At 68.3% G+C, this 46,767-nt stretch carries 40 protein-coding genes; 11 read left to right on the top strand and 29 right to left on the bottom strand.

The genetic code is table 11. The annotated features are described in order from the left end of the window. The first annotated feature begins 66 nt into the window (after positions 1 to 66). Together B0W88_RS33450 and B0W88_RS04125 are read left to right on the top strand one after the other, a co-directional pair. Entirely contained in the window at positions 67 to 390 is a 324-nt protein-coding gene (locus tag B0W88_RS33450) for a hypothetical protein (protein ID WP_077033388.1), read from the top strand. Next, a complete protein-coding gene (locus B0W88_RS04125; RefSeq protein WP_144006594.1) occupies positions 378 to 3,389 on the top strand; it encodes a caspase family protein in 3,012 nt (1,003 codons plus the stop codon). The genes B0W88_RS33450 and B0W88_RS04125 overlap by 13 nt, the downstream gene beginning before the upstream one ends. A 415-nt stretch (positions 3,390 to 3,804) precedes the next feature. Here the strand turns inward: B0W88_RS04125 and B0W88_RS04120 are convergent, their stop codons facing one another. The 3 genes from B0W88_RS04120 to B0W88_RS04110 all read right to left on the bottom strand — a co-directional run bounded on the left by B0W88_RS04120 (position 3,805) and on the right by B0W88_RS04110 (position 7,470). Further along, a complete protein-coding gene (locus B0W88_RS04120; RefSeq protein WP_077033386.1) occupies positions 3,805 to 4,539 on the bottom strand; it encodes a helix-turn-helix domain-containing protein in 735 nt (244 codons plus the stop codon). Between the two features lie 69 nt (positions 4,540 to 4,608). Further along, positions 4,609 to 6,261 (bottom strand): serine hydrolase, encoded by a 1,653-nt coding sequence (locus B0W88_RS04115; RefSeq protein ID WP_077033385.1) that lies wholly within the window; start codon positions 6,259 to 6,261, stop codon positions 4,609 to 4,611. A 72-nt stretch (positions 6,262 to 6,333) separates the two neighbouring features. After that, positions 6,334 to 7,470, bottom strand: coding sequence for an FAD-binding oxidoreductase (locus B0W88_RS04110; RefSeq protein WP_077033384.1), 1,137 nt, complete (start codon positions 7,468 to 7,470; stop codon positions 6,334 to 6,336). A gap of 312 nt (positions 7,471 to 7,782) precedes the next feature. Between B0W88_RS04110 and B0W88_RS04105 the strand changes: the two genes are divergently transcribed. The 4 genes from B0W88_RS04105 to dgcA all read left to right on the top strand — a co-directional run bounded on the left by B0W88_RS04105 (position 7,783) and on the right by dgcA (position 14,059). Beyond that, complete coding sequence (locus B0W88_RS04105; RefSeq protein WP_233151615.1) at positions 7,783 to 10,086, top strand: TonB-dependent receptor; 2,304 nt, start codon at positions 7,783 to 7,785, stop codon at positions 10,084 to 10,086. Between the two features lies 1 nt (position 10,087). Next, positions 10,088 to 11,608: a M81 family metallopeptidase gene (locus tag B0W88_RS04100; protein ID WP_083748567.1), complete on the top strand. Its 1,521-nt coding sequence runs from the start codon at positions 10,088 to 10,090 to the stop codon at positions 11,606 to 11,608. Positions 11,609 to 11,611: 3 nt separating this feature from the next. Beyond that, positions 11,612 to 12,943 carry an MFS transporter gene (locus B0W88_RS04095; RefSeq protein ID WP_083748566.1) on the top strand — a complete coding sequence of 444 codons (1,332 nt, stop codon included), beginning with the start codon at positions 11,612 to 11,614 and terminating at the stop codon, positions 12,941 to 12,943. Positions 12,944 to 13,072: 129 nt separating this feature from the next. After that, positions 13,073 to 14,059 (top strand): N-acetyl-D-Glu racemase DgcA, encoded by a 987-nt coding sequence (gene dgcA / locus B0W88_RS04090; protein ID WP_077033382.1) that lies wholly within the window; start codon positions 13,073 to 13,075, stop codon positions 14,057 to 14,059. Between the two features lie 154 nt (positions 14,060 to 14,213). Here dgcA and B0W88_RS04085 read toward each other — a convergent pair whose 3' ends face one another. After that, positions 14,214 to 14,963 carry an SDR family NAD(P)-dependent oxidoreductase gene (locus B0W88_RS04085; RefSeq protein WP_077033381.1) on the bottom strand — a complete coding sequence of 250 codons (750 nt, stop codon included), beginning with the start codon at positions 14,961 to 14,963 and terminating at the stop codon, positions 14,214 to 14,216. 135 nt (positions 14,964 to 15,098) lie between these two features. Between B0W88_RS04085 and B0W88_RS04080 the strand changes: the two genes are divergently transcribed. Further along, entirely contained in the window at positions 15,099 to 16,025 is a 927-nt protein-coding gene (locus B0W88_RS04080; RefSeq protein WP_077033380.1) for a LysR family transcriptional regulator, read from the top strand. A 50-nt stretch (positions 16,026 to 16,075) separates the two neighbouring features. Here B0W88_RS04080 and B0W88_RS04075 read toward each other — a convergent pair whose 3' ends face one another. The 6 genes from B0W88_RS04075 to B0W88_RS32520 all read right to left on the bottom strand — a co-directional run bounded on the left by B0W88_RS04075 (position 16,076) and on the right by B0W88_RS32520 (position 20,977). After that, positions 16,076 to 16,291, bottom strand: a complete 216-nt coding sequence (locus tag B0W88_RS04075; RefSeq protein ID WP_077033379.1) for a putative motility protein — start codon at positions 16,289 to 16,291, stop codon at positions 16,076 to 16,078. 65 nt (positions 16,292 to 16,356) lie between these two features. Then, positions 16,357 to 17,073: a pirin-like bicupin family protein gene (locus tag B0W88_RS04070; RefSeq protein WP_144006593.1), complete on the bottom strand. Its 717-nt coding sequence runs from the start codon at positions 17,071 to 17,073 to the stop codon at positions 16,357 to 16,359. Between the two features lie 422 nt (positions 17,074 to 17,495). Continuing rightward, positions 17,496 to 18,854 (bottom strand): glutathione-disulfide reductase, encoded by a 1,359-nt coding sequence (gorA, locus tag B0W88_RS04065; RefSeq protein ID WP_077033377.1) that lies wholly within the window; start codon positions 18,852 to 18,854, stop codon positions 17,496 to 17,498. Next, entirely contained in the window at positions 18,854 to 19,345 is a 492-nt protein-coding gene (locus B0W88_RS04060; protein WP_077033376.1) for a bacteriohemerythrin, read from the bottom strand. The genes gorA and B0W88_RS04060 overlap by 1 nt, the downstream gene beginning before the upstream one ends. Positions 19,346 to 19,355: 10 nt before the next feature. Further along, the gene (locus tag B0W88_RS04055; protein ID WP_077033375.1) at positions 19,356 to 19,943 is read right to left on the bottom strand and encodes a malonic semialdehyde reductase; all 588 of its coding nucleotides are present in this window, start codon (positions 19,941 to 19,943) and stop codon (positions 19,356 to 19,358) included. Continuing rightward, on the bottom strand, positions 19,940 to 20,977 hold the full coding sequence (locus B0W88_RS32520) for an AraC family transcriptional regulator (protein ID WP_077033374.1): 1,038 nt from the start codon (positions 20,975 to 20,977) through the stop codon (positions 19,940 to 19,942). Before B0W88_RS32520 ends, B0W88_RS04055 begins: the two co-directional genes overlap by 4 nt. Before the next feature lie 212 nt (positions 20,978 to 21,189). Between B0W88_RS32520 and B0W88_RS04045 the strand changes: the two genes are divergently transcribed. Next, complete coding sequence (locus B0W88_RS04045; protein ID WP_083748565.1) at positions 21,190 to 22,320, top strand: Rieske 2Fe-2S domain-containing protein; 1,131 nt, start codon at positions 21,190 to 21,192, stop codon at positions 22,318 to 22,320. On the opposite strand, the gene B0W88_RS04040 is transcribed toward B0W88_RS04045, so the two are convergent. The 18 genes from B0W88_RS04040 to B0W88_RS32515 all read right to left on the bottom strand — a co-directional run bounded on the left by B0W88_RS04040 (position 22,313) and on the right by B0W88_RS32515 (position 42,250). After that, positions 22,313 to 23,296 (bottom strand): glutathione S-transferase family protein, encoded by a 984-nt coding sequence (locus B0W88_RS04040; RefSeq protein ID WP_077033372.1) that lies wholly within the window; start codon positions 23,294 to 23,296, stop codon positions 22,313 to 22,315. The two genes, B0W88_RS04045 and B0W88_RS04040, sit on opposite strands and share 8 nt — an antisense overlap. Before the next feature lie 15 nt (positions 23,297 to 23,311). Continuing rightward, positions 23,312 to 24,250 carry a VOC family protein gene (locus B0W88_RS04035; RefSeq protein WP_077033371.1) on the bottom strand — a complete coding sequence of 313 codons (939 nt, stop codon included), beginning with the start codon at positions 24,248 to 24,250 and terminating at the stop codon, positions 23,312 to 23,314. 12 nt (positions 24,251 to 24,262) lie between these two features. Next, on the bottom strand, positions 24,263 to 25,099 hold the full coding sequence (locus B0W88_RS04030; protein ID WP_077033370.1) for a fumarylacetoacetate hydrolase family protein: 837 nt from the start codon (positions 25,097 to 25,099) through the stop codon (positions 24,263 to 24,265). Between the two features lie 45 nt (positions 25,100 to 25,144). Further along, positions 25,145 to 25,468, bottom strand: coding sequence for a YciI family protein (locus B0W88_RS04025; protein WP_077033369.1), 324 nt, complete (start codon positions 25,466 to 25,468; stop codon positions 25,145 to 25,147). A 55-nt stretch (positions 25,469 to 25,523) separates the two neighbouring features. Beyond that, complete coding sequence (locus tag B0W88_RS04020; RefSeq protein WP_077033368.1) at positions 25,524 to 27,959, bottom strand: RND family transporter; 2,436 nt, start codon at positions 27,957 to 27,959, stop codon at positions 25,524 to 25,526. A 26-nt stretch (positions 27,960 to 27,985) separates the two neighbouring features. Continuing rightward, a complete protein-coding gene (locus B0W88_RS04015) occupies positions 27,986 to 29,038 on the bottom strand; it encodes a YCF48-related protein (protein ID WP_077033367.1) in 1,053 nt (350 codons plus the stop codon). Beyond that, the gene (locus tag B0W88_RS04010; RefSeq protein WP_077033366.1) at positions 29,035 to 30,093 is read right to left on the bottom strand and encodes an aromatic ring-hydroxylating dioxygenase subunit alpha; all 1,059 of its coding nucleotides are present in this window, start codon (positions 30,091 to 30,093) and stop codon (positions 29,035 to 29,037) included. The genes B0W88_RS04015 and B0W88_RS04010 overlap by 4 nt, the downstream gene beginning before the upstream one ends. 22 nt (positions 30,094 to 30,115) lie before the next feature. Continuing rightward, on the bottom strand, positions 30,116 to 31,489 hold the full coding sequence (locus B0W88_RS04005) for a DUF1329 domain-containing protein (protein WP_077033365.1): 1,374 nt from the start codon (positions 31,487 to 31,489) through the stop codon (positions 30,116 to 30,118). Between the two features lie 26 nt (positions 31,490 to 31,515). After that, positions 31,516 to 33,186 (bottom strand): DUF1302 domain-containing protein, encoded by a 1,671-nt coding sequence (locus B0W88_RS04000; RefSeq protein WP_077033364.1) that lies wholly within the window; start codon positions 33,184 to 33,186, stop codon positions 31,516 to 31,518. A 123-nt stretch (positions 33,187 to 33,309) separates the two neighbouring features. Continuing rightward, positions 33,310 to 34,080: an enoyl-CoA hydratase-related protein gene (locus B0W88_RS03995; protein ID WP_077033363.1), complete on the bottom strand. Its 771-nt coding sequence runs from the start codon at positions 34,078 to 34,080 to the stop codon at positions 33,310 to 33,312. 73 nt (positions 34,081 to 34,153) lie between these two features. Continuing rightward, entirely contained in the window at positions 34,154 to 34,975 is an 822-nt protein-coding gene (locus B0W88_RS03990) for a crotonase/enoyl-CoA hydratase family protein (RefSeq protein ID WP_077033362.1), read from the bottom strand. Beyond that, positions 34,972 to 36,180 (bottom strand): 3-oxoadipyl-CoA thiolase, encoded by a 1,209-nt coding sequence (gene pcaF / locus B0W88_RS03985; protein WP_077033361.1) that lies wholly within the window; start codon positions 36,178 to 36,180, stop codon positions 34,972 to 34,974. Before pcaF ends, B0W88_RS03990 begins: the two co-directional genes overlap by 4 nt. After that, positions 36,180 to 37,022 (bottom strand): amidohydrolase family protein, encoded by an 843-nt coding sequence (locus B0W88_RS03980; protein ID WP_077033360.1) that lies wholly within the window; start codon positions 37,020 to 37,022, stop codon positions 36,180 to 36,182. Before B0W88_RS03980 ends, pcaF begins: the two co-directional genes overlap by 1 nt. Before the next feature lie 26 nt (positions 37,023 to 37,048). After that, entirely contained in the window at positions 37,049 to 38,698 is a 1,650-nt protein-coding gene (locus tag B0W88_RS03975; RefSeq protein WP_077033359.1) for a (2,3-dihydroxybenzoyl)adenylate synthase, read from the bottom strand. A gap of 12 nt (positions 38,699 to 38,710) precedes the next feature. Further along, positions 38,711 to 39,472, bottom strand: a complete 762-nt coding sequence (locus B0W88_RS03970) for an SDR family NAD(P)-dependent oxidoreductase (RefSeq protein WP_144006591.1) — start codon at positions 39,470 to 39,472, stop codon at positions 38,711 to 38,713. Between the two features lie 142 nt (positions 39,473 to 39,614). Beyond that, the gene (locus B0W88_RS03965) at positions 39,615 to 40,004 is read right to left on the bottom strand and encodes a YciI family protein (RefSeq protein ID WP_077033357.1); all 390 of its coding nucleotides are present in this window, start codon (positions 40,002 to 40,004) and stop codon (positions 39,615 to 39,617) included. A 40-nt stretch (positions 40,005 to 40,044) separates the two neighbouring features. After that, positions 40,045 to 41,244: a Rieske 2Fe-2S domain-containing protein gene (locus B0W88_RS03960; protein WP_077033356.1), complete on the bottom strand. Its 1,200-nt coding sequence runs from the start codon at positions 41,242 to 41,244 to the stop codon at positions 40,045 to 40,047. Between the two features lie 31 nt (positions 41,245 to 41,275). Then, on the bottom strand, positions 41,276 to 42,250 hold the full coding sequence (locus tag B0W88_RS32515; RefSeq protein ID WP_083748563.1) for a heme-binding protein: 975 nt from the start codon (positions 42,248 to 42,250) through the stop codon (positions 41,276 to 41,278). A gap of 91 nt (positions 42,251 to 42,341) precedes the next feature. Here B0W88_RS32515 and B0W88_RS03945 point away from each other — a divergent pair, with 91 nt between their 5' ends. From B0W88_RS03945 to B0W88_RS03935, 3 genes are all read left to right on the top strand, one after another. Beyond that, on the top strand, positions 42,342 to 43,046 hold the full coding sequence (locus tag B0W88_RS03945) for a TetR/AcrR family transcriptional regulator (protein WP_144006590.1): 705 nt from the start codon (positions 42,342 to 42,344) through the stop codon (positions 43,044 to 43,046). A gap of 15 nt (positions 43,047 to 43,061) precedes the next feature. Then, positions 43,062 to 44,042: a PDR/VanB family oxidoreductase gene (locus B0W88_RS03940; protein ID WP_077033354.1), complete on the top strand. Its 981-nt coding sequence runs from the start codon at positions 43,062 to 43,064 to the stop codon at positions 44,040 to 44,042. Between the two features lie 71 nt (positions 44,043 to 44,113). Further along, a complete protein-coding gene (locus B0W88_RS03935; RefSeq protein WP_077033353.1) occupies positions 44,114 to 44,461 on the top strand; it encodes a MarR family transcriptional regulator in 348 nt (115 codons plus the stop codon). Between the two features lie 92 nt (positions 44,462 to 44,553). Here the strand turns inward: B0W88_RS03935 and B0W88_RS03930 are convergent. After that, a partial coding sequence (locus tag B0W88_RS03930) for an alpha-L-rhamnosidase (RefSeq protein WP_077033352.1) occupies positions 44,554 to 46,767 on the bottom strand: 2,214 nt, incomplete at its 5' end.

Below are 46,767 nucleotides of genomic sequence, written 5' to 3'. Positions count from 1 at the left end.
AGCCCAGCTGGGGCGGCAAGCTCACCTCGACCGGGCGAAGACCCTCCTCCGCCTGCGGCGCCGGGGATGGCGATGGCGATGGCGATGGCGATGGCGACGGCGAAGGTGACGGAGAGGGCTCCGGGGACGGCGCGGGCGGAGGAGGGTCTTCGCCCGGTCGAGGTGAGCTTGCCGCCCCAGCTGGGCTCACCCGAAGAGGTGCCGGTGGTCGGTGCCCGGCCGGCCGCCTTGGCGGACCTGGGTCGCGGCGGCGCGGGTGCGGGCTCGGCCACCAATGTGTTCCGCCGACGCTTCCCGATCGCCAACACGCTGGACAACTCGGTCTGCGCCGGTGCCGATGTGCAGGCCGCACCAGGAGGCTCGTCGACGACTCGCTCGTGCTCGAATTGATGCTTCGACTGCTGCGCGCGGCGGCGTGTTTGCTGCTGTGGAGCGCGGCCACGGCCGGCGCGCAGTCGTCGCAGCCCCAGCCACGCGTCGCCTATGCGATGCACAGCGCGCGCATCAACCAGATCCGCCTGACACCGGACCTGCAGCGCCTGGTCACCGTCAGCGAGGACAAGACGCTGCGGGTCTGGCGTGCGCGTGACCTGGCCTTGATGCGCATGATCGCCGTGCCGAGCGAACCGGGTGAGGAGGGCGCACTGCGGGCGCTCGCCATCACGCCGGACGGGCGTGAGGTCATCGTCGGCGGCTGGACCGGCCTGGCCTGGTCCGATGGCAAGCGTTCGCAGGCCTACCGCTTCGACCTGCAGACCGGCCGCCTGCTGCAGGTCCTGCGCGGCTTCGAGGGCGTCATCGAATCGATGGCGATCAGCGCTGACGGGCGGCGCCTGGCGATCGGCCTGGGTGGCGGCGCGGGGCTGCGCGTGCTCGACTGGCCATCGGGCCGCGAACTCTGGGTCGACCGCGAGTACCACGAGCGGGTGGGCTTCGCCGACTTCTCGGTCGACGGCGCACTGGCCACGACCTCGGCCGACGGCTGCCTGCGCGTCTACGGTCCCGATGGCCGGCTCGCATTCCGGGCCGAGTATCCGCCGCGGGACGATGGGGGCGCGCAGTGCCGCGGCGGCGCGCTCGGGGGCGTGCGCTTCTCTCCCGACGGCGCGATGCTGGCCTTCGGCCTGCAGGACCGGCCGGAGATCGTCGTCTTCGATCCGCGTCGACAGCAGGTGCTGCAGCGGCTGAGCGTCAAGGATCCGGCGCAGCGCTCGCTGTGCTGTCCCAACTGGAGCGCCGATGGCAAGCGCCTGCACATGCACGGTAGCTTCGTCGGCGATGGCGCCACGCCGCTGTACCGCGTGACGCTGGCCAGCGGCGCGATCGAGCGCCTGCCGGTCGGCCGCCAGCGCTTCACCAACGTGCTGCCGCTGCTGGATGGCGAACTGCTCGTGTCCACCGTGGCGCCCAGCCTCGCCCGCATCGCGAACGACGGACGCGTGCTGGCCGAGGCCTTGCCGCCGAATGGCGACTTCCGCTTTGCCTGGGATGCGTGGCGGCTCGATGCCAATGCCGAGACGGTGCTGCTGCCGATGGACGCCTCCGGCGGCGAGCAGCGCCTCTTCAGGCTGGGAGAGCCGCCCGATGCTGCGTTCCGGGAGGCCCGCGAGGCCGACGGCAGCGGCCTCGCGCCTCCGGGCCGCGGTGGCGGGCTTCAGGTGGACGCGATGCTCGACGAACTGGGCTATGCCCAGCCGGTGCGCATCAATGGCAGCCCTGTACGGCTGAAGGCCTTCCAGTCGGTGCGCAGCTGGGCCGGGGACGCCAGGCGCGCGGTGCTCGGCACGCAATGGTCGGTGCTCCTGGCCGACGCCACGGGCCGCGTCCTGTGGGAGAACGATCTTCCCGCTCCGGCCTACCAGGTTGCGCTCAGTGCCAACGGCCGCTGGGTGGTGGCGGCCGTCGGAGACGGCACCTTGCGCTGGTACGAAGCGACGAGCGGGCGCGAGGCCATGGGCCTGTTCCTGCATCGCAACGGCCGCGACTGGATCGCCTGGCGACCCGACGGCAGCTACGCCAGCTCGCCCGGTGGCGACGAGTTCCTGGGCTGGCTGCGGAACCGGGGCGACGGGCGCGAACCGGCGTTCCTGCGGGCCGTGCAGTTCGAGCGCGATCTGTATCAGCCCGATCGGGTGCGGGCCGCGCTGCGCGAGGCGGACGAGTCGGCGATGCCTGCATCGCGCGGTGCCATGGCGCCGGCCTGGGCGAGGCTGGCGGCACCGGAAGTGCGGATCGAGGAACTGAACCCGGAACGTCGCGAGGTGCGGTTCACCGTGCATGCGGGCAGCGCCACAGTCCGCGAAGTCGGTGTGTACGCCGACGGCATTCCGGTGCTGCCGGGCGGCGCTCAGCTGCAGGCGGCGCGGCGGGGTGAACTGGCGCAGACGGTCGTGATACCGGCCAGCCTCCCGTTCGACCACATCCGCGTGGAGGCGCTCTCGGACGGCGTGATCGGCCTGGACGAGACGGCTGCGCTGCGTCCGCAGAGGGCCGCGCTCCCGGGGGCGGCAAAGGGGGTGCTGTGGGTGCTTGCCATCGGGGTGGAGCACTTCGAAGACTTCGAAGGATGTGGCCGAACGCGCGACTGCGACGTCTTCCTGCCCGACCTGCCGAACGCGCCCAGCGATGCCATCGAGCTGAGCAAGCTGCTGCGCGACCGTGCAGGATCGCTGTTCAGCGAGGTGCGCGCGACCGTGCTTTCGCATCGCCAGGGGCTGCCGCCGCGCAAGGACAACATCCTTCGCGCGCTCGAGGCGCTGCAGGGCGCGACGGCGCAGGACACGGTCGTCGTCTTCCTGGCCTCGCACGGCGTGGCCGATTCGTCGGGGCGCGAGTACTACTTCATGCCGGCCGGTGCGCGATCGCGCGAGATCGAGGGCCTGATCGGCGGGCCTTTGCCGGGCACCAAGGCCAGTCTGGACTCGCTCATCGGCGCCACCGAGCTGACCGATGCGATGCGCCGCGTGGCGGGCCGCCGCCTGCTCATCATCGACACCTGCCACGCAGGCGCCGTGGGCTTCAGCGGCAACCCCTACGCCATCACCAAAAGAAGCGCTGCCGCGAACTTCTCGACGCTGACAGCGTCGACCGGTACCGAGCTGTCGTACGAATCGGCGGATCCCGGCGTGGCCCACGGGGCCTTCACCTATGCGCTGCTTCGTGCGCTGGGCGGCGAACTGCAGAAGACATCGGAGGCCCGGCCGCTGACGCTGCAGACGGTATTCGAGCAGTTGCAGCCCGAGGTCCAGCGCAACATGAACAGGATCAACGCCGCCGCGCGTCGGCAACGGCCGTCGCACGTGGATCTCAGGCAGACACCATCGCTGGTGGCCAACGCCGCTTTGCGCGCTACGGTCCTGGCCGAGTTCGGCAAGCACCAAGATCGGTAGTCCGACCCGGCACGCTGGTTCAGAGCCAGCGCGACGGTGAGCGTCCTATGGGCGTCTTGTCCGATGGCTGTCCATCTCGGAGCGAAGGCGGTCAGCGGGCGAGTCAAAGTGCTTGCAGGGGTAGGTGGCGCAAGGCGTTCGGTGTACAGCTGTTAGAGACAATTGCTGCGGGTGATCGGCTAACAACCTGCGATTCGGGTTGTTGAGTACCGGGTCCCGACCCCTAGCAGAAGTCGAATTCTGCGCCCGCAACGCCTGCTCGTCGGCGTCTGGGAGACATTCGACGACGTGGACGGCTCGACCTTGTCCACGACCGCTCACGCATGCTCGATGGCCGCTGATCATGCAAGCAGCCGCTCCTTGAAATGCGTCGACGCAGGCGGCGCAAGCACGATGGGCCCCGGGCCCCAGAGATTCAGCGCAAGCCGCGTTTGACGGCCAGGCGAGAACGCGGTGCCGTGGGCGCGTCAATCTCTGCGGCCGCGCCTAGGCGCTCGGAGGCGCTGACGAACAAGTCGGTCATCGCGTCGTCGCCACGGGGCGCGCAGACGCATATCACACGGCAGCGCGTATCGCCGGCGTTGAGGTAGGCGTGCCCCATGTCGCTGTCGAAATAAACCGAGTCGCCCTCCTTCAAGCGAAGCGGCGCGTAGAGCTCGGAGTGGAACTCAAGCTCGCCTTCGAGCACGAGTGAGAACTCCTCGCCCGAATGGCGTATCAGGCCGCCGAACTCCTCCGTGAATTCCGCCAGCGTGCGTGCACGGATTTCCACGGCAATGGGCGTCATCGCCTTGTTCAACAACTCCGTGGCGAGATACAACTGGCGATAGCTGCTCGTCTCGATCAGTTGCCCGTCGCCCGCATGCTGCACCGCGCGCCGTCCGCTGCCGAGCGCCGTCCTGGGCGGGGGCGAATGAAGCTGCGGCTCAAGCAGGCTCGCAATGTCGACGCCCAGGCCTTTGCTCAGCAGCGTCAGCTTGTCGAACGACAGTGAGACTTGCCCTTTTTCCAGTTTGGATAAGGTGGAGATGGCCAGGCCCGTCTTCGCGCTCACCTGAGCGAGCGTCATGCGCTTGTCGAGCCGCAACGCGCGAATGGCCTGGCCTGGTGATTCTGCATTTACGCCGGGCAGGCGATCATTGGCGCTCATTCGCTTAACTTTAGCAGAATCGGCGATGAATCTCTCCTTTGGAGAACGCCCCCGCGATCGTGCGTTCTCTTAAGCTTCAATGCGTTGGAAACGCATGTGGCGCGTGCGGCCCGAATCGACACGGAACCCCGTGACCGCACCGTCGTGGCGGTCCACGCCCAGAACCATTCGCATTTTCGGAAACTCCGGGAGCGAAAGTGCGAACACGTCGGCCGAGAGCGCCGTCAGCACCATGTCGTTGACCGCGAAGTCGCCCGCCACGCGCAGCGTCCACGTGTCCCCATTGAGCAGGACCTGGGCGTCAACCCCGAGGTCGCGCGCGTGGTAGCGGCCCGCCAGCGGGGCCGCGGCGTCAGCGGGCGGCGCGTCGGGCAAGAGCTGAAGGCGGCGCTTCCAGCCCGATTCGGCAAGCTCGATTTCCGCAGGCGCCGTCTCCAGGTCGGCGAGCGCAGCCGTTGTCAGCTGGAACGGCCCCATCGCGAGGTCTTCGATGCCGATCCGAAGCGTCTCGCCTTCGTCGCGCAGCGGGACAGGCGCACTGTTCATGACCGTGAGGCCGAGCTTGCCGTCGGCGTCGGCGAAGCCCACGACCAGGCCGGTCTCGGGCGAGAGGTAGTGCTTGTCCAGCACGGCCTTGAAGCGCTCGGCCGTGGCACGCTCCTCGACGGGGCCAAGCACCTCGTCGCCCAGCATCGCGTCGATCACCTTGTTGGCCAGCTCAATCGCGTTCACGACGGCGCCATTGGTCATGATGATGACGTCAAGCTCATGGGCGGGCACGGTGATCATCTGGCAGGTGCCGCCGATGACGCTGCCTGAGTGCTGGATGACCCGGACGCCGCGGTAGTCGTGCACCATCAGGCCGAGCGCGTATGGGCTCGGCGTGCCGCTGGACAGCGGGACGGTCGTCGTCATCTGCTTCCACGAGGCATCGGTGCCGACCCTGTGCGGGCCACGCAGGTGGGCCAGCCAGCGCAGCATGTCGTCGATCGTCGAGATCATCGAGCCCTCGCCGCGATTCTCCTCCGTCGGGAAGATGCCCCGCCGCCAACTGCCGTCCGGTTGCGCCACGTGCAGCGTGGCCATATTGGGGTGGATCTCAAAGTCGCTCTGCACGCAGCGGGTGTCGATCATGCCCAGCGGCGTGAAGATGCGCTCCTCGAGGAAGCGCTCGAACTTCATGCCGCTGACCCGCTCGATCACCAGCGACAGCATGTGATAGCCGCCGTTGTTGTAGATCATCATCTCGCCCGGCGCGAAGTTGACCTCGGACTGTCGCAGCTGCGCATGCAGCGCGACGCCCTTGGGCTTGATGGCCATGCCGTCGCTCATGAAGCCGACATCGAGGTAGCAGCGGTAGCCGCCGGTGTGCGACATGAACTGACGCAGCGTGGGCTCCTTGGCCAGCTTGGGGAGCTCGGGCAGGTAGGTGCGTACGCCCACGTCGATGTCGAGCTTGCCTTCTTCCACCAGCAGCAGGGCTGCCAGGCAGGTGAAGTGCTTGGTTGTGGAGCCGATGCGCATGCGGGTCCAGGCCGTGTTGGCAACGCCCAGCTCGATGCTGGCCAGCCCGAAGCCACGCCGGTAGACAGTCTTGCCGTGCTGGGCGACGCCGACCACCAGGCCCGGCGCGTCGGCCTTGTTGGCGACCTGGAAGATGCCATCGAGGGCGGCCACGCCGGTCTTGGCGGCCTTGGTCTCGGGGGCGGTGGATTCATTCATGCAGGTCTCCTCGGGAACGAACAATGATCGGACAAGAATCGTCGGCGGCGGCCGGCGGTCGGGCGGGTTGACTTAAAGAAGCCGTGTCTTCGCCAGCATGGCCGGCGTGACGCCGGCGGCCAGGATGTCGGCCGGCAGTGGTTGGCCTGTCGCCAGGCAGGCCGCGGCGCGGCCCATTGCGGGCGCGGTTTGGATGCCGTAACCGCCCTGGCCGACAAGCCAGAAGAAGCCGGGCGCCACGGGGTCGAAGCCGACGACGGGAACGCCGTCCGGGCTGAACACGCGCAGGCCGGCCCAGCGATGGCGCACGCGACGCACCTGTACGCCCGTGGCCTGCTCGAACCGGTCAACGGCGATCGCGATGTCGAGTTCCTCTGGCTGGGCGTCGCACGGCGGGCTGGGATGCTCGTCGGCGGGAGACAGCAACATGAGGCCGGCGTCGGGCTTGAAATAGAACATTTCATCGATGTCGATCGCGGCCGGCCAGGACGAGGCTGTTGGGGCGTGCGCCTCCGGCACGTCGACCAGCACCGCCGTGCGCCGCCGCGGCTCGAGGCCCACCGGCGCCACGCCGGCGAGCCGAGCGATGCCGTCGCCCCACGCGCCGGCGGCATTGATCACGACAGGGGCCGATAGCGTGCCGGCCGTGGTCTCGACGAACCAGCGACCTTGGTCGGACCGCAGGCCCTTGACGGCATGATCGAAGCACACCTGGGCGCCGTTTGTGCGCGCCTGGCGCAGGAATGCCTGGTGCAGCGCATCGACGTCGATGTCGGCTGAACCTGTGTCGACAAGAGCGCTCCCGAGGTAGTCGGGCAGGAACACCGGGAGGCGCTCCCGGGCCCGGCTGCCGGTGAGTTCGAACGTGGCAGCGGCGATGTCGGGGCAGGCGCGGAACGCGGCGAGCGCCGCTGCCTGGTCGGGGCGTGCGAAGTAGAGCGTGTCGCGCGGCACCACGAGTGGCACTTCAGAGAACCCCGGGGGCGTATCGAAGAAAAACGACCGGCTGGCCCGCGTGAGCGCGCGGATGACGGGGTTGCCGTAGAGCGCGGAATAGAGCGCGGCGGAGCGACCGGTGGAGTGCATGCCTGCGTGCTGCTCGGCTTCGAGCACCGCAACCCTGGCCTGGCGCGAGAGGGGCGCCGCGACCGAGGCACCTGCCATGCCGGCGCCGATGACGATGAAGTCGAACTCCTTCAAGAGGCTCATTTTCAGACCTTCCTTCGCTGCTGTTTTCCAAAGTTTATACATATCGTATAAAAATTTCAATAAAGGAAAATATCATGGGTTGACTGCCGCATCGGTGCGGTTGAAGGCGTGCCCATGGTGGAGCGCGGCAGCGGTGCACAGCAAGTGCCCCGGTCTTCAATTTTCGTGCCATGTATAAGATTTCCACTTAGGAAAAAAATTATCCAAAAAATATAACAGATTTGCTAACATTGATCATCGCTTCGTTGTGGCCTCAGCCGGAGGGCCAGTCGCAGCGAAGCGTCGAGAACCGTCAACGTATTGGGGAACACCATGTCCGAAGTCGAGAATTCGTCCCGCCCTGCCTCTGCGGCTCCCAGGATCACGCTGCTGTCGACGCTGGTCTCGCTGGCTTGTGCCGCGATGGCGCCGGGGGCCCGGGCGCAGGAGGCCGCTGTGCAGCCGGTGGCGGTCGCACAGGCCGACGGCGCGTCGCCCACCAACGAAGCCAGTGGCGCCAAGGACACCCATGGCGCAAACCGCAGCGTTGAGGCCACGGTCGTCATCACCGCCACGCGCCGCCGCGAGCCGCAGCGTGAGGTGCCGATGCAGGTGCAGGCGATCGCTGCGGAGAAACTGCAGGAAGCCGGCGCGCGCCAACTGACCGACTACATGGCCGACCTGCCCGGCGTCAACGTCAACTCGGCCGGTGCCGGCTACAACACCGTCAGCATCCGCGGCGTAACCACCGGCTCGCAAACGATCTCCACCGTCGGCATCTACATCGACGACGTGGCGTTCGGCTCCAGCAACGCCAACGTCAATGGCGCGCAGACCGCGCTCGACCTCAGCCTGCTCGATCTGAACCACATCGAGGTGCTGCGCGGCCCCCAGGGTACGCTGTACGGTGCCGGCGCGATGGGCGGCCTGCTGAAATACGTCACCAACGAGCCCGACACCTACGAGCTGTCCGGCAAGGTGACGCTCGGCGCCAGCGCTACGAAGGGGGGCGGCATCGGCCACACCGAGAGCGCCGTGCTCAACGTGCCTCTGAAGGAGGATGTCGCCGCCCTGCGCGTCGCGCTGTTCCACGACCACGCCGGCGGTTACGTGGACGCGGTGGGCCCGGCGGCCGGCAGGAACCTCAACAAGGGCGACAGCAACGGCGGCCGCATCTCGCTGCTGCTCCAGCCCTCCAGCAAGCTCAAGGCGCGGCTGACGGCGCTGAGCGCGGAGATCAAGCGCGACGGCCACGACTACGTGGACTACAACGCGGCCACCGGTGAGCCCGTGGCCGGCGACTACAAGCGCACGCTGTCCGTGCGCGAGCCGTTCTCGACGAAGGTGCAGCTCGTCTCGGCCGACATCGAAGCCGAACTGGGCTGGGCGCGCTTCAACTCGATCACGTCGGCGCAGAGCTCAGGCCTGAGCAACCACTTGGACTTCACCGCGCTGTATGGCCCGCTGCTCGGCGCCACGGTGGACACGGTGCCGCTGAACGCCTTCTCGAAACTTCGCAAGCAGACGCAGGAGTTCCGCCTGACGTCCACGTCCAACAGCAACTTGGAGTGGCTGGGCGGCATCTTCTACACCCACGAGAGCGGCGCCAACGACCAGTTCATCGAAAGCACGCTGCCCAACGGTGGAGGCCCGGGCCCCACGCAGCTGAGCGTCAGCCTGCCCAGCCATTTCACCGAACTGGCCGCCTACGGCGACATCACCTGGAAGGCGACGCCTCGCCTGTCTATCACCGGGGGCATCCGCATCGCGCGCAACCGGCAGGACTTTGCGGAACTGCTGAGCGGTCCGCTGTCCGGCGGCGGCGTCAATCTGAACGGCAGGTCGAAGGAGACCAGCAAGACCTACCTCGCCACCGCCAGCTACGCCCTGGATCCGACCAGCAACATCTATGTGCGCGCCGCCAGCGGCTACCGTCCCGGCGGCCCGAACAGCGTCGTCTACGACCCGGCGACCGGCCAGCCGCTGGCGCCGCCGACCTTCAATCATGACTCCCTGTGGAGCTACGAGGCCGGCTACAAGGCCGACCTGCTGGACAAGACGCTGTCGCTGGAGGCCTCGGTCTACGACATCCGGTGGCATGACCTTCAGCAGTTCACCTCGGTCAATGGCTTCAGCGTGATCACCAACGGCGGCAAGGCCCAGGTGGACGGCGCCGAGTTCTCGCTTCGCTACAAGCCGACCCGGGACTTGAGCTTCAACGGCAGCCTGTCCTATCTCGATGCGCGCCTGACCGAGGGCGCTTCCGGTCTCGGCCAGTCCGGCGCGCCGCTGCCCAACAGCGCCCGCCTGTCCGCCAGCCTGGGCGCCCGCTACGACTTCGCCGTCGCGGGCCATGCCGCATGGGTCAGCGGCTCCGAGCGCTACGTCGGGAAGCGCAACGCCGGCTTCGACGGCAGCACCACGCTGCCCAATTTCCTGATGCCTGCCTACTTCATGACCGACCTGCAGGCCGGCGTCGACCTGCAGCGCGTGCAGCTGTCGATGTACGTCCGCAACGTGTTCGACCGCCGGGCGATCATGTCGGCCAATACGTCCTACGTGTCGATCGGCGGTCCCGTGCAGGCCACTGTTGCCCAGCCTCGCGCAATCGGTGTCACCCTGAGCACTTCGTTTTGACATGACTGTCGAACGCCGTCCGCTGCGGGTCTTCGTCGCCGGCCTGATGCACGAGACCAACAGCTTCTCGCCGCTGCCCACCAGCCTGCGCAACTTCGGGGCCGACTGCGCCTACCGGCCGCCGGCGCTCGAAGGCCGGGCCGCGGCGCTCGATTTCGCCGGCTACGGCGATGCCCTGCGCACGGTGGCGGCGTATGGCGACGAGGCGATCGAAGGACCGTGCTGGTGGACGCAGCCGTCGGGCCCGTGCCCGGCGCCACTCTATGCCGTCCTGCGCGACTCGGTGCTCGACGCGTTGCGCGCCGCCGGCCCCGTCGACGCGGTGTTGCTGGTGCTGCATGGCGCGATGATGGCCGAGGGCACGCCGGACTGCGAGGGCGACATCCTGGAAGCGGTGCGCGCGCTGGTCGGCGCCGATGTGCCGGTCGGCGCGGTGCTGGATCTTCACGGCAACGTCGGCGAGCGCATGATCGCCAGCGGGGCCATCCTGATCGGGGTGAAGGAGTACCCGCACGTTGACTACCGCCCGCGCGTCGAGGAACTGCACGCGATCCTGGCCGGCATGGCCCGCGGCGGCCCGCGGCCGACGATGTTCCTGCGCACGATACCCGTGCTCGGCCTGCAGGGCACGACGGAGCAGCCGATGCGCGGCTTCGTCGAGGCGCTGCAGGCCGTGGAAGGGCGTGACGGCATCGTCTCGGCGACCTTGATGCACGGATTCCCCTGGTCCGACTGGGCCCAGACCGGCGCCTCGGTGCTGATCGCCGCCATCGGCGCCGATCCGGCCCGCATCGCCGCCATCGCCGATGAGCTCGCGGCGCGCTACACCGCCATCGTCACCGGCACGCCGGTGCGGCGGCTGGACGTCGCCGGGGCGGTGGACGCTGCGCTGGCGATCCCTCCCGGCCGCGGGCCGGTGGTCATCGCCGACAGCTCCGACAACCCCGGCGGCGGCGCCGCCTGCGATAGCACTTTCCTGCTGCGCGAGCTGCTTGCGCGCGGGGTTCGCGATGCGGCGCTCGGCATGATCTGGGATCCGCAGGCCGCGCAGATCGCCGCCGATGCCGGCGTCGGTGCCAGCCTGCGCCTGCGCGTGGGTGGCAAGGTCGGCCCCTTGTCAGGCGATCCCGTCGACCTGCTGGTGGAAGTGCTGGCCGTGCGCGCCGACGTGAAGCAACGCCAATTCAGCGCCGAGCCCAGGGCGCCGCTGGGGCTGGCCGTGGCCCTGCGCGCCGGCGGTGTCGACTTCGTCGTCAACTCGATCCGCCAGCAGGTCTTCGGGCCCGAATGCTTCACGGAGTTGGGCATCGACGTGGCGAGGAGGACACTGGTCGTCGTCAAGTCGAGCCAGCATTTTCGTGCCTGCTTCGATGCGCTCGCCCGGGCCACCGTCTATTGCAATGCGCCGGGATCGCTCAACACCGACCTCGCACAGATGCCCTACGAGCACCTGCGTCCGCTGCCTGGCGCCGGTGTCCACGCCATCGACCGGCCTGTGCTGCGCCTGCGTTTCCCCACCTGAGTCATGGATCTCGACCACATGCCCACGTCCGCTCCCGCCCGCACGCTAAGTTTGTGCAGACCGGCCCAGTCGGCCGGCGCCTCCATCGCCCTCGTCGCGCTCGCACTGCTCGGCGGTACCGCCGCGCGCGCCGTGCTCAGTCCGCTGCAGGAGCTATTGCAGTCCGACCTCGGTTTCAGCGACAACCAGGTCTCCTTGCTCCAGGGCGTGGCGACGGCCTTGCCTCTGGCCGTGGTGTCCATGCCGCTCGGCCGCCTCGTCGACCGTACGAACCGCACGCGGCTGCTGATCACGCTGGTACTGCTTTGCGCGGTGGGCAGCGCGCTGACGGCGCTCGCACACAGCTTCCCGGTCATGTTCGTCGCCCGCATGATGGTTGGCGTGGCCGGCTTCGCTGCGCTGCCGGCCGCCGTCTCCCTGGCCGCCGATCTCTCGCAGCCGGCCAAGCGCAGCAAAGTGATTGCGCTGCTTGGCATGGGCCAGGTGGTTGGGGTCGGCGGTGCCTTTTTCTTCGCAGGCAGCCTGCTTGACCGCCTGCCGGCAGCGCTTGACGCAGGCGCCGGCTTGGGCACGCTGGCCTCGTGGCGAATGGTGCAGCTCCTGTTTTCGGGCGGGATGCTGGCCCTCGCGCTGATGCTGCTCCTGCTGCGCGAGCCTGCGCGCCAGGAGGTCGAGCACGCCGAGGTCAAGGGCCTGCGTGCCGTGCTCGTCGAACTGGCCGAGCATCGTCGCGTGCTGGTGCCGTTGGTCGTCGGCATGATCAGTGTCGGCATGGCGGATTCCGCGGCCAATATCTGGGCGGTGCCGGTGCTCACCCGCTCGCTGCATCTCCAACCGGCCGATTTCGGCGCGTGGATGGGCTTGCTGCTGACGGCGGCCGGCTTCCTCGGTGTGATCGTTGGCGGCGTGGCGGGCGACCTCGGACAACGATTCGGCGGAAATTCGGGCTTGCTGGGCGCCGCGGCGGTGGTGGCGGCGCTTGCGACGCCGATGGCGTTTTTCCCGCTGATGTCCTCGGTGTGGGGCTTCGCCGCGCTGCTGGGCTCGCTGATGCTGTTCGGTACCTCGGCCGGCATCATCGGCACCGCTGCCATCACGGTGACGATCCCCAACGAGTTGCGTGGTATCAGCCTCAGCCTGGTCGCCACGTTCGGCAACCTGATCGGGCTCGGCGTCTCGCCGACGCTGGTCACGTTCGTGGCCCAGGTCGCCGGCTATGGCGCCGACATCCGCGTGCCGCTTGCCGCCGTCGGCCTGACCGCGAGCCTGATCAGCGTGGCGGCGTACCTGGTGGCGATGCGTGCGGTGCGTGCCGCGCAGCCCCATTCGACCTGAGTCCGGTCCCGATCCCTCGTTCACCATCACCAGAACACGAGTTCCTCATGCCTGTGCTTCAAGAACCCCTTTCCCACTTCCTCGGCGATGCGGCGGCGGCCGCCCGGCGCACCTACCAGGGGCAGGTCCATGCTGCTTGAGTGCACCAGCGGGGCCGAGGTCTGGAACCTGACGGAGCCGTTCGAGATCTCGCGCGGGTCGATGTCGGATGTGAATGTGCTGATCGTCCAGTTGCGCGACGCTGAAGGTCGAATCGGGCGCGGCGAGGCCGCAGGCGTCCCCTACGACGACGAGACACCGGCCTCGATGGCGAAGCAGGTTCAGGACGTCAAGGCTGAACTCGGCTCCGACCTGAGCGGCGAGGACTTGTTGCGGCTGCTGCCGTCGGGAGGCGCACGCAACGCGCTCGACTGCGCCCTGTGGGACCTGCGCGCCAAGCAGTCGGGTCGGAGGTTCTGGGAGCTGGCTGGACGTGACCTCGTGCAAGCTGTCAACACGGCCTACACGATCGGGCTGGGATCGGAGGCGGACGTTCGCCGCAAGGTCCGTGCGGCACGGCACATGCCCTTGCTCAAGCTGAAGGCCGATGCGACACGCCATGTCCAGATGGCCCGCATCGCGCGCGAGGAGCACCCGGATGCCCGGCTGGTCATCGATGCCAACCAGGCGTGGGATCTGGCGCTGGTCGAGTTGATCCTCCCTGAGCTCTTCGGGCTGGGCGTGGAATTGATCGAGCAGCCGGTTCCGCGAGGCACCGATGCCCAACTCGACGGCCTGGGCTCCCCGATCCCGCTGGCCGCCGATGAGTCCTGCAAGGACAGGGGCTCGCTCGAGCAACTGGTGGGTCGCTACCAGTTCGTCAACATCAAGCTGGACAAGACCGGCGGCCTGACCGAAGCGCTGGCGCTGGCGCGAACCGCGCGCCAGATGGGCTTCGGATTGATGGTCGGAAATATGGGCGGCACCTCGCTGGCCATGGCCCCTGCACACCTGATCGCGCAGGACTGCGCTTATGTGGACCTCGATGGACCGCTTCTGCTGAAGAGCGACCGCGAGCCGGCCATGGCCTACGAAAACGCCTTGCTGCATCGGGCGAGCCGGGCGCTCTGGGGCTAGCTAACATCTCCAGGGTCTTGTCGCCAGTCCTCGTGGCAGCGTCGAGTCTGTCCAGCTGAGCAACAAGGGACTCCAAGGCCAAGGCATTGGCGGCCGAGCTGTTCCGAACAAACCTGGCTGTATCGGCAGTATCGATGGCCGCCATCGGCGGTGGTCAGATCTGAGCCATGCCCCCGTCCACGAACAGCTCGATCCCGTTGACGAAGCTGGCTGCGTCGGAGGCCAGGAAGGCCACCGCCTTGCCGATCTCGCCCGGCTCGCCCAGGCGCCCCAGCGGCACCTGCGAAGCCAGGTAGTCGAACAGACCCTGGCGGGACTCATCGGGCACCAGGCCACCGAGGCCGGGTGTGCGGACCGGGCCGGGGCTGATGGCGTTGACGCGGATGCCGCGATCCTTCAGGTCCAGCGCCCAGGAGCGGGCGAAGTTGCGTACGGCGGCCTTGCTGGCGCTGTAGACGCTGAACGCGGCCGTGCCCTGGATGGAGGTGGTCGACGACGTCAGGATCACCGAGGCGCCGTCGGTCAGCAGCGGCAAGGCCTTCTGCACGGTGAACAGCACGCCGCGCACGTTGGTGCCGAAGATGCGGTCGAAGTGCTCTTCGGTGATGGCGCCCAGCGGGAGCATGTCGCCGCCGCCGGCATTTGCGAAGAGGATGTCCAGCCTGCCGGCCGTGCGGGCGATCTGCGCGTACACCGCGTCGAGGTCGGCCAGCACCGACGCATCGGCGCGCACAGCCGTGGCGGCCGGCCCGATCTCGGCCACTGCGGCATCGAGTTCCGCCTGGCGGCGGCCGGTGATGAAGACCCGCGCTCCCTGCGCCGCCAACTCCTTGGCCGCGCCCAGGCCGATGCCACTGCTGCCGCCGGTGACCAGGGCGACCTTGCCTTCGAGTTGCTTGCTCATGATGAATTCCTTGGGATGAGTTGAATGGAATGGATGCAACTCTAGGGCGTCATGATTGAGCGATAAATAGCAGTTAAAAGAATGACTATCCACATATGTGGATAATCTGAGGATCGCAAAATCGAGGCGCGGGAGATGGACCAACTGCTGGCGATGCGCGCCTTCGCGCGAGTGGTGGAAGCCGGCGGATTTACCCGCGCCGCCGATTCGCTGGACATGCCGGTCGCCACGGTCAGCAAGCAGGTGCAGGAACTGGAGGCGCACCTGGGCGTGCGCCTGCTGCAGCGCACGACTCGGCGGGTGACGGTGACCCCGGAGGGCCTGGACTACTACGCCAAGGCCACCCGGATCCTGCGCGACCTCGAAGACGTGGACGCCTCCTTCACCGTTGCCCGCGGCAAGCCGCGTGGCCATCTGCGTGTCGACGTGGGGGGCTCGACGGCCCGCGACGTACTCATCCCGCTGCTGCCCGACTTCCTGGCCCGCTATCCCGACATCCGCATCGATCTGGGCGTGTCCGATCGCCAGGTGGACCTGATCGGCGACAACGTCGACTGCGTGATCCGCGGCGGTCCTCTGGACAGCTCATCCTTGATCGCCCGCCGGCTCGGCGAGGCGGCCCTGATCACCTGCGCGACGCCCGGCTATCTCAAGCAGTACGGGACGCCGGCCTATCCGGAGGAACTCCGCAATGGCCACCGGCTCGTCAGCTACCTGTCGAGCCAGACGGGCCGGGCCGTGCCCTTCCGGTTCGAGCGCGATGGCGAAAGGACCGAGTTCAAGATCGACCATCGTGTCGGCGTGAACGAGAGCAATGCGCACCTGGCCGCGTGCCTGGCCGGACTGGGCATCGTGCAGACCTTCGCGTATGCGGCGGAGTCGGCGCTGCGCCAGCGGCGACTGGTGGAGATCCTGGCGTCCTGGCGGCCCGCGCCGTACCCCTTCCACGTCGTGTATCCCCAGACGCGCCACCTGACGCACCGTCTGAGGGTGTTCATCGACTGGCTGGTCGAAGCGTTCCCGGCCCGGGTCGGCAGGGATGTCTGCGTGATGTCGAAATGATGCCGATGGCCGGCAGGGCCGGTCCCGCTATCGACAGGCGCCGGGCCAGATCAAGCGTAGGTATCGACGTTGCGTCCGAGAGTACCTTCAGAGGCCGGAACAGGCGGCTGCGGCAGGGCATCGAGCAGCGCAGCGGCGCCGCTTGCCTGGGCGTCGATGGCCTTGCGAAGCACCAACAGGCCGGCCTCGGTGCCCACCGAATCAGCCGTGCCGTTGGAGGCGGCCCTGACAGCGGCATTCACGGCGGTGGAGTTGGTGATGTTCATGCGGACAGTATCGGCAATTCCTGGTCGAGCTTGATTGTGGACCTGCCGAGTCCGGCGCGGCGGATTCAAGCCAGGTCGAACCAGATCCACCGGGCATCGGTTCGCGGTGCCACTGTCACGCGCCTGACCGTCGACAGTTGCAGGCCATCGCCACCCCGCAATTCCAGGGGCTGCGGCTCGCCGTCGACCTCTGCCATGACAACACCCTCGAGCACCTGGAGCCAGCCGTAGCGGCCGCTGGAGAGCTCATGGCTGTAGCGCTGGTCCGATGCCCCGTCGACGGTCCAGACGCTCACCGGCGCCCGGAGATGGAGTACGCCTGCCTGCTCCTGCGCGCTGGCGATCAGGCGCGGGCCTTCAGCGGGGCGCAGTGCTTCCTGCAGAAGCTGGTATCGCGGCGGGAGTTCGTCTGCGTTGCCATGCAGCCAGATCTGGAACAGATGCGTCGGCGCATCTGCCGCCGGGTTGCGCTCCGAATGCCTGACGCCAGTGCCGGAGCTGATGAGCTGGACATCCCCCGCACGCAGGCGCCCGAGATGGCCGGCCGAGTCCCTGTGCTCGAGCTCTCCGGACAGCATGAAGGTCAGGATCTCGAAATGGTCGTGCGCATGCTCGGCGAAGCCCGACCCGCCGGCGATGATGTCCTCGTTGATCACGCGCAAGGCGCGAAAGCCCATCCGCGTCGGGTCGTTGAAGGAGCCGAAGGAAAACGTGTAGTGAGCCTGAAGCCATCCGGTCCTGGACCAGCCTCGGGCCTGCCGATCGTGAAAGACATCGCTCATCGACTGCCGCACCAAAGGAGCTTGTTCATTGCGGCTTTATAGCTGGGTTCATGGACCATGCGGGACATCCCGGATCGTCCCCGGCCCATCGAGCCTCGACGACCTTGGGCGACGCAGGGCCGAGTGCCGGGATTTGTTGTGATCGATTTCTGGAGTTCGTGGTTCGGTGCATGGTGCTGGTGCGCGCCGGTTCATCTCATTTGTCCATGGCGCTGCGCGCCACCTGCAGCCAATGATGGCTGGAATCGCTGCGCGAGAGGCTCTCGCCGGACGCGCTGTTCGTCGATCTCAGGCGACCACTGCTCCTGCCGCGGTCCGGCGCATGAGGTGAGGAGCCAGTGGCTCAGCGCGCCGGCGCCAGGCCGACCACGCAAGCTGCGATCCTGACGATCAGACCCGGTCGCCGGCGCAGAACACGATGTCTAGCCCGGCATCGGCTCACGCAGCGTCACGAACTCCTCGGCCACCGTCGGGTGGATGCCCAGGGTGCTGTCGAAGAGTGCCTTGGTGGCACCCGCGCGCATGGCCACGGCGAAGCCTTGAACGATCTCGCCGGCATCGGCGCCGACCATGTGCAGGCCGACGACGCGGTCGGTCTTCCTGTCTACCACCAGCTTCATGAAGCTGCGTTCCGTGCGGCCGGACAGGGTGTGGCGCAGTGCCCTGAATTCGCTGGAGTAGATCGCAACGTCGCCGAACTTCGCGCGCGCATCGGCTTCGCTGTAGCCGCAGGTGCCGACATTGGGGTGCGTGAACACCGCCGTCGGAATGAACTCGTAGTCGAGCCGGCGCTTGCCCTGGCCGAAGAGCGCGTCGACGACCACCATCGCCTCGGCGAGCGCCACCGGCGTCAGCGGGACGCGGGTGCAGACGTCGCCGACGGCTTGGATCGAGGGCACCGAGGTCCGGTAGTGCGCATCGACGACGATCGCGCCTTTGTCGTTCACCTTGACGCCGGCGGCCTCCAGCCCCAGGCCTTCGGTATTGGGTCGGCGGCCGGTGGCGAACAGCACCGCGTCGGCCTCGATCTGCTCGGCCCGCGTCAAGGTGACGAGCAAGCCGCCGGGCCCGCGCGAGAGCGCCGTGACCTCGCTGTTCAGATGCAGCTTGACGCCGGCTTTCGTCATCTCGCCGGCCAGGAACTGGCGGACGTCGTCGTCGAAGCCGCCCAGCACATGAGCGCGGCGGTGCAGCAGCGTCACCTCGGCGCCGAGGCCGTTGAAGATCGAGGCGAACTCGCAGGCGATGTAGCCGCCGCCGACCACCAGCAGCCGGCGCGGGAAGGGATCGAGATCGAACATCGCGTCGGAACTGAGGGCCAGCTCGCTGCCCGGCATCTCGGGCATGAAGGGCGTGCCGCCGGTGGCCACGAGCAGGTGGCGAGCGCTGTGCCGGCGGCCGTCCACCTCGACCGTGTGCGCATCCACCAGTTGCGCCCAGCCGTTCAGCACGGTGACGCCGGCCGTCTCCAGCAGTGAGCCGTAGATGCCGTTGAGCCGGCGGATCTCCGCGGCGCGCTGGGTCTTCAGCCGCGCCCAGTCGAAGCGCGGCGGCTCGGGCAGTTCCCAGCCGAAGCCCGCCGCTTCCTCGAAGGCCTCGGCATAGCCGGCGGCGTAGCTGTAGAGCTTCTTGGGCACGCAGCCGACGTTGACGCAGGTGCCACCCAGCTCGGCCGCCTCGGCCAGCCCGACGCGCGCACCCAGTTGGGCCGCCTGGCGCGCAGCGCGCACGCCGCCGCTGCCGCCGCCGATGACGAAGAAATCGAAGTCGTAGTGACGCATCAGTCAGGGGCTCCTTGCTTGCGCCGCAACACGACCGGCTGGCCGCCGTAGCGATGCTTGGACATCCATGCGGCCAGGGCCGAGTCGAGGTAATCGGCATGGCCGGGAAACCATTGGAGCAGGTGGATCGCGAAATCGCGCGCCAGGGCCTCGTTGCCGGCACCCGATTCGAGCGCCTGGCGAACCTCGCGCGCAGACTTCAGCACCGCCGCATGCTCTTCCCGATGGCAGTCCGCCGGCGGGAACTTGGAACTGCGCATCCATTCCTCTTCCTGGGAGAAATGATCGACGGCATGGGCTTCGAAGTCACGCACTGCTGCCAAGGCCGTGCCGGCCTCGCAGGTGAGCAGGCGCAGCGCCACCTCATAGAACTCCTTGTGGGTCTCGTCCATCGGGCCGAAGCCGAGCAGGCGTGCGTCCGACCACAGGAAGCTGCTGTCGGCGTGGGCTCGCGGCGCCTCGATGTCGCGCATGGCTGGATTCATCGTCATGTTGGCGCGTTCACAGCAGCACGGAGACCTGATCGAAGCCCAGGCGTGGACTGCGCTCGAACAGGCCGGCCGGGTCGCCATGCCCCAGGTTCAAGAGGTAGTTCACCTGCCAGCGTCCGTCGGGGAAGAACTCGGCATTGACCTTGGCCGCGTCGAAGCCGCTCATCGGCCCGCAGTCGAGGCCCAGTGCCCGCGCCGCGACCATGAAGTAGGCACTGCCCAGCGTGCCGTTGCGGGTCGCCGTGCCGGTGGCCAGGGCGGGGTTGCCTTCGAACATCGCCTGGGCGTTGGGGTTGTGGGGGAAGACCTGCGGCATGAACTCGTAGAAGCGGGTGTCGGTGGCGACGATGGCCACGACCGGCGCCTGGCGGACCTTCTGCACATTGCCCGGCATCAGGGCCGGCATCAGGCGGGCCTTGGCAGCCTCGGTCGTGAGGAAGACATAGCGCGTGGGCTGCGTGTTCATCGAGGTCGGGCCCATCTTGGTCAACTCGTAGATCTCGCGCAGCAACTCGATGGATACCGGCTTGTCGATGAAGCCGTTGGGCGTGCGAGCGTGGCGGAAAACGCGGTCGAGCAGGTCGTTGGATTCAGTCATGGTCGGCTTGAGTGTGAGAGTGAAGAACAGGGCGAATGAGTCGATTCAGAAAAAAGGTGATCGGGACCGGGAGGTCCGCGCCGCTGCTGGCGCGCAAAGGCCATCGGCGTCGTGCCCGTCAGGCGCTTGAAGGCCTGGCGGAACGCCCGCTCTGACGCATAGCCAAGACGAGCGGCCACGTCTCCCACCGGCAGTTGCCTCGCGAGCAAGTCGCGGGCGCAATGCATGCGCCAGGCCAGCAGGTAGCGCATCGGCGTCTCGCCCACCCGAGCCAGGAAGCGCTCGCTGAAGACGGTGCGAGACAAACCTGCCTGCTGCGCCAGGCGCGCCAGCGTCCAGTGCTGGCCGGGCTTGCGGTGCATGGCGAACAACGCCCGGGCCAGCGCCGGGTCCGTGAGGCCCTGGAGCCAGCCGGCCGCATGCGCCGGTGAAGACAGCAGGTGGCGGCGCAGCAGGTCGTTGAGCAGCAACTCGGCAAGCCGCCGCGCCTGGGCTGCGAAGCCGGGAAGGCCGCGACCCGATTCGTTGCCAAGGAAACCGAGCGCCGAGGCGGTCCAGGGCGAGGCATGGGCAGGCCGCGGCACCCGCAGGCGGTCGGGCAGCGAGGCCAGCAGCGGATGGTGCTCGCCGTCCTCGAAGCCGAAGGCCAGCGTCAGCAGCTGGGTGCGTTCGACGACACCGGCGTTCCAGGACAGGCGCATCGCGGCCGGCGGGCTCTCGTGCCGGTCGAAGCGGAGGTCCGGCGGCATGCTCGCCTCCCACACCTCGCCCCAGGGCAGGCGCGCCAGGCCGGGCGCGCTGCCCAGCGTGTAGCGCCCCTTGCGCAGCACCACCAGGGCATCGCCGGGTTCCAGCCAGATGCCGGCACCCGGCGATGCATCGGGCTCGGCCCACCAGCAGCGGCCCTCCAGCACCATCAGGCAGTGAGCGGGCGCGTAGTCCCAGGCAAAGCACCACGGCAGGCCGAAATCGAAATGCCCGACCGCCGCGGCCTGGACGCGAAGGCTGTCGAGCAGCGGGCTCAGCGTGTCCATATCAGTTTTCCATGGCGCTGCGCACCACCCGCAGGCGATGAAGCCGGGCGGTATGGGTGTTTCGGGCCGTCCGCGCCGGGCCGCTCCCAGGCAGGCCCGCGTGGCGATATGCTTGGGGCTCGATGCCCCAAGCATCGCCGTCCCTCCGGGGGACCGGCCAAGGTACTCCTTGGACGAGGGGCTCCATCTGATGGCTGGACGATTCAGCCGACATGCCGGCCTGCGCAGCATGGCACCGCCCGTCGCCACCGGCCACCATCACCGGACCCCAACGACAACCGGAGACGGCGATGTATCCCTTCGAGGACGGACAGACTTTTCCAAGGAACCATTGGTATATCGCGGCCTGCAGCCATGAGCTGGGACGTGCCTTGTTCGAACGCACGATCCTTGAAGAGCGCCTGGTGTTCTATCGCAAGGAGGATGGCACGCCGGTGGCGCTGGACGGCATCTGCCCGCACCGCAACCTGCCGATGGCGCAGGGCATGCTGGAGGGCGACGCGGTGCGCTGCGGCTACCACGGCTTCCGCTTCGAGGCCGACGGGCGCTGCACGAACATTCCCAGCCAGTCCGCCGTGCCCGCCAGCTTCGCCACGCGCAGCTACCCGGTGCTGGAACGCTGGCAATGGATCTGGGTGTGGATGGGCGATCCTGCCCAGGCCGACCCCGCCTTGCTGCCCGACATGGATGTCGCGGGCCTGGGCGCGCCGGGCTGGCGCGCCGACAGCAATGGCGTTGTCCACCTGAAGTCCCGCTTCTCGCTGCTGATCGACAACCTGATGGACCTGTCCCACATCGCCTTCGTCCACGTGAAGACGATCGGCAAGCAGCTGACCGAGGCGGCCGAGGTGACTGAAGAAAACGGACGCGTGCATGTGATCCGCTGCACGCCCGATCAGCCGGCGGAGGGCTTCCACCGCTTCCTCCACCCGCGCTGCCCGGGCCCGGTCGACCTCACCACGCGCTCCGACTTCCTCGGGCCCGGCCTGATCTGCGCCGGCGGCCCCTACAGCGTGATGTCGGGCACCGGCGAGCCCGTGGGCCGATTGAACTTCGTGCATGGCCTGACCCCGGAAACCCGGCACAGCACCCATTACTTCCCCGCGGTGTCGCGCGACTTCCGCCTTGACGACGACGGGCTGTCGCAGGCCCTGCTCGGGAAGGAGCGCTCGGTGCTGGCCGAGGACATCGCCGCGCTGGAACAGGTGGAGATCGTGGTGCAGCGCCAGGGCGACACCCGGCGTGAGCTGTCGGTGCTGGCGGACGCCGGCGCGATCCGCGTGCGCCGTCGGCTGATCGCGATGATGAAGGCCGAGTTGCAAGGAGCACCTGATCTCAGTTGAACAAGGCGCCGGGCCAGTGGACGACCGCCTGCTGGATCGCAGGCAGTTCGCGCAGCCGCGCGGCGTAGGCGGCCACCGCGGGCCGCTTGCCGTCCCGCCAGAACGTGTCCGCGCCCATATTGGCCATGCGCAGCAACTCGATGGCCCAGTAGAGGTCCGCCATCGTCACCTGGTCGGCCAGCAGCCACGCCGTCGTGGCGGCCTGGCGTTGCTGCTCCAGCATCGCGCAGGCCGATTCGGCGGTGGCATAGGCCTCGCGCATGCGCGCTTCCGTGAACAGCTGCTGCGCCGCGCTCAACTCCTTGGCGTGCTTGGCGGTGTAGCCACGCACCAGCACCTCGTCGTCGGCGAACTCCGCCAGGTAGCGTTCGCAGCGCTCCACCTTGCTCATCGCAAAGTCGACGCCGTTCTTGCCACGCTGCCCGGCGGGGCGAAGGTCTTCGCCGGGCGGCTTGCCGCTGAGCATCTGGTAGTTGGGCAGGTTGTCGATGATGTCCAGCTCGGCGTCGATCGCCGGCGCCAGGGCGAGCGGTCGCAGGCTGCGCGCGCCGCCTGCCACCGCGACGTCGTCGATGTGCCGGCAGATGCGCTTGGAGTCCACCACCACGGTGCCTGCGTCCCAGTCCACCAGCGTGGGCACCACGGCCGCATCGCAACCACCACCCGAGGCCACCGAGGTGCTGCCGGTATGCCGGTCCACCAGCTTCGCCCCGATCTGCTCGCAAGCCAGCATGCGCAGGCGCACATGGGCCGGAAGATAGGTCTGGCCGCTGAACAGGTTCATCATGTGCGAGCGGTAGGGAAGGCCGTGCAGGGCGAGCACCGCGCGCACCTTCTGCGAGCAGACCGAATTGGCCGCGCTGAACAGCTCGAAGCGCGGCAGCGTGCGGGTGGAAGAAGACGCGCCGATCAGCTCGCCCTCGCTGTCGATGGCGGCACGGGTGTCGGCCACGAGGGCCTGTATCGATGCATTCATGCGCTTGTCTCCGGATCAGCCCGCAAGCTCGAAGTTGGTGACGAAGTCGGACGGCATTTCGGGGCCCCAGACATAGAGCGCGTCTTCGGCCGGGTGGTCGGCCGCCGGCCACTCGGCCCCGGACTCCACGAAGTCGATGTCGTAGGAGTACTCCGCATAGCTGCCCCAGGGGTCGCGCACATAGCGGAAGTAGTTGGAACCGAGCACGTGCCGTCCCACGCCCCAGCCGCGCGCATAGCCGGCCCGCGCCATCTGCTCCATGCCCGTGCCCACGGCATCCAGGCTGTCCACGCTCCAGCTGCTGTGATGCAGCCCGCCGCCGCCGCTCTTGGCCAGGGCCACCAGGTGGTGGTCGCTCCCGTGCGGCGTGTGCATGAAGGCGATCACCGAGCCTGACCTGTCCGAAAGCTTCAGCCCCAGGACCTCGTTGTAGAAGCGCACCGCCTCGTCGACATCGGCGCTGAACATCAGGATGTGCGACAGGTACAGCGGCTGCACCACCGGCACCTTGCTGCGTGCCGGTGCCCGGCCGCGGTTGGCGCAAGCGGGCCAGGCCTGCTGATGCGCGGGCTGGCTGGGCGAACACTTGGCGGCCACCTTCAACTGGATCGGCAGGCCGTCCGGGCCCTGCAGCCAGAGGCCTTCGGCGCAGGCATGGGCGGGTGGCGCCATGCGTTCCACGCCGGCGGCCACGCGGTCTTCGAAGCGGGGCAGATCATCCGCATGGATGCCGAAGCTGACCCACAGCAGCCGTTTCACCACGCCCGGCAGGACGCGGCCCCAGCGGTGGGAATGCCCGAAGGTGTAGAGGCAGAGGCCGCCGTCTTCATCGCGCACGTCGAGCCCGAAGCAGCGGTAGAAGTGCCGCGCCTCCTGCAGGTCGGGCACGCTGATGGCGAACTCGTCGACCGAATGAACGGCCGGTGTCCGGCCTGGGTTCTGGATGACGCTCATGACGTTCTGCGCTCAGCGCACCTGCTGGCGCTGCGTCCCCAGCGGGCCGGCAGACAGGGTCATCACATCGCCGCGCTTCAGGAACACCGGCGGCTTCATGCCATGCCCGACGCCCTGGGGCGTGCCGGTGATGACGACGTCGCCCGGCAGCAGGGTCATGAACTGGCTGAGGTAGGACAAGATCTGCGCCACCGGGAAGATCATGTCGGCGGTGCGGCTGGACTGGCGGACCTCGCCGTTGACCCTCAGCTCCAGCGGGACGGCCTGCGGGTCGGGCAGCTCATCGGTGGTCACGAGCCAGGGACCGAGCGGGCCGAAGCCGTCGAAGCTCTTGCCCTTGCCCCATTGACCGTTGCGCTTGGTCTGCCAGTCGCGCTCGGACACGTCGTTGGCCAGGCAGTAGCCGGCCACGTGCTGCAGCGCCTCGTGCTCCGGCACGTTCTTGCACCGGCTGCCGATGACGAAGCCGAGTTCGATCTCCCAGTCGCCCGCCACCGATCCTTCGGGCAGCACCACGTCGTCGTCCGGCCCGGCGATGGAGGTCAGGGCCTTCATGAAGACGATAGGCTCCTTCGGGATCTCCAGGCCGGCTTCCTCCGCATGCTTGCGGTAGTTCAGGCCGATGGCCACGAACTGCCGCACACCGGCCGTCGGGGCGCCCAGCCGCGTGCCCGGCGGCACCAGCGGCATCTGCGTCAGGTCGATGGCCCGGAGTGCCTTCAGTTTCCCGGGGGCCAGCCAATCGGGCGTCCAGTCCGGCACCAGCAGCGACAGGTCGCGCATGTGGCCTTGCGCATCGACCGCGCCGGGTTTCTCGGCGCCCGCGGCGCCGTGTCTCAGTAGCTTCATCGGATGACTCGGGTAGGAGTTGAGGGAAAGAAAAGGCGCCGCTGTTCAGGGCACGTACTTGTCCTGCGAGGGGTTGCCGATGTGGCGGTCCCAGCGCACGACATCCGCGCGCTCGAACAGACCGGCGCGCGTGAACGGATCGTTGTCGTGAAAGGCCTGCACGTCGGCGAGCGACGGGGCTTCCACGACGAGGAAGCTGCCCAGATTGCTGCCCGTGTCGTCACCGACGCACATCGGGCCCGCCTGCACGACCTTGACGGCCTTGTCGTCGCCCAGGTGGCTGGCGACGTACTGGCGGTGCTGCTGGATCCATTGGCTGCGCAGCGGGGCGTCGTCGGCTTTGTCAAAGCAGATTCGCAGGTAAAGCATCGGTCATCTCCAAAAAGTGGCCGCGCCCTGTGGGCCCGCGCGGCATGGGCCGTGGTCAAGCCGGCACGCCCTCGACACCATCCTGGCGGGCCGTCGCGGACCGGGGCCTTGAGAAGCAGCCGTCCGGCAGGAGGAAGTGCGCCAGCGCGGGCAGCAGCACCAGCGCGCCCACCATGTTCCAGAGGAACATGAACGCCAGCAGGATGCCCATGTCGGCCTGGAACTTGATCGGCGACAGGGCCCAGGTGGCCACGCTCACCGCCAGCGTGATGCCGGTCAGCAGCACCACCTTGCCGGTGAAGCGCAGCGCCTGCCGGTAGGCCTGGGCCAGGGTGTCGCCCTGGCGCATGCGGGCCAGCACGATGCTCATCACGTACAGCGCATAGTCGACGCCGATGCCCACGCCCAGCGCGATCACCGGCAAGGTGGCTACCTTCACGCCGATGCCGAGTGCCACCATCAGCGCCTCGCACAGGATGGAGGTGACCACCAGCGGCAGCACCGCGCACACGACGGCCCGCCAGGAGCGGAAGGTCAGCAGGCACAGCAGGGTCACCGCGCCGTAGACGCAGGCCAGCATCTGCCAGTTGGCCTTGCGCACGACGATGTTGGTCGCCGCCTCGATGCCCGCGTTGCCGGCCGCGAGCAGGAACTTCACGTCCGGCGTGTCGTTGGCCCGGGCGAACTGCTCCACCTTGTCGACGACGCGGGCCAGCGTGTCCGCCTTGTGGTCGGCCAGGTAGGCGTAGACGGTGAGCAGGTTGCAGGTGTCGTTGTAGAGGCCGCGCGGCGCGTTCGCGGTGACCGTGTTGGCCATGGTCTGGCTGTTCAGCACCTCGTACCACTTCGCGTGGCCTTCGTTCAGCCCGACGCTGACGCCGCGGTTCAGCCGCGCCAGCGAGTTGGTGGACTCCACGCCCGGCAACTGGCGCAGTTCCCATTCGAGGCGGTCCACGCTGAGCACGGTGTCCACCGCGGAGCAGGCCTGGTCGGGCGTCTTCACCATCACGGCCAGGACGTCGGAGCTGGCCCCGTAGTGCCGGGTCAGGTAGGCCGCATCGCGGTTGTAGCGGCTGTCGGCCCGCAGCTCGGGCGCGCCCGGATCCAGATCGCCGATCTTCAGATTCAGGCTGACGATGAAGCCGGCCACGGCCAGCAGCGCGCCGACGGCCAGGGTCAGCGTGGCCCAGCGGCGCTGCGTGAACAGGTTGAGCACGCGCCACAGCCGGGGCTGCGCCTCGCCGCGCGCTTCGGCCGCCTCCTCGCGCAGGCTGCGCTGGGCGGCCTTGGCGCTGACGCCGACGTAGCTCAGCAGCACGGGCAGCAGGATGAGGTTGGTGAAGATCAGCACCGCCACACCGATGCTGGCGATCAAGGCCAGTTCCTGGATGACCTTGATCTGGATCGTCGTCAGCACCGCAAAGCCCACCGCGTCGCACAGCAGTGCCATCAGCCCGGCCAGGAACAGGCGGCGGAAGGTGAAGCGCGCGGCCACCACTCGATGCATGCCCCGACCGATGTCCTGCATGATCCCGTTCATCTTCTGGGCGCCGTGGCTCATGCCGATGGCAAACACCAGGAAGGGCACCAGCACCGAGTAGGGGTCGAGCTCGTAGCCCAGCAGCGGCAGCAGCCCCAGTTGCCATACGACGGCGACCAGCGAACAGATCACGACCAGCGTGGCCGAGCGCAGGCAACGCGTGTAGGCGAGCATCAGCTTGTGGGTGATGGCGATCGCGACCGCGAAGAACACCAGGATCCTGGACAGGCCCTCGATCAGGTCACCGACGACCTTGGCGAAGCCGGTGATGTGCAGCCGCACCACGCCGGTCTTTTCGTACTTGACGCGGATCTCTTCCAGGGTGCTGGACAGCGCGGCATAGTCCAGCGCCTGGCCGTCCGGCGTGCGTTCCAGCAGCGGCAGGTAGATGATCGTGGAGCGCATGTCGCGCGCCACGAGCTGGCCGATTTCGCCCGAGCGCTCGATGTTGCGGCGCAACTGCTGCATGGCCTCGGCCGAGCCGTCGTAGCCCTCGGGGATCACCGGCCCGCCTTCCAGGCCGTCTTCCGTCACGCCGACCCAGCGCGTGGAGGGGGTCCACAGGCTCTTCATGTAGGCGCGGTCGACCCCAGGCAGCAGGAGCACCTCGTCGCTGAGCTTCTGCAGCGTCTGCAGGTATTGCCTGTCGTAGATGCTCGGCGCGCGAGGCTCGACGGCGATGCGCAGCGAGTTGCCCAGGCCGGCCAGCTCACCGCGGTGCTTCAGGTAGTTGACGATGTACGGGTGGCCACTCGGGATCATCTTCTCGAAGCTGGCGTTGAGCGTCAGCCGCGTGGCCTGGAAACCCAGCAGCAGCGTCACCAGCCCGCACAGCAGCAGCACGAGCCGCCGGTGGTTGAACAAGGCACGTTCGACCAGCGAGCCGGAGCGCGGGTCGAAGCTAGCCAGGTCGCCGGCCGGCGGACAGGTTGGGATTGAGGGAGCATGCATGGCGTGGGCGAAGACTCGGCGGAAGGTCATTGGGGTGCGAGGCGCAGGGCACCCGCAAAGCTGGCGGCGACGAGGGCGCCGTCGGCACCTTGGGCCAGTGCGGTCAGCGGCGGGCCGGGCGGCGCCTTCAGCGTATTCAGCGGCTGCAGGCTGCGGCCCTGGTCCTTGCTGCGCAACAGCAGGCCCGCCTGGTTGCTGAACAGCCAGTCGCCGTCGCGCGTGAGCAGGGCGCTCGAGATGGTCACCGGCACGGGGACCTGCGAGGCGCTGAAGCTGCGGCCCCGGTCGCCCGACCAGAACACGTTCCCGCGCAGGCCGCCGACCACGACCTGCTCGCCCCGGCCCGCGATGGCGAACCAGCTGCCCTTGTAGGGCGTCTCCACCGGCTCGAAGCGGCGGCCGCCATTGGTGGAGCGCAGCAGCAGGCCCTGCTCGCCGGCCAGCATGACGAGATCACCCTCGACGTGCAGCGCGTTGAGGTGCAGGCCCCGCGGGTTGTCCAGGCGGTCGGACCACGAGGTCCAGGTCTTGCCCCCGTCCTCGGTGCCGAAGATGAGGCCGTAGGCACCGATGACGAAGCCGCGTTGCGCGTTCCAGAAGTGCACGGCCAGGAAGGGCTTGTCCGGGCCGTCGCTGACCAGTTGTTCGGCCTGCTCGACACGGCCCGCGTCGCCGCTGGCCTGCGCGGCCTTGCGTTCCAGGACGGCTGCCGCGCGGCCGTCGAGCTGCAGGGTCCAGGTCTTGCCCCCATCGGCGGTGTGCAGCACGGTGCCGCTGTGGCCGGCGGCCCAGCCCTGCTGCGGGCTCGGGAAGCTCAGCGAGGTGAGGCTGACCGACACCGGCACCTTGGCCTGCTGCCAGTTCGCGGCACCGTCGTCGGACCACAGCACGATGCCGCGCTCGCCGGCTGCCACCCATCGCGGGCCGGCGGCGGCCACCGCCAGCATCACGCCTTGCGCGGCCCGCGGCACCTGCAGCGCGGCGTGTTGCAGCGGATCGTTGCGCTGTGCCGCAACCGGGTACGCGCCGACCAGAAGGGCGGCGCCGATCAGCGCTGCGGCTCGCGTGGCCCGCTTCATGGCGCACCGCCCGCGCCCTGGGCCTGTTCGTCGGCGATCAGCTTGTCCAGCACGCGCCGCGCGCGCACCGCGGGCGCATCGCCGCCCAGCAGCACCGGCTTGAGCGACCAGAAGTCGGCCTCGCCCATGGCACGCTGCTGCGCCTCCAGCATCGGCAGGTCTTCCTGGGTGAAGGGCAGGCTGAGGGCGTCGGCGATCTTCTCGGCGATCTGGGCACCGGCCGGCCCCATCGCCTTGGGGCGGGTCGCGGCGAACCAGTAGTGCGTCGTCGTCGCCGTCTCCGGCGTGAACAGGTGCGGCAGCGCGCTCTCGCGGCCTTCGCTGCGCGGCCGGCCGGTGGGGGTGCCGCCGGCGATCAGCAGCATGTTGGCAGGCGCATCCCAGCGCACATCGAACCAGCGGTCGATCAGCGTGCCAGGCTCATAGCCCAGCGAGCCATAGAGAAAGGGCGTCAGGACTTCCGCCTCGGTCTGCCTCATCGAATACACGGTGTTGCCGTCCTGCCGGATGTCGGTCAGCGCGTTCTTCACCGCCGGTGTGCCCAGCGTGCTGGGGTGCAGGAACTCCACGTGCGACAAATCCATGATGTTGTCGGTCTCGAGCACGTAGTTGGCCTTGGCATGCAGGTAGCGCCTGCCCACGTGCCAGTGCTCGGGATCGATCAGCGAGAAGTCCGGGATCCGCGCGGCATCGGCCCGGCTGGCCTCGCCCATCCAGATCCACAGGATCCCGTAGCGTTCGACGAGCGGGAAGCTGCGCACCTTCGCCGCCGCGGGGATGCGGCCGTCGCCGTGCGGGTTGTGCACGCAGGCGCCCTGGCTGTCGAAGCGCAGGCCGTGATAGGCGCATTGCACCGACTGGCCGTCGTCGCTGAGCTTGCCCATGGACAAGGGGGCGAAGCGGTGCGGGCAGCGGTCAAGCAGCGCGCGAGCCTGGCCCGCCGCGTCGCGGAACATCAGGACCGGCTGTTCCACCAGCGTGCGGCTCAGCAGGGCGCCGGGCCGGACGTCTTCGGACCATCCGGCGACGTACCAGCAGTTGAGGAGGTAGGTCATGGGAGCCTTCCAGCAGGGTGGTTTAGCGGACGGACTTGCCGGCCAGGCTGTCCGGCTGGAAGTTGCTGTCGCTGAACTTCGGCACGACCTCCATCGGCGTCGCCTTGGCGTTCATCAGCCCGTTGACATACCAGGCGCCCGACACCAGGTCGTGCATGTAGAAGGTCAGCGGCGCGGTGGCCGGCACGTCGGGCAGCACGATCGGGTACTGGCCCAGGGTGCGCCACAGATTGCCCTGGGCGTCCCAGCGGTCGGCGAGCACGGGAATCCAGGTGTCCTCATCGAGGTAGTAGCGGCTGCGCGGCATCGTGTGGCGCTGGCCGGCCCGCAGCGTGCCCTCGACCACCCACACGCGATGCAGTTCCCAGCGCAGGTGATCGGGGTTGACGAAGTTCTTGCCCAGCACGTCGGCGTCGCGCTCGGGCACATTGAGCCGGTTGGCGTTGTACGGGATCAGCATTTCCTGCTTGCCGATCACCTTCCAGTCGAAGCGTTCGAGGCGGCCGCGGAAGACGAACTGCTCGTCGAAGGTCATCACCCCGGCCGTCTGCGGCGTCGGCGTGTCGCAGCACGCGGAGGGGAGCTTGCGCACGCGACGCTGGCCGGTCAGGTACATCCAGGCCACGTCCTTGCTCGAATCGGTGTAGAGCTTGCTGATGACGGCTTCGCCGACGCGCACCGGCGGGCCGCTGTTGGTGACCTTGATCTCGGCATGCACGCCGCCCTGCTTTTCGAAAGCGGCCCGGTCGCCGTCCTCGTAGTAGTAGGGGCGATTGAGTTCGCCCTTCACGTCGACCGTCAGCACCGGCGATCCGGTGGCGGTGACCAGGTAGCCGTTGGCATCGAAACGGTAGGCTGCACCGCCCCAGAACATCACCGCGTTCCACATCGCCTCGTCGCCGGTCTTCGGGATCGGGAAGGGGATGCCGCCGAAGGCACCGCTCAGCACGTCGGCGTTCAGCCTGGCCCGGGTCGCGTTGAGTCGGGTGTTCTCGTAGACATAGGCCGGTGCGCTGGCGGTGCGGCGCGTCGGGTAGACGTTCAAGCGGAAGTCGGGGTACTTCTTGAACATCGCCTTCAGGCCGTCCGACAGCTGCGGGGCGTGCTCGGCCACGTTGGCCGCAGTGACGGTGTACAGCGGCTTGTCTGCCGCGAAGGGGTCGGGTCGGCGGCCTGTGATCCGGGCCGCCGCAGTGGCGGCATAGCCACCGGTCCAGGCCGGGATCGTGCCGGCCTTGTTGCCGGCGCGCTCGCCGCCCAGCGGGGTCAGTTCGCTGGCGAGCCTGGCGGCCTCGGCCTCCGAAACCGCGGCGCGCGCCGGTGCCGTTGCCACAGTGGACGCCAGGATGGATGCCAGCGTCAGCGCCAGCGACAGGGGAGTGGAGCAGGTCTTCATGGACGGGTCTCTCTACGGCAGGAGGTTCAGAAGGTGGTGGCCAGCGTCAGCGACAGGAAATCCCGGTCGGCAAGCGCCTGTCTGAAGCTGAAGTTCTGGCCATGAGCGTCCAGCGGTGTGCCCACCGGGCCGTAGAAATGCGTGTAGCCGAGGCCGAAGCGCCACTTGTCGAGATAGTTGAAGTTGGCCGTCAGCGAAACGTCGCCCGAACGGTCGGCGCCGAAGTTCACGACCGCCGACGAGGCGCCGTGCGTGGTGCTGACGGACAGCGGCAGCGCGACGTCCAGCCCCGGCGCGATCTGCCGGTACTTGAGCTCGTACACCACACGCACGCCGCAGGCATCACGGGTCGAGTTGGCGGCCACCGCCTGCCCGTTGCTGACCGACAGGGTGCGGTTGCACGCGAGCTCCCCGGCCAGGCTCGACTCCTGGCTCAGCCAGTTGGGCTCGAAGCTGGTCAGCGTCGACAGGTTGACGTGCAGGCTCCGGCCGCGCGCCGGTGCGCGGCCGGCGAAGGCCTGCACCGGGTCGTTGACCAGGGTGGCGCCGTCGCGTATCGACACCTCGCCGCCGACGCTGGATTCGCCCAGCCCCTGGCTGAACGAGGCGCCGAAGGCGCGCGCGCCCCGGCCGTAGTACAGGTGGTAGCTGCTGGGGGCCATGGCGGGCGAGGGCGCCCTCAGGCCGGTCGGTCCCAGCGTCTGCAGGATCAGCTGCGGGACCCGCTCGTCGTAGCGCACGGCGTAGAGGCCGAAGTCGGTGCCCCAGTCCGCCACGCTGAAGCGCAATTGCAAGCCGCCCTGGCCGCCGTTGCCCGGACGGTCGTCCGCCGTGCGCTGGGCGGCGAAGCCGGGGTAGCTGAAGCCGTTGCTCGTGAACGCCGGAATGACCATCAGTTGCTGGCCACCGGCATCGAGCATGTCGGCCGGCGAGAGGTAGCTGCCTGCGCCCGCCAGCCGCGTCTTCTCCCAGCTGAACTGGTAGTAGGCGCCGAGGACGACGGACGGGCTCAGGTTGATCTGCCCGGAGATCTGGTTGACCGGACGGATCAGTTCGCGGAACTGCGTGCCCGGCACCGAGCTCGCCTTGATCACGTCGATCGGCACCATCGCGTAGGCAATGCCGTTGTTGCCGTAGAACAGGCTCTCGCCCCACACCTGCGCATGGCGCCCCAGACGGACGGAGACATCGTGTCCGCCCACATCGCCCGAATAGAAGCCGAAGGCGTCCAGCAGCTCTGCCTTGCGGCCATGCAGGCGGGCGGTGTCCCGGTTGAACTCGTTGCGGGCCGGCCCCGCGCCCTGGCTGGTGGCTGGCGAGTCGTTGTCGTTGCTGCGGTTGTAGACGGCGTCGTACCAGGCGGCACCGCTGGCGCGCACACCGCCATTGCCCATGCGCAGGTCCACCTCGGAGAAGACATCGAAGCGTTGGCTGACGAAGCCCTTGGCGAAGTTGCGGTCGCCGTCGTCCGCCGCAGCCGAGGAGCCGCCGCTGATCAGGCGCTGATCGCGGTCCTTCAGTCGGTAGGCCGATGCGTACTTGACGCTGGTGTTCCAGTTCAGCTCGATCGGCGGGGCAGGCGCCTCATCGGCATGCGCCGCGGGCCAGATCAGCAGGCCTGCGGCACCGATGAGCGTGCGGCGGCTGCGCCTGTGGGGGCGGCGATGGCTGCCGGGATGGGTGGCTTCTGTCTTCATGATGTCTCCAGTGGGTTCCCGGCTTGCGGCGTGTGGCGCCGGTGCCGGTTTTTGCTTCATCAATCCGTGGCAAGGACCTCGTGCGGAGGCCTGTTCTTCTTGGGCGTGCTTTCCGGTGGACTCCTAGTCGAAGCTGGGCGTGCGGCGGTCCAGGCGGGCCTGGATGCCGGTGCGCTTGTCCGGGCTGGCGAACAGCAGCTGGAAGGACTTGCGCTCCAGCTGCAGCCCCTGGTCGAGCGGCAGGTTCATGCCGCCGATGACGGCTTCCTTGATGAACTCGATCGCCTGTTGCGGGCCGCGGGCCAGCTGGCCGGCGATCTCGAGCGCGCGTGCCTCGACCTGCTCGTCGGCCACCACTTCACTGGCCAGGCCCATGGCCACCGCCTCGGTGCCCGAGACCGGCTGGCCCGTCAGCAGCAGCTGCATCGCACGGAACTTGCCCACCGCGCGCGTCAGGCGCTGGGTGGCACCGCCGCCCGGCATCAGGCCGATCAGGACCTCGGGTTGACCGAAGCGCGCGCCGGTGCCTGCGATGACGATGTCGGCATGCATCGCCAGCTCACAGCCACCGCCCAGCGCATGGCCGCGCACGGCGGCGATCACCGGCTTGCGGCAGGCCGCGATGGCGCCCCACAGCCGGTCCATGCGGCGCTGGACGATCTCCAGCGGCTCGGCCGCCAGGTATTCGCCCAGGTCGGCACCGGCGCAGAATGCGCGTTCGCTGCCGGCCAGCACGATGGCGCGGACGGCCGGGTCCGCCTCCAGTTGCGTGACCGCCGCGGCCAGCGCCTGGCGCAGCGCCAGGTTCAGCGCATTGAGCACCTGCGGGCGGTGCAGCCTCAGCACGGCCACGCCCGCTGCGGGACGCTCCTCGATGAGCACCGCCTCGGTCATTGGTGCACCCTTCGGCCTACGGCCTGTCCCGCCAGGCGGGAGCGAGCTTGCTTGGGGCGGCCCTGCGCTGCGCTCATGAGGGCCGGCTCCGCTGGAAGACCGGCGTGCGCTTCTCGAAGAAGGCCTCGACCGCCTCGGCGTGCTCGTCGGTGTGGTGCGCCTGGCCTTGCAATTGCGCGGCGGCCTCGAGCGCCTGGTCGAGCGTGCTGTGGCGCGCCTCGCGCAGCAGCTGCTTGGTCCAGCGCAGCACCTGCGGCGGGTTGGCCGCGATCTGCCGTGCCAGGGCCATCGCCTGGTCCAGCAACTCGTTCGCCGGCACCACGCGCGACACCAGGCCGATGGCCTGCGCCTCGGCGGCCGAGATCAGAGCGCCGGTGAAGGCAAGCTCGGCCGCTTTGGCCGCACCGACCACGCGGGGCAGCAGCCAGCAGCCGCCATCGCCCGGCACGATGCCCACCTTGACGAAGCTCTCCGCGAAGCTCGCGGTGTCGGCCGCGATGCGGATGTCGCACATGCACGCGAGATCGTTGCCGGCACCGATGGCGGGGCCGTTGACGGCGGCGATGATGGGCACGTCGAGCTTGTGGAAGGCGCGCGGAATCCGCTGGATGCCGCGGCGGTAGGCGGCGGCGATCTCCGCCGGCGATCCAGCGAACATGCCCGCGCGGTCGCGCATCTCCGCGACGTTGCCGCCGGAGCAGAAGGCACTGCCCGCGCCGGTCAGCACGATGGCACCGACGGAGAGGTCGCCGTTCAAGCGCTCGAAGCACTGCTCGAAGGCACTGAACAGGTCTTCGCCGCTCAAGGCATTGCGGGTCTCGGGCCGGTTCAGCGTGAGCACCGCGACCGCGCCGATCTGCTCGAGCAGCAGGGGAGGGGGGAGTGCTGTCTTCATACCCGCTCCACCGCCAGCGCAATGCCCTGGCCCACGCCGACGCACATCGTGCACAGCGCCCGCCTGCCACCGGTGCGGCGCAACTGCAGCAGCGCCGTCAGCACCAGCCGCGCGCCCGACATGCCCAGCGGATGGCCCAGGGCGATGGCGCCGCCGTTCGGGTTGATGTGCTCGCCGTCGTCCGGCAGCCCGAGCGCGCGCAGCACGGCCAGGCCTTGCGCCGCGAAGGCCTCGTTCAGTTCGACGACATCGAAGTCGCCGATCGACAGGCCGGTCTGCGCCAGCAGCTTGCGCGTGGCGGGCACCGGGCCGATGCCCATCACACGCGGCGCCACGCCCGCGGTGGCCACACCGATCACGCGGCCCAGCGGCTTCAGGCCCAGGCGTGCTACCGCGCCTTCGCTGGCCAGCAGCAGCGCGGCGGCGCCGTCGTTGACACCGGCCGAGTTGCCCGCGGTGACGCTGCCGCCGGCGCGGAAGGCCGGCTTCAGGGCGGCGAGGGCTTCTGCCGTGGTGCCGGGGCGGGGATGCTCGTCCTGCCGCATCTCACGCAGCTCGCCCTTGTTCGCACCGGGGACCTGGACCGGCAGGATCTCCTCGTCGAACAGGCCGGCGGCGGCGGCCCGCACCCAGCGCTGCTGGCTGCGCAGCGCGAAGGCGTCCTGGTCCTGCCGCGAGATGCCGTGTTCCTGCGCGACGTTCTCCGCCGTCTCGCCCATGGCGTCCACGCCGTGCAACAGCACCATTTGAGGGTTGATGAAACGCCAGCCGATGGTCGAGTCATAAACCTCGGCCTGGCGTGAGAACGGCGTGCTGGCCTTGGGACTCACGAAGGGCGCACGCGACATGCTCTCGACACCGCCGGCCATCGCCAGATCGAGCTGGCCGGCGGCGATGCCCCGCGCCGCGCTGGCCACGGCGTCGAGGCCGGAGCCGCAGAGGCGGTTGACGGTCGCTGCCGCCACCGTCACCGGCAGGCCGGCGAGCAGCGCGCTCATGCGCGCCACGTTGCGGTTGTCTTCCCCCGCCTGGTTGACGCAGCCGAGGGTGACTTCCTCGAGGCGCTCCCAGTCCAGGCTCGCATGCCGCTGCATCAGGGCACGGATCGGCAGGGCGCCGAGGTCATCGGTCCGGACCGACGAGAGCAGCCCGCCGTAGCGCCCGATGGGCGTGCGGACGCCGTCGCAGATGAACGCGTGGTTCATCACAGGCCCAGGACACGCTCGGCATTGCCGTGCATGACCTTCTCCATCACCGCATCCGAATAGCCCAGCTCCGACCACTCGCGCAAGATGCGTTCATAGGGCAGGCTCGGGTAGTCGCTGCCGAACATGATCTTGTCCTGCAGGCGGCCGCGGATGTCGACCTTCAGGTTGCCCGGGAAGTACTTGGGCGCCCAACCCGACATCTCCCAGTACACATTGCCCTTGTGCAGCGCGACGGCGGTGGTCTCGTCCACCCAGGGCCAGCCGGGGTGGGCCATGATGATCTTGAGATTCGGGAAGTCCGCCGCCAGATCGTCGATGTGCGCGGGATGCGCATGCCGCACGCGGGCGCCGTGGCCGCCGGGCATGCCGGCGCCCATGCCGGTGGTGCCCACGTCCACCATCACCGCGGCACCGAGGGCGTTGATCTCCTCGAACAGCGGGTAGTAGCGCCTGTCGTTGACGGCGAAGTGCTGCATGATCGGATGGAAGTGGAAGCCGATGAAGCCCAGCTCCCGCACGGCCTTGCGCACCTGACGGATCGCGATCTCGCCCTTGGCCGGCTCGACGGCGCCCCAGCAGTTCAGGATGCGCTCGGGGTGGCGCTTCCACATCGCATGCACGTACTCGTTGGTGCAGGGCGGCGTGGCCACGGTGGTCTCGAGGTCCAGGGCCACCAGGCAGGCCTCGACGCCGGCCGTCGTGAACTCGGCGATCACCTCGTCCTCGGACTTCGCGACCCAGTCGCGTTTCCAGTAGGTGGCCAGGGCCTCGGGGTAGGGGCCTTGTGAGTCAATCCAGGTCTGGGTGCCGGGATAGCAATGCAGATCGATGATGCGCATGGATGTGTCTCTTGCGTTGATGCGGTTCAGGCCGTGGCCTGGGTGGCGACCTTGGCGGCCACGCTCTCGCCCAGGGCCTTCTTGGACACCTTGCCGAAGGTGGAGACCGGGAAGTCGCGCAGCACTTCCAGCCGTTCCGGCAACTTGAAGCGGGCGATCTCCTGCAGCTGCAGGAAGGCAGCGAGTTGTTCGAGCGTGAGCGACTGGCCCGTCTTCAGAATCACGCAGGCGCACATCTTTTCGCCCAGCCGTTCGTCGGGATAGGGCACGCAGGCCACGTTCTGCACCGCGGGGTGCATCAGGATCAGGTTCTCCACCTCTTCCGCGCTGATCTTTTCGCCGCCGCGGTTGATCAGGTCCTTCTTGCGGCCTTCGACCACATAGTTGCCCGACGGGTGGCGGCGCATCAGGTCGCCCGAGCGGTAGAAGCCGTCCGGCGTGAACTGGCGGGCGTTGTACTCGGGCACGCCGTAGTAGCCGCGCAGGGTGTACGGGCCGCGGCAGGCCAGCTCGCCCACCTCGCCTTCGGCGACTTCATGGCCTTCGTCGTCGAGCAGCCTGATCTCGTCGTCGGCGCACACGGGCCGGCCGCAGGTTTCCAGCAGCACGGCTTCCGGATCACCGCGCCGCACGAACATCAGCAGGCCTTCGCTCATGCCGAAGTTCTCCTGGACGAAGGCGTTGTGGAACAGCTCGCGGGTGCGCAGCCGCACCTCGGGTTGCATGCGCTGGCCGCCGCTCTGGATCTGGCGCACCGAGCCGAGGTCGAAGCCGCTGATCGTCGGATCGTTGATCAACCGGATCAGCAGCGCGGGAACGACCTTCAGGTGCGTCACGCGATGCGTCTCGATCAGGCGGAACATCTCCTCCGGCCGCGTGCTCCCATGCAGCACCACGGTCGCGCCCTTGAACAGGAAGCCCTGGATGCCCGGGCACGCCAGCGGCAGGTTGTGGGCGATGGGCAGGACCAGCAGCAGCACCGAGCCCACGTCCACGCCCGCCACATCGGCCGCGACCTTGGAGTTGTAGGCGTAGTCGTTGTTCGTCCGCGGGATCAGCTTGGGAATGCCGGTGGTGCCGCCGGAGAGCTGGAAGATGCACGGGTCGGCCGGATCGATGTGGACATCGTCCAGCGCGGAAGCCGGCAGCCGCGCCGGCCGCTCGATCAGCTCGACCAGCGAATGCTCGCCGGGCCCGGGCGTGCCCAGCACCAGGCGCAGCTGCAGCGCCGGGTTCTCAGCCTGCACGCGGTCCAGCACGGGGCCGAAGCGGAAGTCGCCGCTTGATTCCGGATAGACCGCGCAACGGGCCTTCGACAGCCGGGCGAACTGGTTGATCTCGGCGAAGCGGTGCGTCACCAGTGCGGCGATCGGAATGCAGCCGATCTTCTGCAGCGCCAGGTACAGGATGACGAACTCGGCCACATTGGGCAGCGTCGGGATCACGCGGTCCAGCGGCGCCAGGCCCAGCTCCAGCAGGTTCAGCGCGAGATTGCTGCTGTGGTGGTCGAGATCGGCGTAGCTGTAGCGGCGCGCGCCGTCGATCAGCGCGGTGCGCTCGGAGAAGCGGCGGAACACGGCCGCGAACTCCTGGGCCAGCGGGCGGTCCTGCCAGTAGCCCAGCGCGCGGTAGCGCTGCGCGAATGCGGCGGGGAAGGGAACGAAACCTTCGAGCATGATGGCTGGTCCTCAGGTCGAGCTGGTGAAGCCGCCGTCGATCACGACGATCTCGCCGGTGACGAAGCGGTTGGCCTGGAGCAGGTTGAGCATGGTCTCGGCCACGTCGTCGGCGGTGACGCAGCGGCGCAGCGGCGTCGTCTTCGCGCGCTTGCCCATCAGGTCCTCGTACTTGTCGCCCAGCATCCGCTCCATCCACTCGCCTTCCATCCAGCCCGGCGCCACGGCGTTCACGCGGATGTCGGGGCCGAGGTTCCAGGCCAGCGTCTTGGTGAGGTTGACGACGGCCGCCTTGCTGGCGGCGTAAGGCAGCGGCTGCGGGCCGGGGCGCAAGCCGACGATGCTGGCCGTGTTGACCACCGCCGGTGCCGTGCCCTTCTTCAGCAGCGGCACCGCGGCGCGCGTGACCTGGAAGGTGCCGCGCACATTGACGGCGAAGGTGCGGTCCCATTCGGCCATGTCCAGGCTTTCGAGGTCCTTCACCTTCCAGGTCGCGGTGGTGCCGGCGTTGTTGACCAGCGCATCGAGGTGGCCGAAAGCCTCGCCGACGGCCGCCACGGTCTGGCGGACCGCGGCGTCGTCGCTGACGTCGCATTGCAGGACCAGCGTCTTCGCGCCGAAGGCCTCGGCTTCGGCTGCGACCTCGCGAGCGGCCTTGGCGCTCGATGCATAGACGATCGCGACGTCATACCCGGCCCTGGCCAGCGCCAGCACCGCACTGCGACCGATGCCGGTGCCGCCGCCGGTCACCATGGCCTTCTTCTGATTTGCCACTTGAAACTCTCCAACAAAAAATGCGTTTGAACGTTTGGTGAAAGGCGCGGCCCAGCCCCACCCTTCGCGGGGCGTGTTCGTTGTCAGGAAACAGGGCCGGCCGGGACGACGCTCGGGAAGTGCCGCGCCCTTCAGTGCTCGTTCACTCGAGCGTGAACTTGCCGTCCGAGAAGCTGAGGCGCACGGTCAAGCCGCCCTCGTTGATCAGCCAGGGCCGCACCTTGAAGCTGCGGGCGCCGGCCGCGTGCATCGGGTCCTTGGCGGCGATCTCCCTGGCCTCGGCTAGCGAGCGGGCACGGATCACGAAGGTGCCTTCGCCCAGCCATTCGCTTTCGTCATCGGTCCAGTGCGGGCCGGCGGCCAGCATCACCCCGGTGCGTTCCATCTCGCACTGATGGTCGAGATGGACGGCCAGGTTCTCCATGACCGGGCCCATGCCCTGGGTCGGCGTGCTGTGCACCATGTAGAACTGCTTCTGCAGCATGCCCTTGCTGGCTTCCAGCACCTGGTCCTTCGTGACTTTGATCGTCATAGTGTTTCCTGCGGATTCCGAGAAGATGAGGGGATGTCGCTCAGCCGCCGGCGGCCGGCACCAGGCCTTCCGGGCGATGCCATTCGCGCAGCGGGCGGCCTTCCTTCAGCGCGGTCAGCTCCTCCACCCACAGCTTGCGCAGCGCGACGATGCCGACGTCGGAGGCCCCGAGGAATTCGATGCCCTTGCGACGATCCGGGATGATTCCCTGGCCCACCTGGACGACTTCGTCCTGCACCATCGGCACGTGGTTCGACAGCTTCGGGATGTCGTCGAAGTGCAGCTTGCCCTTGAGGATCTTGCGGGCGATGTCGTGGCCGACTTCATCGGCCTCGGTGAAGTCGTGCCAGCGCTTGATGACTTCCGGGCTGGGCTCCTCGTCGAGGAAGACGCCGATCGTGTGGACCTGCAGGTGGCTGTGGTCGTCCACGGGAACGCGCCAGCCGGCGAAATGGTGCCAGGCGGTTTCCTTGGCCTTGTAGTGCTCCTCGCCGGCCCGCTTGGTGTTGTGGGGCTCCACGAGGAAGGCGCCGACATTGGGCATGCCGAAGAGCACCTCGCGACGCCGGCCATCCGGCGTGACGGCCACATTGCGCAGCCCCCAGGAGGTGCGCTCGACCGACAGCTTCGGCAGCTTGTCCAGTTGCAGGGCCTCCAGCGCTGAGCCCCGGTGCGTGAACCAGATGTGGCCCTCGTCCTGGTAGTTCTCGATGTTCTGGAAGTAGTTGCAGGGCCTGACATCGATGATGCCGACGTTCAGCTTGGCCTTTTCCCATTCCGGGAAGCGCGGGAACTCGGGCGGATCGCCTTCGCCCAGGTAGACGAAGATCAGCCCGAGGTACTCGCGCGTCGGATAGCCGCCGATCTTGATGTTCTTCGCGAAGCCCCGGCCTTCCAGCGGCTGCTCCACGCATTGGCCCGTGCCGTCGTAGGCCCAGCCGTGGTACGCGCAGCGGATGTTGTCGCCCTCGACCCAGCCGGTGCTCAGCATCACGCCACGGTGAGCGCAGCGGTTGTCCACGCAGTGGACCTTGCCCTCCTGGCTTCGGTACAGGGCCAGCTTCTGGTTCATGATCACCAGCGGCACGGCACGCCCGGCCTCAAGCTTGCGCGCGACAAACACCGGCTGCCAGAACCTGCGCATGTACGTACCCGCCAAGCTGCCCGGGCCCGTCCTCACGTAGTCGACAGTGGCATCGTCGGGCAGGCCCGTCACGTTCTCGTCATTCAAAACCATCATTGCTCCTCTGGGTCGGTCAAGTCACTTCAGTTCATCGCGCAAGGGCGGCTTCATCGGCCAGGCGCTGCGCACGCTCGGGGTCGCGCCCGGCCACGCCCACGGCGCCGATGCACTGGCCGTTGAAAAAAATAGGGCTGCCCCCTGCCAAGGGCAGCAGGTGCCGGCCGATGCTGCGAAGGACATCGGCGGGAATGGGCGGCCTGGCACCGGCCAGGTCTGCGCTGCGGGTCTGCAGCGACGCGGCTGCCAGGGCCACGCCTTCGGCGAGCTTCACCGCTGCGGGCGGGGCGCCGTCCATCCGGTCGATCGTGAGCACATGGCCATATCGATCGGCCACGACCACGGTCACGGCGTCGCCTTGCGCGGTGGCGCGGGCGATCACGCGGTCGGCCAGCGCCATCGCGCTGTCGAGCACCGGCTGCAGCATCGCTGGCGGCACTTCGCGCAGGCCATGGCCCTTCAGCGATGCATCGGGCTCGGCGCCATACGCTTCCTTCCAGCGCGCCATGTCGTCGCCGTGCTCGGGGCGGTAGGGGCCGCCGACGGCGTAACTGATGATCAGGTCTTCCAGGTTGGCGGGCTGGCCGTCGACCAGCAGGTCCTCGGGGCTCACGCCGGGCAGCTTGACGAAAGGCCCGATGCGCACGCCGGACGAGATGGCACCGATGGCGGTCTTCCCGCGCAGCAGCGGGACAGCGCCGGCACCCGGGAAAGCCTGGCCGCGCATCAGTTGCTGGTAGGCGGCAAAGATCTGCGGCGGGAATTTCAGCACGCGAGCGGCGAAGCTGGAGCTGGCCTCGCTGAGCAGGGCCGCGCCGAGAGCCTTGCCGCGCACGATGTCCAAGGCGGCACCACCGGTGGCATCCATGCGGCGAACCGCGACGGGCTCGCCGGACAGGTCAGCGACGACGAAGCACCCCGATTGCCGCAAGGCCTCCGTCTTGGCCACGGCTCGCGCCAGCAGGGCGCGCGCTTCGTTCAAGGTGATCAGGTCGTCCCGTGTCATGTCGCTTCCTTGTCTCGATGCACATCATTTTTGATTCGAATCGAAATTATGGTCAAGAGTAAAAGGACGAGTGATAACCCTATAAAAGCGTGTGGATGCGCTGGCTATCTTTTCGATTCGAATCAATTTAGACTCATGGAAAGACAAAGGAGTCGTACGAAAAATGAAGGCGAATTCTTCTTCCGCCACACCCGGCACCGGCTTGCGCGAGCGACGCAAGACCGAGAAGCTGGACGCGATCAAACGCGCGGCGCGTCATCTGTTCGAGACGCACGGCTACCACTCGACGCGGATGAGCGAGGTCGCGCGGGTGGCTGATGTGGGTTTCGGCACGGTGGCGGCCTATGCCTCCGACAAGGCGGGCCTGGCCGTCATGCTCTTCGTCGACGACCTGGTTCAGCTGCCGCCGCTTTTCGTGGGGCCGATCAAGGCAGACCGGCCCTTGCTCGATCAATTGATGGACGAGTTCTCGGTGAGCTTCAAGTTCTGGGCCTCGAAGCCCGAACTCAGTCGCATCGTCCTGCCTCTGGTGAGCCTGAGGAGCAGTCCCCACGCACAGATGATCCTGGCCCGCCGTGAAGTGATGCGCCGCTGCCTGATCGAATGGATCGATCGCGCCAAGGAACTGCGGCGCATGCGGACTGACTTCGATTCCGCCCAGGCCTCGGAGCTGTTCTTCTCGCTCTACATCCACGCGATCCACGAGTGGTTCAACGCCGAGTTGACGGACCCGCAACTGGGCCTGGACCGGCTGCGCTTCCTGCTGGAAATCCCCGTCCAGCGGCTTGCCTTGTAACGCCTTTCATCTTCCATGCCAGACTCTGCAACCCCTTCCTTGCTGACGGTCCGCGTGCTCAACAAGCGCATCGAGGCCCAAGGCATCTGCAGCCTCGAACTCGTCGCTGCCGACGGCCGCCAACTGCCCGCCTTCTCCGCTGGCGCGCACATCGACCTGCATCTGCCCAATGGCCTGGTGCGGCAGTACTCGCTGTGCAATGCCCCCGACGAGCGCCAGCGCTATCTCGTGGCCGTGCTGCGCGACCCCAACTCCCGTGGCGGCTCTGCCGCCGTGCACGAACAGCTCGAGCAAGGCGACGTGCTGCAGATCAGCGAGCCACGCAACCACTTCCAGCTCGTGCCCACCGAGCATGCGATCCTGCTGGGCGGCGGTATCGGCATCACCCCGATCCTGTGCATGGCCGAGCGCCTGGCGCAGACCCATGCGCAGTTCGAAATGCACTACTGCACGCGCGAACCCGCGTGTACCGCCTTCCAACCCCGCATCGCCGCCTCGTCGTTCGCGGAGCGTGTGAGCTATCACCATGACAACGGCTCGCCCGAGCAGAAGCTTGACGCCCGCGTCACGCTGGGCTTCCCGGAGACCGGCAAGCACCTGTTCGTCTGCGGCCCCCAGGGATTCATGGACTGGGTCATCGGCACCGCCAGGGAACTTGGCTGGGCGGAAGGCAACATCCACCGCGAGTACTTCGCCGCTGCAGCAGTCGACACCTCCGCTGACGATGGTTTCCAGATCAAGATCGCCAGCACGGGTGCGGTGCTGATGGTGCAGAAAGACCAGGCCGTCACCCAAGTGATGGAGGCCCACGGCGTGAGCGTGGCCATTTCCTGCGAACAGGGCGTTTGCGGCACCTGTCTCACCCGCGTGCTCGAAGGCAACATCGACCACCGCGACGTGTTCCTGACCGACGCGGAACGGGCCAGGAACGACCAGTTCACGCCCTGCGTATCGCGCGCCCAGCCTGGGTGCAGGATGCTCGTCCTGGACCTGTGAGCTTCCAATGAGTCGCATGCTCGTCGGGGTCAAGACGGAACGCGGGTCTCACTGAAACCAGGGGCGCCATCGTGAATGACGTTCCCTTCGTACAGGCTGGCGCCGCGCGTCCGCACCTCGAGTATTCGGTGCTGATGCACGAGGCACTCCAGGAAGCAGGTGTCTCGTACAACCAGTTCCTTGTCATGGCGAGCCTCTTCGAATGCGCGGAGAACCGGGCGACGCCGTCGGAGTTGTCTGTCGCTATCCGCAGGACGCGCAGCAACGTCACGCTGATCTGCAATCAGCTCGAGGTTTGCGGGTGGGTGACTCGCCTGCACGGCTGCGAGGATCGCCGCCGCGTCGACATCACATTGACGGTGGCGGGTGAAATCAGAATCCGGGCCCTGCTGTTCAAACTGGCCGGAAACCCTCCTTGATTCGCCCGCGCCGCATTTCGGCAGAAGCGATGTCGCCTACGGGGCAAAGCGGGCCAAACGGCTTCAGCGACCAGAACTCTCGAGACCGGCATTCAGCTGCACGCACCGGCCTCGCTGCCGAAATGATGGCGGCCGGAGGCGACCGTTACCGGCTGGCGCCCCGGACAGGTGACGGACGCTGTGACGCCCGCCGGCAGATCGAGTTCGAACCACGGCTGCCCGGCGGGGCCCACACCCCAGCGTGACTCGATACGCCCCTGGACCGTGTCGAGGTGAGCGGTGCCTGCGCCCAGTCGGACGTCCATCAGCGGGCGGCACAGCAAGGTCCTGAACCCGGGATCGATGGCCTGGAAACCGGCGATCCTGCGATAGAGGAAGCCGGTGACGGCGCCCAGCGCGTAGTGGTTGTAGGAGTTCATCGCCACGTCGCCGGTATCGCCGTTCCAGCGTTCCCAGATCGTCGTGGCGCCGCGCTCGACCATATAGCCCCAACTCGGGAACTCGGTGCGCAGCAGCAGGTCCACGGCCAGGTCCGCGTGGCCGTGCTCGGCCAGCACGTCGAGGCTGAACGGCGTGCCGAGGAAGCCGGTGGTCAGCAGCGTGCCGCGGGCACGGATCGCGTCGGCCAGGTGGTCGGCGGCCGCCCGGCGCAGCGCCGGCGGCACCAGGCCGAAGGCCAGCGGGAGGATGTAGCCGGTGTGGCTGCCGTTGCCGATGCGGCCGTCGGGCGCGATGAACTCGCGCTCGAAGGCCTGCGCCACCCGCGCGTGCCAGGCCTCGAAGTGCTCGGCGCGCCGAGTCCGCCCGGTCGCCGCGGCCATGCCCGCCATCATGCCCAGCATGCGGCCCCAGCAGGCGGTGGCCGTCAGCAGCTTGGGCGTGGTCTCGTCCATCAGGCTGACCGCATCGAGCGAGAGCCAGTCGCCGAAGTCCACCTCGCGCCGCGCACGCCACAGGCCCTCGGCATTGGGCTCGGCGATCCAGGCCATCCAGCGCTCCATCGAGTCCCAGTGCTCGTCGATCAGCGTGGTCTCGCCATAGTGCTGCCAGACGGTGTGCGGCAGCACCACGCCGGCATCGCTCCAGCCGTGCGCGCCGTAGGCCGGCAGCGCGGGCGGGTTGGTGTCGGCATAGGCGCCGTCGGCGCGCTGGCTGGCGCGCAGGTCGGCCAGGAAGCGGCGCGTGAAGCCGCGCACGTCCATGTTGAAGGCCGCGGTGGGCCAGAACACCTGGGCATCGCCGGTCCAGCCAAGGCGTTCGTCGCGCTGCGGGCAGTCGGTGGGCAGGCCGACGAAGTTGCTGCGCTGGCTCCACATCGTGTTGTGCCACAGGCCCTGCAGCAGCGGCTGGCTGCTCTCGAAGCGGCCGGTGACCGCGAGGTCGCTGTGGACGACCACGCCCTGCACGTCCTGCGCCGCCAGCTCGCCGGGCCAGCCCGAGACCTGCACGTAGCGGAAGCCGTGGTAAGTGAAGCGCGGCTCCCAGCTTTCGCCGGCCGGGTCGCCGCGCAGCGTGTAGCGGTCGGTGCAGCGGGCGGCGCGCAGGTTGCGCATGTCCACCTGGCCGTCCTCGCCGAGGATCTCGGCGAAACGCAGGGTGACGGTGCGGCCCGCCTCGCCGCGCACCCGGATGCGACACCAGCCGGCGAAGTTCTGGCCGAAGTCGAGCAGGTGCTCGCCGTTGGCCAGCCGCGTGATGCCGCGCGGCGGAAGGTGCATCACGGCGCGGATCGGCGGGCTCTCCTGCGGCTGGAGCGAGCAAGGCGGCGTGGGCGCGGCACGGGCAGGTTCCCAGCCACTGTCGTCGAAGCCGGCGGCGGACCAGCCCGCCTGTTCGAGCCGCGCGTCATGGGTCTCCCCGTGATAGATCTCCGCGAACAGCACCGGCGCCGGGGCCTCGCGCCAATGCGCGTCGGTGCAGACCGTCTGGCAGCTGCCGTCGGCGAAGCGCATCTCCAGCCGCGCCCACAGCCGGCGCGGTGCCGAGCCGAAGGGATAGCGGCCGCGGCCGATCGCCTCGCTGGCGTAGAAGCCGTCGCCGACCATGACGCCGAGTACGTTCTCGCCAGCATGTAACTGGCTGGTGACATCGTAGTCCTGCAGCAGCAGTCGGTGGCGGAAGTCGCTGTTCTCGGGCGTCAGCAGCGCATCGCCGACGCGTGCGCCGTTCAGCTCGGCCTCATAGCCGCCCAGCGCAGTGATGCTCAGCGTCGCCGCGGCCGGCAGGCCCGCGTCCAGCCGGAAGCTGCGCCGCAGCAGGCGCGCGCCCTGGGCCGGCGTGGGCAGCCAGTCGATCGGCTCGGCCGG

This window comes from Pelomonas sp. KK5 (assembly GCF_001984095.1).
Classification (GTDB): domain Bacteria; phylum Pseudomonadota; class Gammaproteobacteria; order Burkholderiales; family Burkholderiaceae_C; genus KK5.
Note: the sequence above shows the minus strand (reverse complement) of the source record. Positions and strands in the feature narration are given on the sequence as shown.

Excerpts from the sequence above, each read along its gene's own strand:
- B0W88_RS04045 (WP_083748565.1), top strand. The coding sequence starts at position 21,190 with ATGCCGGCCTGCGCAGCATGGCACCGCCCGTCGCCACCGGCCACCATC.
- B0W88_RS04035 (WP_077033371.1), bottom strand. The coding sequence starts at position 24,250 with ATGAGCGTCATCCAGAACCCAGGCCGGACACCGGCCGTTCATTCGGTC.
- B0W88_RS04015 (WP_077033367.1), bottom strand. The coding sequence starts at position 29,038 with ATGAAGCGGGCCACGCGAGCCGCAGCGCTGATCGGCGCCGCCCTTCTG.
- B0W88_RS04030 (WP_077033370.1), bottom strand. The coding sequence starts at position 25,099 with ATGAAGCTACTGAGACACGGCGCCGCGGGCGCCGAGAAACCCGGCGCG.
- B0W88_RS03965 (WP_077033357.1), bottom strand. The coding sequence starts at position 40,004 with ATGACGATCAAAGTCACGAAGGACCAGGTGCTGGAAGCCAGCAAGGGC.
- B0W88_RS04060 (WP_077033376.1), bottom strand. The coding sequence starts at position 19,345 with ATGACGATGAATCCAGCCATGCGCGACATCGAGGCGCCGCGAGCCCAC.
- B0W88_RS04070 (WP_144006593.1), bottom strand. The coding sequence starts at position 17,073 with ATGAGCGATGTCTTTCACGATCGGCAGGCCCGAGGCTGGTCCAGGACC.
- pcaF (WP_077033361.1), bottom strand. The coding sequence starts at position 36,180 with ATGAACCACGCGTTCATCTGCGACGGCGTCCGCACGCCCATCGGGCGC.
- B0W88_RS04010 (WP_077033366.1), bottom strand. The coding sequence starts at position 30,093 with ATGACCTACCTCCTCAACTGCTGGTACGTCGCCGGATGGTCCGAAGAC.
- B0W88_RS03940 (WP_077033354.1), top strand. The coding sequence starts at position 43,062 with ATGCCAGACTCTGCAACCCCTTCCTTGCTGACGGTCCGCGTGCTCAAC.
- B0W88_RS03995 (WP_077033363.1), bottom strand. The coding sequence starts at position 34,080 with ATGACCGAGGCGGTGCTCATCGAGGAGCGTCCCGCAGCGGGCGTGGCC.
- B0W88_RS04040 (WP_077033372.1), bottom strand. The coding sequence starts at position 23,296 with ATGAATGCATCGATACAGGCCCTCGTGGCCGACACCCGTGCCGCCATC.
- B0W88_RS04000 (WP_077033364.1), bottom strand. The coding sequence starts at position 33,186 with ATGAAGACAGAAGCCACCCATCCCGGCAGCCATCGCCGCCCCCACAGG.
- B0W88_RS04055 (WP_077033375.1), bottom strand. The coding sequence starts at position 19,943 with ATGACTGAATCCAACGACCTGCTCGACCGCGTTTTCCGCCACGCTCGC.
- B0W88_RS04025 (WP_077033369.1), bottom strand. The coding sequence starts at position 25,468 with ATGCTTTACCTGCGAATCTGCTTTGACAAAGCCGACGACGCCCCGCTG.
- B0W88_RS03975 (WP_077033359.1), bottom strand. The coding sequence starts at position 38,698 with ATGCTCGAAGGTTTCGTTCCCTTCCCCGCCGCATTCGCGCAGCGCTAC.
- B0W88_RS04115 (WP_077033385.1), bottom strand. The coding sequence starts at position 6,261 with ATGAATGAATCCACCGCCCCCGAGACCAAGGCCGCCAAGACCGGCGTG.
- B0W88_RS03980 (WP_077033360.1), bottom strand. The coding sequence starts at position 37,022 with ATGCGCATCATCGATCTGCATTGCTATCCCGGCACCCAGACCTGGATT.
- B0W88_RS04110 (WP_077033384.1), bottom strand. The coding sequence starts at position 7,470 with ATGAGCCTCTTGAAGGAGTTCGACTTCATCGTCATCGGCGCCGGCATG.
- B0W88_RS04005 (WP_077033365.1), bottom strand. The coding sequence starts at position 31,489 with ATGAAGACCTGCTCCACTCCCCTGTCGCTGGCGCTGACGCTGGCATCC.
- B0W88_RS04120 (WP_077033386.1), bottom strand. The coding sequence starts at position 4,539 with ATGAGCGCCAATGATCGCCTGCCCGGCGTAAATGCAGAATCACCAGGC.
- B0W88_RS32515 (WP_083748563.1), bottom strand. The coding sequence starts at position 42,250 with ATGACACGGGACGACCTGATCACCTTGAACGAAGCGCGCGCCCTGCTG.
- B0W88_RS04085 (WP_077033381.1), bottom strand. The coding sequence starts at position 14,963 with ATGAGCAAGCAACTCGAAGGCAAGGTCGCCCTGGTCACCGGCGGCAGC.
- B0W88_RS03990 (WP_077033362.1), bottom strand. The coding sequence starts at position 34,975 with ATGAAGACAGCACTCCCCCCTCCCCTGCTGCTCGAGCAGATCGGCGCG.
- B0W88_RS04105 (WP_233151615.1), top strand. The coding sequence starts at position 7,783 with ATGTCCGAAGTCGAGAATTCGTCCCGCCCTGCCTCTGCGGCTCCCAGG.
- B0W88_RS03960 (WP_077033356.1), bottom strand. The coding sequence starts at position 41,244 with ATGATGGTTTTGAATGACGAGAACGTGACGGGCCTGCCCGACGATGCC.
- B0W88_RS04095 (WP_083748566.1), top strand. The coding sequence starts at position 11,612 with ATGGATCTCGACCACATGCCCACGTCCGCTCCCGCCCGCACGCTAAGT.
- B0W88_RS33450 (WP_077033388.1), top strand. The coding sequence starts at position 67 with ATGGCGATGGCGATGGCGATGGCGATGGCGACGGCGAAGGTGACGGAG.
- gorA (WP_077033377.1), bottom strand. The coding sequence starts at position 18,854 with ATGCGTCACTACGACTTCGATTTCTTCGTCATCGGCGGCGGCAGCGGC.
- B0W88_RS04100 (WP_083748567.1), top strand. The coding sequence starts at position 10,088 with ATGACTGTCGAACGCCGTCCGCTGCGGGTCTTCGTCGCCGGCCTGATG.
- B0W88_RS32520 (WP_077033374.1), bottom strand. The coding sequence starts at position 20,977 with ATGGACACGCTGAGCCCGCTGCTCGACAGCCTTCGCGTCCAGGCCGCG.
- B0W88_RS04080 (WP_077033380.1), top strand. The coding sequence starts at position 15,099 with ATGGACCAACTGCTGGCGATGCGCGCCTTCGCGCGAGTGGTGGAAGCC.
- B0W88_RS04075 (WP_077033379.1), bottom strand. The coding sequence starts at position 16,291 with ATGAACATCACCAACTCCACCGCCGTGAATGCCGCTGTCAGGGCCGCC.
- B0W88_RS04020 (WP_077033368.1), bottom strand. The coding sequence starts at position 27,959 with ATGCATGCTCCCTCAATCCCAACCTGTCCGCCGGCCGGCGACCTGGCT.
- dgcA (WP_077033382.1), top strand. The coding sequence starts at position 13,073 with ATGCTGCTTGAGTGCACCAGCGGGGCCGAGGTCTGGAACCTGACGGAG.